The sequence below is a fragment of the Nocardia sp. NPDC019323 genome (assembly GCF_044389845.1).
Classification (GTDB): Bacteria; Actinomycetota; Actinomycetes; order Mycobacteriales; family Mycobacteriaceae; genus Nocardia; species Nocardia implantans.
On sequence record NZ_JBIRYN010000001.1, the window covers coordinates 1526576 to 1573406 of the forward strand.

The following is a 46831-nucleotide window of genomic DNA, read 5'->3' on the forward strand; positions in this document are numbered from 1 at the left end:
GAGGAGATCGATGCGGCCGCGGCCGCCGGTCGATTGTCGGAAGAGGAACGCAGACAAGCGCAGCAGGCGGTGCTGGACCGCATGACCGGTCGGCAGGCGTGACCGCCACCGGCCGGAAGGAGTGATCCGTGTGGCACGCAAGACCACTTCCGAGGACGTCCATTCGGGCTCGGACGAGCCGCCTCCCGCCACTCCGGCGCAAGCCGCCGCGGTGGCGGTCGGACACCTCGTGGACCTGACATCGAAACAGGTCGAGGGCGTCACCTCGATGGAACCGACGGAGGACGGCTGGGTGGTGGAGGTCGAGGTGCTCGAGGACCGCCGCATCCCGTCGTCGGCCGACATCCTCGCGCTCTACGAAGTAGAGATCGATCTCGACGGAAACATGCTGGCCTACCGCAGAACCAGGCGCTACGGGCGCGGTAGCACCGACATCGGGGCCCGGTCATGACGGTGGCTCCCGGCGGATCGTCCGCACCGCAGCCGCTCGGCGGGCATTCGTCGACGAACCTCGCCGACATCCTCGAACGAGTGCTCGACAAGGGTTTGGTGATCGCGGGCGACATCCAGGTGAACCTGCTCGACATCGAACTGCTCACGATCAAACTGCGGCTGGTCATCGCGTCCTTGGAGACGGCCAAGTCCGTCGGCATCGACTGGTGGGAGAGCGATCCCTGGCTCAACAGCAAGGCCCGCACGCTGGAACGGCAGGATCGCGATCTGGAACTCGAGAATCAGAAGCTCCGCGACCGGATCGCCGAATTGGAGAGCGCGAAGCGGCAACCGCAACCCATCGAGCGTCGCCGCCAGCCGAGGGAAGAACGCTCGTGACGGATCTCGGGGTCTGGCTGTACGCGGTGACACCCGGCCGCGAGGCGGAGGAGCTGGGCGGATTGACCGGCGTCGCGGGCGAGCCGGTGCGCGCGGTGGTCGTGGACGGTCTGACGGCGATCGTCGGCTCGGTGCCGCTCGAGGTGTACGGCGAGCAACCGCTGAAGGCGCGGCTGGAGGATTTGGATTGGCTGGAAGCGACGGCCCGCGCGCACGACGCCGTCGTCTCGGCCATGGTGCGCCGGGGTCCGGTCGTTCCGCTCCGGCTGGCGACCGTGTTCCTCGGTGACGATCGGGTCCGCGATTTGCTGACCGAACGGCGAGCCGACTTCGCCGCCGCGCTGGAGCTGGTCAGCGGCCGCACCGAGTGGGGCGTGAAGGCCTACGGCGATCGCGCCGCCCTGACCGCCGCCGTGGCCGAGGCCCGCACCGCGAGCGAAGGCAAGGGCGCGGGAGCGGCGTATCTGGCGCGGCGGCGGGCGCAACTGTCGGCGCAGGAATCCGTGGAACGCGACGCGGCGCAGCGTGCGGAGCAGATCCACAACCGCCTGCTCCGGCACGCCGCGGCGGGACGACGCCAAGCGCTGACCGACCCGGCGCTGAGCGGCCGCCGGGATTGGTTGGTGCTCAACGGGACCTACCTGGTGGACGACGATCGCACCGACGATTTCGCCACCGCGGTCAAGGCGCTCGGTGACGAGTTCCCCGGCATCCGCCTCGAACTCACCGGTCCGTGGCCGCCGTATTCGTTCGCCGGTGTGGAACGAGAACCGGCATGACGGTCGATGAAGAGCGCCGCGTCGCGCTGGTCGATCTGCTGGATCGGGTGCTGGCCGGCGGCGTGGTGATCACCGGGGACATCAAGCTCGCCATCGCGGACGTGGACCTGGTCCAGATCTCGCTGCGCGCACTCATCTCCTCCATCAGCACCCTGTCCGGATCACTCGGACCCGCGACGCATCCCGCGCTGGAGCCCCCCGGCGATGACTGAATTCGGCGGCATCCCACCCCGTATCGACACCGAGCCCGAATCCGTAGAGCGCGGTTTGGTCAGCCTCGTCCTCACCCTGGTCGAACTGCTCCGCCAACTCATGGAGCGTCAAGCGATCCGCCGCGTCGACGCCGGCGACCTCACCGACGCCCAGATCGAACGCATCGGCACCACCCTCATGCTCCTGGAACAACGCATGGAAGAACTACGCGACCACTTCGGCCTCACCCCCGAAGACCTCAACATCGACCTGGGCCCACTCGGCACCCTCCTCCCCCGCGACCCACCCTGAACATCAAGATCAACGGCACATGGTGGAGAGCTCTTCTCGGCAAACGCCACAGCCATGTGCCGTTGATCTTGAAGGCTTAGAGGGTCGCGGTGAAGGCGTCCCACGCGGCGGGGGTGAAGACCAACGCCGGGCCGGTGGGGTTCTTGGAGTCGCGGACGCCGACCATGCCGCCTGCCAGATGGGCGACCTCGACGCATTCCTTTCCCCCACCGCTGCGGCTGCTCTTGAACCAATTCGCATTCGACAGGTTGACGTGCACGTTTGTACTCCCCTATTGGTGTAAGAAGCTGGCGAGAGCGACTACCGCGCACCATGCATCGGTCTACGAGCGGTCGAACTCGCCGCACACGAGACCGCTGGTGAAGGCATCCCAGTCGCCGGACACGAAGATTAACGCCGGGCCAGTCGGGTTCTTCGAGTCTCGGACACCGACCATCCCGCCTGCCAAGTGCGCGACCTCCACGCATTCCTGGCCGCCGCTGCTGTAGCTGCTCTTGAACCAATGCGCCTTCGACAGGTTGACGTGCACCTTCGTACTCCCTGCTGGTGAATGAACCGGATAGTGTGTGCGCGAGAGCGGCTGGCTTTCCCCGCCTCCAGCTACGAGCGGTCGAACTCGCCACCCACGACACCAGCGGTGAAGGCGTCCCACTCGCCAGGCGCGAAGACCAGTGCTGAGCGGGTCGGATTCTTGGAGTCCCGGACAGCGACCATCCCGCCTGCCAGATGGGCGACCTCCACACAATCTTGGCCGCCGCTGCTGTGGCTGCTTTTGAACCACTTTTCTCCGGATAGGTCAATGTCCACGTTCGTACTCCTTCGCCAACTGACGCAACAGATCTCGGCTGGGTTGAACATCGAGCGCGGCTCGGTGGATCACCCAATATGCGTCACGGTACCGGTCTATATCACTGACCCGCTCCAGGAAGAGCCCTCCTGTGAAGCTTTCGACGTAGACGACACTGGGCTCCTCCGGCTGACCCTTCTTGTCCGTATCGAAGTCCAAGATCAGGAACGGGCCGGTGGATGTTCCGACCGGCAACCCGGCTCGGAATGGCAACACCCGAATGTCGACATTCGGAAGAGTGCTGAGATCCGCAAGGTGGCGCGACTGGGCAGACATCACCTTCGGTGAGCCGATCACCGTTCGCAGCACGGCCTCGTGCAGTACCGCACTGAACGTCGCCGGACGACGCCTCCGAGCAACCAGCCCCTGCCGACGTAGACGAAGCTCGACGCGGCGGTCGATCTCCTCTTGCGAGTCATTGGGGAAGTACAAGATGTCGAGAGCACGAGCATAGTCCGCGGTTTCCAGCAGGCCAGGTACGACAGATGGTTGGAATTGGGTGAGCTGAGCCGCCGAAGACTCCAGTCCCATGTACACATCGAACGCCGGTGTGATCAACGATCCATAGTCGTGCCACCACGATTTCACCGGTATCTGTTCAGCCAGCGACAGCAGGTCCGCAGTCCGCTCCTCGCCTAGCTGGTACTGCTCGCATAGCAGCCGGATGTCGTGCGACCTGACCTTCTCCGTCTGTCCCTTCTCCAGACGTTGCAGCGTGCTCTTGCCCCACTCCATGAGCTTCGCGGATTCGATCAAAGTCATGCCGAGCGCCTCTCGCGCGTCGCGCAGATGGCGGCCGAGTTGGCGACGCGGCAGCGTGCTGCCGGTCTCGTCCTCTGACAAGCCTTCCCTCCCGAGGTCGTCCGAGTTCCCTGTCGGGGAAATGGTGACACCTCTCATGGGCAACCTGCTGGGAAATGGGCTGTCTTTCTTGGGTTCCCACATTACTTCTCCCAGGACCAAGCACTTCTCGTCTGCTTACCCCGCGTCTTGGCGAGAGCGATTTCTCCCCACCGAGGAGACCTCTCCAAGTCTGGGCGCATGACCAGCAACAGATCCGAGGGGAGCGCCGATGGCGATGCAATCGTTCGGGGACACACCGCGATCCAGGTGTCAGTACTACCGGCGCGAGTGCGATCTACCCGCCGTGATCGACCCGCCCGAGTTGGGGCGGATCGTCCTGCGAGCCGGGTACGTGTCCGGGGTGACGATGCCCACCCGCCTGGGGCAAGCCGTGAAAGCTCATATGCAGAGTCGGAACATCACGCTCGGACCCGTTGTGGCACATCCGCGTTCGGGTCGCTGGACGTTCCTCGTCGTCGCGGACCTGCCCGAGGACGACCGGCTGTTCGCTGAACTGTTCCGGCTGGACGTGAGCGTGTCCCGGTGCGGAGCGACGATCGCGCTGCCCTCGCCCACTGCCTCGTCCGGCGCGATCCGCCAGTGGATAGTGCCGCCGCGCGGACCGCACCGGCCATCGGGGCGCGTCGTGCTGGAAGCCATTCGCGCATGGGCTGATCAGATGCCGGACCGCCGTCGCGGGCTCAGGGCGGTGTCCAGTGCGCGATGACCGTGTCATCGTCCCCTTCCGCACCGATCGAACGCTTCCAGTGCGGTCCCGGTTCGCCCACGACAACCCGCACTGGCCGGTGTCCGGCCGCAAGAACGCGATACGAGCCCTCGACCTCCACTGTGACTGCGACTATCACACCTGCTCCACCCTCGTCGCCGCCGTGATCGTGAGCCGAGAGGATTTCCGCTACTTCCGCGACCGCGAATCGGAGCGCCCGTGACCTCCCCGCGCCCCGACGAACCCGATGTCCGCCTGTCCATATTCCTGCACGGCATGCGCTTCGACTTCGTCGCCTGCCTCACCGCCGCCCTGCTGTTCGTCCAGGAACACCAGACCCGCCGCTACACCGATGCGGTGACCGTAGCGATCACCGACACCAGCGGCCTACGCCGCCTACCGAACGAACGACTGTATCTGGAACCCTGAATCGACGGCAGCTCCTTCGATCACCAGTCGCACGCCCACCAGCTGAACAGTGCGCCCCTGACCAGGCGCAGGAAACCGGGTACAGACCCCGCCGGTTCGCGACCGGGTTTCCACAGAAGCGCGGAGATTCGGGATTCACACCCCGGTCGGCCACCGCCGATAGCTCAAACCGTAGAGCCCCGCTTCGTGATCGTGCCCCCGTACTCCGGCGGCGGGCACTCTGCGCCCTCGACGCGAACGTCCGGCCAGCTCGAGGCAGGATTGCGGGCAGCATGACGGACAACGACGGCACCTTTCGCACCGGACGACGGCGGCACATCGCGCGGCTGGCGCTGTTCGTCGTGTTCCTGTTCGGAATGTTCTATCTGGTCGCCGTCGCCGGAGTGATCGACGTCGAACGTGTGCGCGACGCGATCGCCGCGACCGGACCCGCGGCCCCGTTCGCCTATCTGGTGGCCTCGGCGGTGCTCGGCGCGATCTTCGTGCCCGGCCCGATGCTGGCCGCGGGAAGCGGTCTGCTGTTCGGTCCGCTGGTCGGGACGTTCGTGACGCTGGGCTCGGCGGTGGGCACGGCGATCATCACCAGCTTCCTCGGGCGGCGGGCGGGCCGCGAAAGCGCGCGCGGATTGCTCGGGGCGGAGCGCGCCGAACGCATCGATGCGCAGATCGAGCGGCGCGGACTGTGGGCCGTCGTCGGCCAGCGCTTCGTGCCCGGCATCTCGGACGCGCTCGCGTCATACGTGTTCGGCGCGTTCGGAGTCCCGCTGTGGCAGATGGCCGTCGGAGCGTTCATCGGATCGGCCCCGCGCGCCTTCGTCTACACCGCGCTCGGCGCGTCCATCGGCGACCTGTCGGCCCCGCTGGCCTACACCGCCATCGCGGTCTGGTGCGCCACCGCGATCATCGGAGCCTTCGCCGCCCACCGCGGATACCGCAGCTGGCGGGGCGGCGCGAACCGCGAGCCAGAAGCTGCGCCGGATCGCTGCGGGGACTCGAACAAGTAGACCTACCTGCGCCGACTGTTGCGATTCCCCCACACGATGTGGCCCTACGCCTAACCCGGCTCGGACACCGAGAAAAAACGATCGGTCAACCGTTACGTCCCTCACCGCTTGCCCATTGCTGACGCGAGACGGCAAGCGCCTCTTCCAAATACGCGACCCCGATGACTCCAAGCGCATGCTGCTGCGAAGCTGTCGGCGTGCTTGCTAGCGTTTGTCGCGAACGTTTCGTTCCGGCCGACGATCCGGGGGTGCGGCTTGCGCAGTGACGATGTGGATGAAATCGCGGTGCCGGCTCGCTGGGCGGTGCTCGCGCTCGCGGGCGGCGTGTGCGCGCTGATCGTCCAAGCGGTGTTGGTCCCGTTGTGGGCAGCTCCGCAATTCGGATTGCTGGTCAACCAAGGCGATCTGGAGATCTACCGCAGCGGCGCTTGGCAACTGCTGCATCGGGACCCGCTGTACGCGGCTCCGGTGCCTCCGGGTGGCTGGTTCACCTATCCGCCCTTCGCGGCGATGTGTTTCGTTCCGCTGGCGCTGCTCTCGTTCGACACGGCGCGGATCGCGGGGTTCGCGATCACCTGTTTCGCCTTGTTGGCCACCGTCTGGCGGTGCTGGCGGGTGCTCGGCTACCGCGGCGACGCGCGCCTGGCGGTGTTCTGCCTGGGCTTGGCGGCGGTCGCGGTGGACATCGAGGCCGTGCGGGGGACGTTGTGGCAGGGCCAGGTGAATCTGGTGCTCATGGCGATCATCGTGTGGGATTTGACGCCTCGCAGGTCAGCGCGTTTCCGTGGGTGGTCGGTGGGAGTGGCGACCGGCGTGAAACTGACCGCGATCGTGTTCGTCCCCTATCTGATCGTCACGCGACAGTGGCGGGCGGCGGCCACGGCGCTGACGACCACGGCTGCCACCATGCTGCTCGCTTGGCTGGCGGCGCCGTCGGACTCCCGTGAGTATTGGTTGCGCGCGGTGCGCGATACCGATCGGATCGGGCCGGTGACGCATCCGGGCAACCAATCGATCAACGGGGTCTTGGCCAACATCTGGGCACCGGCCACGGTGCCGATCTGGACATGGCTGCTGTGCGTATCGATCGCGGCGGCACTCGGTTTCGCTGCCGCGTGGGCGGCCCACCGACTGCGCCAGGAACTGCTCGGGTTGGTCGTGACCGGACTGATCGGCTGCGCGATCCCGCCGTTGGCTTGGGGGCATCACTGGGTATGGTTCGTGCCACTGCTGATTCTGCTGTCGCACTGTGCGATTCGCGAGCGTTCCCGTATCCGGACAGTTCTCGCGGCGGCCACGGCGACGAGTGCCGCCGCCGCCTCGATGTGGTTCACCACCGTCGTTTTCACCGAAATCGAACGACTCGACCTCACCGGCGCACCGAGTTACATCCCGGCCATGAACGCCGCGGTGGAACGAATGCCGCAGTGGTTCCGGGCGGTCGTCTGCGGTGTTCCGCCCGCGATCTATCTCGCGGTGGTGACCGCCGTCCTCGTCTCTTGGCTCCGCTCGCGCCGAGCCAGCAACACCGTCGGCACACAGCCGCCGATCCCGGTCTCGAGCCACAACTAGGGCACGTTCGAAAATCCCCGATCGTCCCTGTGCCGGTGTTCAGGACCACTGCGGCGCGGTACTTTCGGCCCGGTGAGCAACCGGGAGCCCGATGGCCGGGCATTGGTAGACCAGGATGAGCCGAACAGGGCTCCCGGGCCGATTCACCTGGCATTCACCTTCGTTCCAGTCGTTGTGTTGGTGTGCGTCTACTACGACTGGTGGCCGTCCCGCTACGGCTGCTTCGCCTGGGCCGATCCGCTGTTGTTCGGCGCTGCGGCCGTACTCGTGCTCCTCATCTGCGGTGCGGTATGGGCGGTCCGAACGCTGTATGTCGTAGGTAGGCGCCGGACATGGTCATGGTGGATCGCGGCTGCCCCCGCGATGATCTTCGCGGTCGCGGGCACCATTGCGCTCCTGCCTCGCCCGTCGTTCGAAGACACCCGTCCGCAGTTCGAGCAGGTGGCCCTGGACCTACTGGCGAGCTCGGAATCTTCACGCTCCCGTTTCGAAATCGGCCGGTTCGACATCAGCTATGCCAGGAAAGACCCCGACGGAGCCGTGTACTTCATCGAGGATGGCGGGCTCGGGCTCACGGTGAGCAACGGGTGGGCGTACTCCCCTCATGGCACACCGGTCGGCTTCGACGACTTCACCGCAACTCACCTCGGCGGCCCGTGGTACGAGTTCACCGCTGTGTGGCGTAGCTGACGTCGCCGCCTGCTCACCCCTGGGAGCATCGAGCATTCCAGACCAGCTGGTATGACAGGCTGTCCGTCATGTCCACCCGGGCCTCCACCTCGCCGAACCTCACCGACCATGGACGTACCGCCTCGATTCTGCGGTTCACCACCGAATTGATCGCCTGGATCGCCACCCCGCTGGCACTGGCCGATCACTCGCTCGTGCTCGCGGTCGCGGCGTTGGTCCTGCTCATCGGGCTGCCGACCCTCTTCGCCACCCCTGGCGACAAGAAACAGGTCCTCATCCCTGTCCCCGGCGCAGTCACCATCGGACTCGTCGTGCTCCAACTCATCGCCGCCGTACTCGCGTCCTGGGCCACCTGGCCGGCCTGGCCGGCCGTCGTCGTCACCACGCTGACGGTCATCACGACGATCACCGAACTGCCACGTTGGCGCTGGCTCCTCGGGGCGTCGGCCCATCCCGCCGGTCGGTAACCCTGGCACGGGTCGAATTCTCGGCTGCCGACACCGTTGCGGTGCCCGCGCCGCCGGATCGCCCGACCGCCGACACCCCGACGCCAGCGGGTCGGACAGCCGCCCATGCGACCGAAGGTCCTACGCGCAGGCCGGGGCTGGTGCGTCGACGAACAGCGGTTCGCCCGTGGGCGGGGCGTAGACGACGTCGAGGACCAGCGGCTCCGCGCCGAGGTTCCGGCCGATGTGCACATTCCATTCACCCGCTGGCTCGTAGATGAACTCGCCGGTGCGGTAGACCGGAGCATCGCAGTCGGGGCCAGGATGGGTGAGCGTCCCCGAGCGGACGAAACCGAAGACCGGGCCGAGATGGTAGTGCCAACCGGTGGAGCCGCCGGGGCCGATGGTGATCTCCCGAACGACCAGATCGGTGCCCGCGACGAACGGCACCAGCCCGGCGGGGATCTGCGCCTGGCCGAGGGTGACGGCGGTGATGTCGCTACCGGGCGTCGCGTCGGCGGGCGCCGCGCTCACCAGCGCACCGGCGAGCGCAACCGGCATCGCGGCGACGCGAAGAAAGAGCGTCATCCTGGCAGCTTAGCCACGTCGGCGGCAGCGGAACGCCCGTTCGCCGAACGCCGCCGCGGCGACGAGCACCCGCGCCGCGATCCTGGATTACCGTACGTACGTGGCCAGGACAGACGAAGCGGATTCCACGGCGAACATTCTCGACGCCGTGGTGTCGCTGCTCGAATCGGACGGCTACGACGCGGTCCAACTGCGTGCGGTCGCCCGGAACGCGCACGTCTCCCTGGCCACGGTCTACAAGCGATACCCCACCCGCGACGACCTGATGCTCGCCGCCGTCGAACGATGGATGGCGACCAATACCTACGCCACCCCCGCCCCGGCCATCGAAGGCGAGAGGCTGGCCGATGGCCTGATGCGGTTGTTGCGCTACGTATTCCAACCCTGGGAACGCAATCCCCGAATGCTCGAAGCCTACTACCGCGCGCGCTCGGGCCCCGGCGGCCGGCGACTGGACGCGCAAGGCTTCGACGCCGTGCTGCCCGCCGCGAGCGCTCTGCTCGCCGATGCCGATCCGGACTACGCCGCCGATATCGCGCTGGTGCTGACCAACATGATCTACGCGCTGATCGGCCGCTTCGCCCACGCCGATCTCGACATCGCCGAAATCCTGCCCGCCATGGAGCGCACTGTGCTCAGGCTGACCGGGAACAACGAACCGCTGGCGGCTGCCGCCGGGTCCGCGCGACCGGGCGCGCCGCAGTTCCCGTGGAGCGCTTCGCTGGTCTCCCCGTTCTCTCCAGGTCCTCCCCGGGATTCGAAGCAATCGCCGGAACCGGAATAGCGAAACCGACTGTTCACGAGGTATTCCCGCCCGCGGCGCGATGTCGAGTTGCTCCGCGCGCCTGCCCGGTAGAGCATCTGCCGTATGCCGTCCACACCGCTGAATCCAGCAGGCGACATTCCGGACACCGGAATTCCCGGCCGTCTCGCTGCCCACATGACCATGACCGAGCAGCACGAATGGCACCGCTCCTACCTGCGCCGTCGCCCGGTGTCGCGGCGCAACATCCTGCGCGGCGCCGCCGCGGCGGCAGCGGTGGCCGCGGTCGGCACGACGCCGTTCGGCAGGCGCGCCTACGCCGAGGAGGCGCAGCTCGCGGTGGGCGGACGGCGCGTCGCCTTCGGGCCGGACGCGGCCAGCCAACTGCGGTTCGCGGCGCAGCTCTCGCGGCGTCCGGCAGGCGCCACGGTGTATCTCGACCACGGACCGACGCCTGCGCTGGGCGCGACGGTCGAGGCCGAGGTGCGCAACCTGCTCACCCAGCTGCCCACGGCCGACGGCGGCGTGCTCGCGGCCGAACAGTTCTACGTCCACGCCCCGGTGGACGGCCTGCCCGGACGGGTGCCGCACTTCTACCGGTGGCGGACCTCGGACGGATTCGTCGGCGACATCCGCGCCGCCGCGCCCGCGATGCCCAGCGCACGCCCAGCGGTCCTTCCGTTCCGGTTCACCATGATGGGCGACCAGGGCACCGACGAGACCCCGGCGTTGCCGGAGGGCGTCGCTCCCGGCGACTACGACGACAAGTACTACAGGGCCGACAACGATCCCGCCGCCCCGCACGCGAGCAATGTGCTGCGCCAGATCGCCGCCGCACGTCCGGATTTCCACATCCTCGCGGGCGACATCGCCTACGCCGACCCCTCCGGCGCGGGCAAGCCGGGACAGTTCGCCGCGCACGGAGCACGACCGGCGAGCGGTTTCGACAAATACAACCCCTACGTCTGGGACGTCTACTTCAACGCCATCGAGCCCAGCGCCGCCCAGACGCCGTGGATGTTCGCCACCGGCAACCACGACATGGAGGCGACCTACGGCGACCACGGCTACGGCGGGCATCTGGCGCGCCTGGACTTCCCCGGCAACGGTCCGGCGGGCTGCCCCTCGGCGTACACGTTCACCTACGGCAATGTCGCGGTGCTCTCCCTGGACGCCAACGACGTCACCTACGAGATCCGGGCGAACAGCGGCTATTCCGGTGGGGCGCAGACCAGTTGGGTGGAGCGCACCCTGGCCGCCCACCGCGCCGACCCCGACATCGATTTCATCGTCTGCTTCTTCCATCACTGCGCGTATTCGACCACCGAATCGCACGCCAGCGACGGTGGCGTGCGCGACGCCTGGGTCGGGCTGTTCGACCGGTACCAGGTGGACCTGGTCCTACAAGGCCACAACCACGTCTACGAGCGCACCGATCCGCTGCGCGGCGGACAGGCGACGAAGGTCGCGGGCGACAACTCGATCGTCTACCCGGAGACCGAGGGCACCGTCTACTACACCGTGGGCGGCGGCGGGCGCCCACGCTACGAATTCCAGCCCGGATCGCAGGAGACCTTCCGCGGCAACGAGCTGGCCGACACCTCGGTGCCCAACAGTTATGTGTGGACGCCGGGCGGCGGCAAGCAGGACGAAGCCGCGCCGTGGTCACGGGTCCGCTTCCGCAACTACTCGTTCCTGCGCGTCGACGTCCGGCCGGGCGTGTTCGCCAGTGAGATGGACGTGGTCGCGGTGGACGAGTACGGCCGCGAATTCGACCGCGTGCTTTTCCGGCGGCAGGTCAGGGCCTGATCCGGGCTATTTCTTCTTGGGCGGTAGGGTCCGGGCGTAGGCGACGCCGCGCTCGACCCATTCCCGCAGCACCTCCTCGTCGTCGACGGCGGTGACCCGCAGCCAGCCGGCCATTTCGCGCCCACCCATGACCATGGGCTGCACCGCGTCACCGACGAGCCGCTCGCCCTCGTCGGGGTCCACCCGCACCAGCAGACCGCCCTGCCCGCTGGCGGCCACCGCCATATTGCCGCCGATCAAGAAGGCCAGGCCGCCGAACATCTTCCGCTCGGTGAGCTCGGGGCCGGGCGCGATCAGTTCCCGGATTCGCTCGGCCAGCTCCTCGTCGTATGCCATGACGGCATTGTTCACCTGCTGTCCGACAGTCGGGTGATCCGCGACCGGACACGGCCCCGTGTCCTCGTCCCCGGGCGCACACCGATGACGAGAGATGCGCCCACCGCGTGAAATACCTTGCATTCCAATGACTTCGACGCACACCACCAGTGGGCGAACGAGGTACGTACGTACACTCCCGAGCCGCCTGGATGTCATTGGACGTTCAAGCGGATGTTTCCGTCCCTGTCTGTAATACAGGCGTGAGACGGGGGCGAGGTGCCATCGGCGTTCGCGCGCAACCCGTTTCGGTAGTCGCAGTAGACCGCGCCCCCACAGACGGGACGAAGGACCCTTTCGTGCACATCTGCCTTCCGGCGGTGCGACCACGCACTGTCCGCCTCAGTTCGACCGAGCGGCATTCGACAGGAGTCCTGCGCGAGTTCCCCATAACTGTATTGCTCACCCGAGCTGCGCGCTGGTGGCCGCTTTCCCGGGCGAGCGCGTGGCGGCGACGGGCGTTCTGGCTCGCGCTGAGCGTCTTCGCGCTCTTCGTCTTCCCCGGCTTCCTCGGTGCGCTGGCCTTCGCCCAGGACGCGGCGGGCGGCACGTCCGGAACCTCCGGCATCGATGGGCTCAGCTGGATGAACATCCACGACTCGTCGGGCATCCCGCTGTCGGACTACCGGTTCGCCACCGGTGACGAGAGCCTGCTGAAGCCGCGCACCACCATTCTGTGGGCCGTGCTGGGCCTGGAGTTCATCGGTTACATAGCCATCGTGACGACCGCCATCTGGTTGATCGGTTACGCGCTGAGCTTCCGGTGGCTGGACATGTTCAGCTCGGCCCTGCACGGCGTGGCCGACGCGCTCACCGCGCAGATCGCGACACCGATCATGCTGGTCACGGCGGCCACCATCGGCGCGGTCTGCGTCGGATGGTTCGTCGCGCGCGGCTACCACGCCAAGGCCACCATGCAGGTGGTGACGATGGTCGGCGTCGCGCTGCTGGGTCCGTTGTTCCTGGCCGAGCCTCTGGCGGACGTGCTGTCCTCGCACGGGTTGCTGGCGCAGGGCCGCGATCTCGGTATCTCGGTGGCCGCCGGACTGAACGGGAACGCCGACCCGAACCCGACCCAGTTGGTGGCCACGATGCAAAGCGATCTGGCCGACAATTTCGCCCGGCAGCCACTGCAGGTGTGGAATTTCGGGCACACCGTCGACCAGCGGCCCGCCTGCCGATCGGCGTGGTCGTCGGGGGTGGCGGCAGGCGACGACTCCCGGGTGATCAGCGGCCTGAAATCCTGCGGCGACACCGCAGCGCACGCGAAGGCCGAGAATCCATCGATGGGACAGGTCGCGACCGGGCTGATGCTGTTGGTCTGCGGCGGCATTCTGCTGGCCTTCGCGATGTATCTCGGCATGAAGGTCATCAAGGCCGCGCTGGACACGATCTATCACGGGTTCATGTCGATATTCGGCTTCGCGGCGGGCGGATTCGTGTACGGCCCGACCCAGACGTTCCTGGTGCGCAATATCGTCGACAGCTTCGTCGCGGCGGCGCGAATGACGGCGTACACGATATTCCTCGGCGTCTACGTGTTGTTCATGGGCAATCTGTTCGCGCAGGCGCGCGGACAGGTCATGGCGGTGATCATCATCGCGGGCACCGTCGAGATCGTCGCCGTCTTCCAGCTCAAACGCCTCAGCAGCGGCCTCAGCCGGGGCAACGAGTGGATCGCCAATCGCTTCGCACTCGCGATGCAGGGCAGTGCGGGCAAGTCGGCGAGCGGCGGGACCGCCCTCGGGATGGGCGGTGGCGGCGGCGGTGGGAAAACCGCGCCCGGCATGGGGTGGGTGACCACGCTCGCCACGCTCAACACCGTCAACTCCTCGCCGGTGACGGCGTGGCTGGCCGGCGGGCGGGTCAATCCGTTGAATCCGCTCTCCGGCACCAGGAGGACGATCGAACGCTCCACCAGAAGGATCCTGGCCAGCCGCGAAGCGGGCTACGTCGAGCATCAGTTGTCGCGTACCAACTGGCGGGGCGTCGCGGTCGACGCGGCCCAGTCGGTCGGGGGCATACACACTCAGCTCGGTGTCTCACGGGCGTTGAAGGTGCTGCGAGACAACAAGGTTCCCGATTCGCGGGTGCATGCCGTGCTGCTGTCCTCCGGCGCGAGCCACGAGATGGTCACCCATGCGTTCACGGCACATTCCGTCCAGGAGTCGACGGCGTCGCAGAACCCGTACAGCTTCGCTCCGTTGCAAAAGGCGATCGCGGCGGCGTGGGCGGTGGACAACCACGTCGACCACGAGGCGCGCGACGCCTTCGCCGCCCAGGCGGTGATCGCGGCCGACAGCTTCGTCCGGCACAGCAACGCGCCCGCCCCCAACGCGAACATCGATCACGCGTTCGTGCGGCGGGTCGAGCGGAATTGGCATTCCGACCGCGCACTGCGAGCGGCGATCACCCCGGACGAGTGGGACAACGCGGGCCGCGACACCCGGTGGGCGATCGGCCACCGGGTCGCGACCATGCACCAGGAGGCCGCCCGCGAGTACTACGCGAACCCGAACAACATGACCCGCGAAGCCCTGATGCGGTCGGCCAGACGCGTCGCCAACCTCGACCACCTCGATCCAGAGGGCGGACTCGACCCGTGGAACCCGTGACGAGCCGGGCTGTCCCGTGCACGGGCTCCTACGGCCGCCACTCTTCGCCGGGTGCCCCGGCCCGCCGGACGACGCGGTAGCGTGACCGGATGCGCAGCGTCGAACTGCCCAGCCGCGTCATCTTCCTCAACGGAACATCGAGCTCGGGCAAGACGACTTTGGCGCGAGCCATCCAGGACGAGAGCGACATCCCGTTCGTCTATTGGGGGATCGACACACTGTTCCACCTCGTACCGCCGAACTGGGGCGGCGGACGTGGCGGTCCGCTCAGCCGGGAGGGCTTCTGGTACGACCGCGGCCGGGACGCGGACGGCAGCCCGAAGGTGGTCATCCGCTACGGCGAGGTCGGGTGGCGAATGCTGCGCAATGCCTGCGCCGCGGCCGCCGCCTTCGCCCACGGTGGCGATCACTTGGTGATCGACGAGATGTTGCTGACACCGGATCTGCTGCCGATCTGGATGGCCGCGTTGGACGGGCTGGAGGTGCAGCTGGTGCGCGTCACCTGCCCGCTCGCCGTAGCGGAGCAGCGGGAGCTGGGACGCCGCAATGAAAATGGTCTGGCGCGCGGGCATTTTCACCTTGTGCACCAGCACGGCGCCACCTACGACACGATCGTCGACACCAGCACGGGCGCCCCGGCCGAACTCGCCAGAGCCGTCCTACGACGACAGCAGTTCGCGGGGAAGGCGACGCCTTCCTGACCGATGTCCGCGCTCGCGGGCCCCACCTTGTCGGCGCAGACCTCGACCGCGGACCGCGCCGCCGCGAGTCACGGCGCGTAGGCCCGCATCGCGCTCAGGCCGCGCGCACCACCTGCGCGAACACGTCGTCCGGATCGGATGCCTTCAGGCCGAACGTGTCCCGGATGGCGGAGTCGTCGACGGTGAAGCGCGCGTGCGACATGTGATAGGTCTCGAACAGCTCGGCCCAGAACGGGTCGGTCAGGCCGAGCAGCGTCAGTTCGCGATCGCTCATGACCGCAAGTCGCGGCTCCGGCGCCCCGGCCGCCGCGGCGAATCGCCCGGCCAGCTCACGCGCGCTGGCGGTGATGACCGGCGCGTGCCAGGCACGGCCCCACGAGCGCTCGTCGCGGGCCACCGCGACCGCTGCCGCCGCGTCACCGATCGCGGTGTAGGCGTGCGGCAAATCGAGTTCCTGCGGCAGCAACGCCAACTGTCCGGCCAGGATCTTCGGCTGAGCGAGCAAGGAGAACAACGAGATCGCGCCGGGACCGACGAACTGCCCCGCCCGCACCTCGGCCACGCGCACCCGGCCCGCCCGGTGCGCCTCCTCGGCTTCCCGCCACATCCGCGCACGCACCCGCCCTTTCGGTCCGGTGGCCGCCAGCGGTGACTGCTCGGTGACCAGGCCGTCGGCCGGACCATAGCCGTACAGATTGCCGAGCATCACGTAGTTCGCACCGGTCCGCTCAGCGGCGGAACGAACGGAGCCGAACAGTGGCGGAACGGTCTGCGGCCAGGTGTGATAGGCGGGCATCGCCATGTTGAACAGTGTTTCGGCGCCCTCGGCGACGGCGGTCAGCGCAGCCGTGTCCAGAGCGTCCAGGGCGACTCGCTCGATGTTCGGGTGCTCGGGTCCGGCACCGCTGCGGCTGACGATGCGTACCCGATCGCCGGACTCGGCCAGTAGCGCGGCGGTGGCCGAAGCGGTCGCGCCACGTCCGACGATGACATGCGAAGGCATGCGACTTCCTCTCTAGGACAATGAGATTCACGCGATCATTGGCACCGGGCGCACCGTTCACCGATCGCGTGTCATTCAGCCTGCCGTGGCGCGGCGGGGTAGGCTACTGACCGGATTGCCAACTATCCCAAGGATCAGGCCATGCATACTGTCGCCGTCGTCGCGGTTCCTCCGGTGAAGGCTTTCGACCTGGCCATGCCGGAAACGGTGCTGGGCGCGGCGATGGTGGACGGCGAGCCCGGTTACCGCATCGTCGTGTGCACCGCCGTGCCCGGTGTGCTTCCCGCAGGGCTGGGTGGATTCGACGTGGTCGTCTCCCGGGGCTTGGAGGCGATCGAGGAAGCGGACATCGTCATCGTGCCGAGCACGGGCAGCCGCGCCGACGCGGACGCGGCCACGCTCACCGCCCTGCGCGGCGCGGTGGCCGCGGGCAAGCGCGTCACCTCGATCTGCAGCGGCGCCTTCGTGCTCGCGCAGGCGGGTCTGCTGTCCGGTCGCACCGCCACCACGCATTGGGCTCTCGCCGACGAACTGGCGGCGAACCACCCGGATGTGTCGGTCCGCAGCGACGCACTGTTCATCGAAGACGGTCCGATCACCACGGCCGCGGGCGCGGCGGCCGGAATAGATCTGTGCCTGCATCTGATCCGCGCCGACTACGGCGCGACAGTGGCGAACGCCGCCGCCCGCACCGCCGTCGTCACCCCGGTGCGACCCGGCGGACAGGCGCAATTCGTGGATGCCCCCTTGCCCGCGGAGAACGGCGTGACGCTGGCCGAGACCCGCGCCTGGGCGCTGCGCCGACTGGACCTTCCGCTGTCGCTGGACGACCTGGCCGCCCATGCCCGCGTCAGCGTGCGCACGCTCACCCGCCGCTTCCACGAGGAAACCGGCCTCAGCCCGCAGAAATGGCTGCTGCACCAGCGCCTGCAACGCGCGAGGGAACTGCTGGAATCCACCACGCTGCCGATGGATCAGGTGGCCAGGCACAGCGGCATCGGCTCGGCGGAGTCGCTGCGCCAGCACATGATCCGGCATGTCGGAGTGCCGCCGAGCAGCTACCGCGCGTCGTTCACCCGCTCGCCTGTGCCGCCCGACCGCGCGGGAACGGCGGCCGGCAAGTCGGCCGCCGGTAACCCGTGAAGGAGCCGTCACGCACGGTGCGCAATACGGCTGAGGGCAGTGGAAGGCTCCCTATGGACAGCGAGCTCGTGCAGGCCGCGCAACCCCCATCAAGGCGCTCCATTCGGTGTCGGTGAGATCGGCGCCCGCATGTGCGCAAGCGGTCCGGATCAGGCCGTCCGGTGAGATATCCCGTTCGATCAGCGTTCCATCGACGCCGCCGGAGAACGTCGGACCGGGGTTCACCGTCACGAGATACCGTCCGTCAGCGGACAAGGCGACGGCGGATGGGACGTGCCAAACGGAATCCGGCTGGAGTTCGCCGAGATTCGTGCCGTCGGTGAAGAGAGTGATATAGCCCGCCTGGTCCTTCGCGGCGACTACGGTAGCGTCCGCTGCGGCGGCGAGCTGAGCGGACGCGTTCCGGGTGCTGCGGAAAGGGATCGTCCGCTCACGATGCGAGCCGGTCCGATCCCATATCTCGATGCTGTCTTCCCGGCGGATCAGCAGATGTGGCCCGGCGAACAGCACCGCCTGCACGTCCTTGCCGTCGATGTCGTGCGTGTCCTGCTCTCCCGCCAAGTCGTAGACCGATATGTTGTCGGCGTCACGCATGACCAGGAACTCTCCGGCCGCGTCGATTCCCGCTTCCGCGACAGGGTCGGTGTCCACGGCGCCACCCAGCGGAACGAATTCCGTATCGATGTGGCCGGTGGCCAGATCGTGCAGATATGCCCGTCCCCTGCTGTCCACGGATACGGCGGTCGGTGACGAGGACGACACTCCGGCCGCCGCGACGCTGACATGCGGTGGCGGTGAGGACAGGACCGCCACCTCGAATGGAGTCTCGACCTGTGGCCGGTGGGCGGATACGCGTTGTTCGTTCCCGAACGCGGGATTCGCGGCGATAGCCAGCATCGCGCCATCCGCGCGCCATGCGGGAACACCGGACAGGCCGGGTATGGAGAGCCGCCGGGATGAGTCCGGCCTGAGCTGTTGCAGGATCACGACGTCGTCGTCCAGCGCCGAACCATCCGGATCCTTGCCCTTGCCGGTGATCACCGCGGTGCGTCCGTCCGGGGACAGCGACAAGCTGGGCGGGCAAGCATTGCATCCTTTGACGATCGGCACCGGAATGGATTTCGCCAGCCGGTCGCGCTGGGTGAGATCCCAGAGGGTGATCAGCCGCCCGGACGCCGAAACCAGTCGCGTTTCGGAGTTCCCGAGAAAACGCAGTAGCTTCCGGTCGAAGTCGACGGCAGTACCGGTGATCAGTGGAGGCTGCTCCGCAGGCGTTGGCTCGCTGGTCACGGGCGCGACATAGAACCCGGCGTCGGCGCTGGGCACCGCCGCTATCCGCCCCGAGCGGCTCAGCACGGCGGAAGCCGACCGCCTGGGCATCGCGACACCCACGTATTCCGGCTCCGGACGGACAGCGTCAGGCGACGGCCGCAGCCGGAAAACGGGCACGGGAATACCAGGCAAGACCGCGCAAGTGAACGATGACCCGTCCGGCGACAATTCTCCGACGTCTTGACCCACGCCGCAGGCGTAGTCGGTGGCGGTGTCGAGGGGTGAGAGATCGACGGTGGCGCCGTCGCGCAGCGAGACCTGCCGCACCCTGCCGTCGGTGCCCAGCAGACGCAAGGTCGTGTCGTCGACGAACACCATGCTGTTGATTGCGCGATCGGTCGGGCGTGTGGCGATGACCTCTCCAGAGGCGATGTCGATGATGTCGACCGTCCCGGAAGTGCCTTCCTCCGCATCGAGTCTGCTGCGGTGCACCGCACCGAACTTGCCGGACGCGGATATGGCGACGACTTTCATCGCGCCGGCATCGTGCACGCCGAAGTCCGGCCGAGCCGAGTTGCCGCCCCACAGCGTGATCGAGCCGCCGTCCGTCGCGAGTACCGTCCGGCCGTCCGCGGCGACGGCGACCGAGAGGACCTTGCCGGGCAAGCGCGCGACCGAAGTCGTCGCAGGCTCACCGGGCGCCCATGTCACGACTTGCCCGTCGGCGAGCCCGGCCACCACGGTCGTGCCATCGGCGCTGCTCTGCAAAGCGGTGACCTCCGCCGGTGCGGCGGCGTAGCGAGAAACGTTCGGACGGGCCAGATTCGCGCGCAGCAGAGCGGAATGGTGCGCGGGACTCGGGTCGAGACGGTACGCGGCGACGGCCAGAAGCAGGGCCGCGCGCACATCAGTGGCCATCTTGGTGTCGGCGACCGAAGCCATGAGCCGCGCCGTGGCGATTCTGGCCTCCGCCTCGGCGCGATTGCTCTGCGCCCAGGCGACGAACGCCGCGACCAGCGCGATGACCAACAGCATGGCCAATGCGCCGATGGCGATGTTCGCCACGCGCAGGTTTCGCTTGGTCTGTTGATAACCCTCGGATTTGAGATCCGCCTCGGATACGCCGCGAATGACCGCGGCGATGCCGACCGCGATGGCCTCGATGTCCGGGCGCGGGACGCCGGTCGAATCCGCACGCCATTTGATCGTCTTGTAGACGGGTTCGGAGGCGAAAACTCCGAACAGGCGTGGCGGCAGCGCGGTGGAGCGCGCTCGGTCCCAATCCCCGGCTGATTCATCCCAGACCAAGGATCCGGCGCTGAGGACCAGAAGTATCGTCTCGGGAGACCGATGCGCCAGCCACCACTCGATTTCGCGGTCCACCCACTCGGAGCTGGCAGCCTCGGGTGAAGCCACCACGACCAGCCACTGGGAACGCGACAGACCTGCGACGATCTTGTCCTCCAGGCCAGGACCGATCGAGACACCGCTGTAGTCGAGGAAGATTCGCATGCGCGGGAAGCGGTACCACGGCCGCGGCAGTTTCTCGATCGCGTTCTGCACCAGCGGGAGCACTGCCCGATCCCGATCGCCGCTATAGGACAGGAACGCGCCGTAGCCGGTGTCCGCGCGTGTAGTCCGCCGCCGCAGCGCCACTCTCACAACCGCGCCTCGCGTCCAGGCGTGTCCGGCGCCGACGTTCGCCACACACCATCACGAACTACGCCTTCCACCGGCATCAGGCCCCTCCTCCCGATTGTCGAGGCTCCCGCACTCGCCTCGACACCGATTCAACCATCGCACCGGCGGACGACGCCAGGAATACTCGCTGGCTCGCAATGGATTTCGCCGGCACCGGGACGTGGAAAGCGATTTCGCGGCGGCCCGAGCTGGGGCGGAATCCGAACCGGCTGTCCCTCCGTGCGGACGCCAGCGATCATATGCCAAGCCCGCACGCGAGCAGCGGCCGGTTCAGGTCAGGCCGACGTCCCTCGATTCAGCCGGCGCCGAGGGCATCGATGGCAGCGCGCAGGCGCGTGGTGGCGTCGGCAGCGACAGCCTGCAGTTCCGGTTCGTCGGTGACCTCGACCATGACTTGGGGGTTCATCGCTTCGACGCGAATGGCGTCGGCGTCGGCGGGATCGCGCCGGACCACCACGTTGCAGGGCAACAGCAGCCCGATCTGGCGATCGATCTCCACGGCGCGATGGGCCAGGGGCGGGTTACAGGCGCCGAGGATGCGGTAGTCCTCCATGTCCTGGCCGAGTTTGGCTTTCAGGGTGGCTCGCATGTCGATCTCGGTGAGCACACCGAAGCCTTGCTCGGCCAGTGCGGCGCGGGTGGCTTCCACGGCATCGTCGAAGCCGGTACGCAGGGTAGTGGAAATCGCCAGATCCATGCTGAATGCCTCCTTATGAGGATGGTCGGTCGGGCCATCGCGTGCACCGCGACGCATGCGTCACGCGAGGGTCAGAAACAATTTCTCCAATTGGTCGACGGTCATCGGATCGGCGGTCTCGGCGTCCGGGTTCACGAGGCATTCCCGCAGCCCGGTGGCGACGATCTTGAAACCCGCTCGGTCCAGCGCTTTGGAGACCGCCGCCAGCTGCGTGACCACGTCTTTGCAGTCCCGGCCCTGCTCGATCATCGCGATCACTCCGGCGAGCTGGCCGTGGGCGCGGCGCAGACGATTGAGTACCGAGGCGATGGCGTCTTCGTCGCCGACCATGATTTTTCTCCTTCTCTCACTTGCCAACCACCATACCCCTTGGGGTATCAGCCGACGGCTCGGTCGGCTCGTGGGCGAAACTGATGGTGGGCAGGATCCGGCGCAGCCAAGCCGGGGACCACCAGGCGCCCCGACCGGTCAGGCGCAGCGCGACCGGCAGCAACACCAGGCGCGCCACCACCGCGTCCAGCAGCACCGCGACGCCGAGGATGACGCCCATCTCCTTCGGCGGAAGCGGATCGGCCAGCGCGAAGGTGAAGAACACCGCGACCATGACCGCGGCTGCGGCGAAGATCACCCGGCCGGAGTGGGCCAGCCCATCGATGCCCGCCGTGCGGGGATCGCGCGAGCGCTCGTAGTGTTCCTTGGCCGTGGCCAAGAGGAACACCGTGTAGTCCATCGCGATGGCGAAGATCATCGCGAAGAAGAACACCGGCCCCCAGCCGTCGAGGAATCCCTGGGGAGTGAAGCCGAGCAGGCCCGCGCCGTGACCGTCCTGGAAGATCAGCTTCGCCACACCGAACGCGGCCGCGGTCGACAGCAGGCTGACCAGGGTGCCCAGCGCGGCGATGAGCGGAGCTTGCAGCGCCACCAACAGCAGGAGGAAGCCGAGCACCAGGATCACCCCGACGACGAGCGGCAGGTAGTCGTCGAGCGCCTGTTGCAGGTCGAGGTTCTCCGCGGGCGCGCCGCCGACAAGGGCGTCGGCGGGCAGTCGACCACGCAGGTCGTCGAGGATGCCGCCCAGCCGGTGATCGGAAGGATCGACCGCGGGCAATGCCTGCATCATGACCAGGCCGGAATCATCCGCGGCCGCCACGGGCGGAGTGACCATGGCGATGCCGTCGGTCGCGCCCGCCGCCTCGGCGCCGCGAGCGGACTCGGCCGCGGGAACGATGATCTGCAATGCGCCGGGCGCTCCCTCGCCGAGCTGACGCTGCACCAGTTCATAGCCTTGCCGCACGGGTGCGTCTGCGGGCACCACCTGGATCGACGGCATCGCGACCCGCAATCCGGCAGCAGGCAACGCCAACGCCACCAGCACTCCGAGCCCGGCCAGGGCGAACGGCCACGGATGATCGTGCAGTATCTCTCCCCAGCGAGCGAAGCGTGGCGAGCGATGCTGCTGCCGGGTCGCGAACGGCAGTGCCGCGGCGTTGATCCGGCCGCCCAGCGCGCCCAGCGCGGCAGGCAACAACGTCAGCGTGGCGGCGAGCACGAATACCACCGCGAGCATGATCCCCACGGCCATGGTGCGCACCGCGGGCGCCGGAACCAGCAGCACCGCCGACAGGCTGACCAGCACGGTCAACCCGGAGAGCACGACAGCCTTGCCCGCGGTGGCCATGGTCTCGGCCACCGCCGAACCGGCATCGGCGGACTTGGCGAGCGCGTCACGGAAGCGCGCGACCAGGAACAGCGCGTAGTCGATGCCCAGCGCGAGAGCGAACATCATGGCGAAGTTCATCGCCCACACCGAGATCGGCGTGAGGTGGTTGAGCAGCACCAGGCCACCCGCCGAGGCGACCAGCCCGGCCACGGTCAGCAGGAGCGGAAGCCCGGCCGCCACCAGCGAGCCGAACGCCAGCACCATGATCGCCAGCGTGACCGGCCAGGAGAACAACTCGGCCTCGAGCATCGCGTCGTGGTTGGCCTTGTTGAAATCGCTCCACAACGCCGACGCACCGGTGGGATAGACCTCGATTCCGGCGCCGGACAGCGCGGTCAGCGCCGCCTTGTGCTCATCGACGGCCTTGACCATGTCGTCGGTGGAGGCGTTCGCGCCCGCGATCAGGATGCCGGTGTGGCCGTCCGGACTGATCGTCATGCCCGGCTGCGGCGGGACGACGGCTCCGAACCGGGAGTCGTCGGCGAAGATCGCCGAGACCCGGCCCAATGTCTGCCGCATCGCCGGACCGGCCACGGTCTCGGTGTCGGAGTGCACCACCACTTGCACCGCCGCCGAGGAATTCCCGCCGAAGTGCTGCTGGGCCAGCTCGCGGACCCGCACCGACTCCGAACCATCGGCCTGCCAACCCGCGCCGGCCAGCGAGCTGAACACACTCGGCGCCGCTGCCCCGAGCGCCACCAGCAATAACAGCCACACACCGAACACAACCCGGGCGCGCCCGGTCATCGTCGCGCCCCAGCGCGCCAGCAGTCCGCCGGATGGCCACCGGTCCCCAGCGTCCACCCCGCCTTCCCCCACGAATGTCGTCGGCCGCATCGACGCTCCCTTTCCCTACTTGTACGAATCGCAGCGCTCACCCTGCCTTGCCATACCCCGGGGGGCATCACCGACTATACCCCTGGGGGTATTATGAGTAGAGTGCGATGCACCACAGCCGTTCCGCGCTGTTCTCATGAACCGAAGCGACACCGACCGAAAGGAGCCGATCCCTGATGGCTGACATCGATCTCTATCTCGACCCGGTATGCCCCTTCTCCTGGGTCAGCGCCCGCTGGCTGCTCGAGACCGCGGGCGAGGACCACCAGGTGACCTTGCGACAGATGAATCTCGCCGTGCTGAACGAAGGAACCGAGGTGGACGAGAAGCAACGGCCGATGCTGGAACGCTCACGCCGCCTCGGCAGGCTCTGCGCCGCCGTCACCGACCGCCACGGACGCGACGCGTTCGCCCGGCTCTACGCCGCGTTGGGCTCCCGCATGCACGTCGGCGGCGCGCACGACGACGCGGTGATCGCCGCGGCGATCACCGAAAGCGGACTCGATCCGACCCTCGTCGAGACGCTCGACGACGCGAGCCTCGACCGCCTGGTCAGCGCTACCCACCACGACAGTCAGCAGGTTCTCGGCGCCACGAACGGCGCGCCCATCATCGTCGTCGACGGCCACGCGTTCGCCGGACCTGTCCTCACCGGTCCCCCGGCTCCCGATCGGGCACGCGCCCTGCTCGAGGCGCTCGTCACGCTCACCACCACGGCCGAATTCGCCGACCTGCACCGGCCCTACCAGGGGCCACCCACCATCGCGGGTAGGCAGAAGTAATTTCCCGCGAGGTTCAGCCGAGCGCGCGCCCAGTTCCCATAACCGGACAGCGCCCGCCCCGGCTCGCCGCTACGACCTGGCGCTCAGCGAACCCGCCGCGACCTGACAGCGCCCCCCGAACCCTTCCGACCTGCCCACCGCGACCCGACAGCGTGCAGCGAAGCCTCCAACTGCCCACCGCGACCCGACGCGCGCAGCGAGGCCACCAAGTCCTCACCGGGACCGGATAGCGTGTGGCGAAGCCCGCGCCCACACCCCCACGGCTATCCGTCAGGCGCAGCGAAGCCCCGCCAACTCCCCACCGCGACCCGACAGCGATCCCGGACCGGCACCAGCTAACTCACCCGACCCGATAACGCTCAGCGAACCCGCGCCGGCTCCCCCGCCGCGACCCGGTAGCGCTCGGCGATCAACCGGACCACCGCAGGGTGTACGCCGATGGGCCCGGCGACGCCGTCGGCGCCCGACTCGTGCAGGCGCTGCTGGAACAGGCCGTGCGCGAGCAGATACGAGGCGACGAACACGCGGCCCGCCCCCGCCTCGCGAAGTTCCGCGACGACGTCCGGCACGCGCGGCGCGCCGGTCGCGACGTAGCCGATGCGAACCGGGGCGCCGAGACGTTCGGCCAGCAGCGCGGCCGCGCGGCGGACGTCCTGCCGGGCGCGGGCGTCCGACGAGCCCGCGGCGGCGAAGACCACGGCGTCACCCGGGCGCCAACCCGCCGCGCACAGACGCATCGCCATGATCCGCGCCAGCGCCGGATCCGGCCCCATGGCCGGCGTGACCGTCACCGCGGGATGCCGGCTCTCGGCGACCTCGCGCGGCACGTCCTGGTAGACGTGGTACCCGGAGGCCAGAAACGCCGGAACCACCACCGCCGGAACGGATTCCCCGGCCGGGGTCACCAGATCGCGCAGCACTTCCGAGGGCGAAGGACCGAGCACGTCCACGAAGGCCGTTCGCACCCACGGTGTCTCGGTGCCGGGCCCCGAAATCCCGGCACCGAGCTCCTTCGTCACGGCCTCGGCGAGCGCCGCGATCATCTGCACGCCCTTGGTGCTGCGGGTCCCGTGGGCCACCAGCACCAGGGCCGGCGCGGTCACCAGCTCCCCGCAGCCTGGATGTACCGAGGTGCCCGGGTCGGAATTCCGACGCCGGGCACCTGCGGTCCTCCTGTCGCGGTGGGCCGTGGGTTGTTGTCGATACATTCCGCCGGGTCCAGCGCGAGCCGGTAGCCACGTTTGACCACGGTCTGGATCGCTTTCGGCGTGCCGAGTCCGGCGCGCAGCCTGGCGATGGCGGTCTCCACCGCGTGTGTGTCGTCCCCGCCGCCGGGCAGCGCGGCGAGCAGGTCCTCGCGCGAGACGACCCGGCCGGGCTGGCGGGCCAGCGAGCGCATCAGGGCCATCGGCGCGGGCGCCAGCTGACGCACCTGACCGTCGACCACCACGCACGCGCCGCGCACGCTGATGATGTGGCCCGCGGCGTGGATCCGGTTGGCCCGCCTGGGCAGTTCCTCGGCGACGTGGCGAGCCAGCGCGCCCAGCCTGGCCCGGCCCGGCATCGAGGTCGGCACCCCGAGTTCTTCCAGCGGCGCGGCCGTGATCGGACCGACGCAGGCGGGCAAGACCCGGCCGCGCAGCGCGTACAGCAGCCCTTCGAGCAGCCCGGTTTCCTTGGCGCGCATCAACATCGACGCCACGGCGGGGGCGCTGGTGAAGGTGACGCAGTCCATGCCGGAGGTGACGATGGCCTCGATCAGGTGGTCCATCGGCCCCTGGTCGTCCGGCGGCACCCAGCGGTACACCGGCACCGGCACGACATCCGCGCCCGCGCAACGCAATACCTCGCAGAAATCGGGCACCGGCTCCCACTCGGTGGTGGCCCCGTGCAGCTGCACGGCGATCCGCACGCCCTCCACGCCTTCGGCGAGCAGGTGATCCAGCACCTCGGCAGACGACTCGGAGGCGGGTGACCATTCCTCCCGCAGTTCCGCGGCGCGGATGGCGCCCTTGGCCTTCGGGCCGCGCGCGAGCATGCGGGTGGTGCCCAGCGTCGCGCGCAGGTCTTCGGCGAGGCCCCAGCCCTCGGCCGCCTCCATCCACCCGCGGAAGCCGATTCCGGTGGTGGCCACGGTGATCTGCGGCGGATCGGCGACCAGCTGCCTGGTCACGCGCTCCAGTTCGTTGTCGTCGGCCAGCGGGATGATGCGGATGGCCGGTGCGGAAACGATGTTCGCGCCCCGGCGTTCCAGCAGCGTGGCGAATTCCTCCGCCCGGCGGGCGGCCGTGATGCCCACCGTGAATCCGGCCAGGCTCGCGCCCGCGTCAACTGTTGTCATTGGCGTTCATCCATCCGAGGACGCGAGCGCGGTGGCGACCGGCTCGTTGGAAATCGAAACGATGCCGTCGTCCACGCGCACCGCGTACACCGGCAGCATCGCCGATTCGTCGTCCAGGCAATGCCCGTCGACCAGGGAGAAGGCCTGCTTCAGCAGCGGCGAGGCCACGACGGGCACCCCGCCGCGATCGCCGACGATCCCGCGCGACATGACCGCCGCCCGTCCGATCGGATCGATATTGCCGACGGCATACAGCATGCCGTTGTCCAGCAGGAAAAGCGCGGCCTGCCGGCCGCCTCGCAGCAACACCGCAACGCCGCGGCCGGGGATCAGGTAGTCGAGACGGCAAGCCTGCGTCCACCCCGTGGTGGTTGCTGCGGCGATGCCGGGGGTATCGATCACGGTCATCGGTGTCATCCTCCAAACGCCTTACTCATTGGTACCGACGTTCTGTTTCCAAGCGGTTAAGCGGTCATTTCCCCTGCGTGGCGACCGGAACTTCCGGCAGTCCGAGCAGGACGGGAACTTTCCGCTCCCCGGATTCGTCGAAGGAAATCGTCGGATCGGTCTCCTCCGGGGCGTTGACGAACGACACGAAGCGAGACAGCTTCTCCTCGTCGTCCAGCACCGCGGCCCACTCGTCGCGGTAGCCGGCGACGTGCTGGGCCATCGCCGCCTCCAGATCCTCGGCGATGCCGAGGCTGTCCTCGCAGATCACCTGCTTGAGGTAATCCATCCCGCCTTCCAGCGCCTCCTGCCAGGGCGCGGTGCGCTGCAAACGGTCGGCGGTGCGGATGTAGAACATCAGATACCGGTCGATGTACTTGATCAGCGTCTCGTCGTCGAGTTCACCGGCCAGCAGCACGGCGTGCTTCGGGGTGAGACCGCCGTTGCCGCCGACGTAGAGGTTCCAGCCGTTCTCGGTGGCGATCACGCCGACGTCCTTGCCGCGCGCCTCGGCGCATTCGCGGGCGCACCCGGAGACGGCCAGCTTCAGCTTGTGCGGCGAACGCAGTCCGCGGTAACGCTTCTCCAGCAGCACGGCCATGCCGACCGAGTCCTGCTGGCCGTAGCGGCACCAGGTGGAGCCGACGCAGCTCTTCACGGTGCGCAGCGACTTGCCGTACGCGTGACCGGATTCCATGCCCGCGTCGACCAGTCGCTTCCAGATCAGCGGCAGCTGTTCGACGCGCGCGCCGAACAGGTCGATGCGCTGACCGCCGGTGACCTTCACGTACAGGCCGAATTCCTTGGCCACCTCGCCGATGGTGATCAGCTGCTCGGCGGTGACCTCACCGCCCGGCATCCTCGGCACCACCGAGTAGGTGCCGTTCTTCTGCAGGTTGGCCAGGAAGTGGTCGTTGGTGTCCTGCAGCGCCGCCTGCTCGCCGTCGAGGATGTGGTCGCTCGAGGTGGAGGCGAGGATGGACGCCACGGTCGGCTTGCAGATGTCGCAGCCGGTGCCCTTGCCGTACTTGGCGATCAGGCCGGAGAAGGTGCGGATGCCGGTGACCTGGACGATCTGGAACAGCTCGGCGCGCGACTGCTCGAAGTGCTCGCACAGCGCCTTGGACATCTCCACGCCGGACTGCTCGAGCAGCTTCTTGAGCATGGGCACGCAACCACCGCACGAAGTTCCGGCGCTGGTGCAGCTCTTGATGGCCGGGATGTCGCACGCGCCTTCGGCGATCGCCCCGCAGATCGCGCCCTTGGACACGTTGTTGCACGAGCAGATCTGCGCGTCGTCGGGCAGCGCGTCGGCGCCGAGTTCGGCGCCCGCGGGCGAGATCAGCGCGGCCGGTTCGGCGGGCAGCGGGCGGCCGACCAGCGGGCGCAGCGCCGAGTAGGCGGTGGCGTCGCCGACCAGGATGCCGCCGAGCAGCGTCTTCGCGTCATCGGAGACGACCAGCTTGGCGTAGGTGCCCTTGGCCGCGTCGTGCAGCACGACCGACAGCGCGCCCTCGGTGACGCCGTGCGCGTCACCGAAGCTGGCCACGTCGACACCCAGCAGCTTCAGCTTGGTGGACATGTCCGCGCCGGGGAACTCGCCCGCGCCGCCGAGCAGGCGGTCGGCCACGATCTCCGCGGTGCTGTAACCCGGGGCGACCAGGCCGTAGCACACGCCCTCCACGGCGGCGCATTCGCCGATGGCCCAGATGTTCGGATCGGAGGTCTGCAGGCCCAGATCGGTGACGATGCCGCCGCGCGGAGCGATCTCCAGTCCCGCGTCGCGGCCGATCTGGTCGCGCGGGCGGACACCGGCGGAGAACACCACCAGCCCGGCCTCGATCACGCTCTCGTCGGAGAGGGTGACCTTCACGCCGTCGCCCGCGGCCTCGATCGAGGAGGTGCCGACACCGGTGTGCACGTGCAGGCCGAGGTCGGTGACCAGGCGCTCCAGGATGGCGCCGCCGCCCTCGTCGACCTGGGCGGGCATCAGCCTGGTGTTGTACTCGACCACGTGCGGGGTGAGCCCGAGCAGCCGCAGCGCGTTCGCGGCCTCCAGGCCGAGCAGGCCGCCGCCGACCACCACGCCCGCCGCGCCCGGACCGGCGGCTTCGGCGGCCGCGCGGATGCCGTCGAGGTCGTCGATGGTGCGATAGACGAAGCATTCCGGCCGGTCGTGACCGGGCACCGGCGGAACGAACGGGTAGGAGCCGGTGGCCAGCACCAGCGCGTCGTAGGCGAGGATGTCGCCCGAGGACGTGGTCACCTTGCGCGCCGCCCGGTCGATCGACTCGGCGCTCTGGCCCAGCCGCAGCTCGACCAGCTCGTCACCGGCGTACTCGTTGCCGGGCAGCGCCAGCGCCTTGGGGTCCCAGGCGCCGACGTAGGACGACAGGCCGACGCGGTCGTAGGCGGGCAGCTGCTCCTCGCTGAGGATGATCACCTGCCACTGGCCTTCGGTGTCGCGCGAGCGCAGCGCCTCGACGAACCGGTGCCCGACCATTCCGTGGCCGACGACCACCGCGGTCTTGCGAGCGACTGTGGGGTTCATCTGTTGGTCCTCCTGGACTGGATCGGGTGTCAGGCGCGGGCCGAGCCGGCGGACGGGGACTGGGACTGGCTGGCCTCGGCTTCGAGGACGAAGGTCTCGGCTTCGGCCACCACCTCGGAATCTGCGGGCAGGGCGCGCAGACCGGGACGGCGCAGGAACACCGCCCAGACCACCAGGGCGCACACCACGTAGAAGGCCATGAACACCCAGAACGCGGTGGTCGCCGACTTGGTGGACGCGTAGGAGGAGCGCAGCACCAGGTTGATGCCGACGCCGCCGAGTGCGCCGATGGCGCCGACGAAACCGATCAGCGCGCCGGAGGTGTTCTGCGACCAGGCCGCCTGCTGGGCGGGCGTGGCGTCCAGGCTCTTGGACTTCGCCTCGAACACCGACGGGATGATCTTGGTGACCGACCCGTTGCCGATGCCGGAGAGCACGAACAGGGCGATGAAGCCGATGACGAGCGCGGTCATCACACCGCCGCCGGCCACGCCGTTGTTGTTGTCGGCCAGCGTGCTGGCCACGGTGACCAGCACCGCCGCCGCCATCATCGCGCCGAAGACGTAGAGGGTCACCCGGCTGCCGCCGATGCGGTCGGCCCACTTGCCGCCGTACGGGCGGGCCAGCGAGCCGAGCAGCGGGCCGATGAACGCGATCTGCGCTGCGTGCAGCGTGGCCTGCGCGACGCTGTCGCCGCCGGCGCGGAAGCTGATCTGCAGGATCTGGCCGAAGGCGAAGCTGTAGCCGATGAACGAGCCGAAGGTGCCGATGTAGAGGAACGCGATCGCCCAGGACTGCGGCACCTTCAGCGCGGTGAGCATGTAGGAGAGATCGGCCTTCTGGTTGGGCAGGTTGTCCATGAACAGCGCGGCGCCCACGCCGGCGACCGCGATCAGCACCAGGTACACCGCGCAGATCAGTGAGGCGTAGCCGTTGCCGAGGGTCGCGATGACCAGCAGGCCGATCAGCTGGATCACCGGAACGCCGATGTTGCCGCCGCCCGCGTTCAGGCCGAGCGCCCAGCCCTTGAGCCGCTGCGGGTAGAACGCGTTGATGTTGGTCATCGAGGAGGCGAAGTTGCCGCCGCCGAAGCCGGCGAACGCGGCGATCACGAGGAACGTCGTGTACGAGGTGCCGGGCTGGTTGACGAAGTACAGCGTGAGCAGCGTCGGAATCAGCAGCATCACCGCGCTGAACACGGTCCAGTTGCGGCCGCCGAACCGCGCGGTCGCCACGGTGTAGGGAATCCGCAGGAACGCGCCCACCAGGGTCGGCATGGCGACCAGGAAGAACTTGCCCGCCGGGTCGATGCCGAACTTGTCGGTCGGCATGAACAGCACCATCACCGACCAGATCGACCACACCGAGAATCCGACGTGCTCGGCGAAGACCGACCAGATCAGGTTGCGGCGGGCGATGTCCTTGCCGCCCGCTTCCCAAGCGGTGACGTCCTCGGCATCCCAATGCTCGAGGCGCGGCCTGCGGATCTTCGTCCGTCCCAGCGCTTCCAGACGGTTACGCGTCAGCGTGCTCAACGGGGCCTCCCAAAGTCGGTTGGCCCCACGGTAGGAAATGGGTATTGCCGAAATGCTGCGCGAAATGACCGTCAAATCAACGGTTGCTCACGATTACCGGTGATCCGAGGTGAGTTTCGAGCGAATGTTTCAGGCATGTGACACAACGGTTTCCGTCCGTCACAAATAGGCCGATCTCGAATTCGACGGCCGGTGAGGTGTGACGCGCGCTACGTCGCGTAAATCGAATGCGCCAATCCTGGACCTGTTCGCACAGCCGCGCAACCGGAACTGTGAGATTTCCGGCCCGCGGCGGCGCGCGTCAATTCCAGGTGTCTTCGAGCACGCGCGGCTTGCACGCCTGCCACGCGCCCGCGAGCAGCACCAGCACGGCCACGCCCAGCATGGCGAACGGGACGAGCCAGCCGCCCGTCGTCGTGTGCAGCACGCCGAACAGCAGCGGACCCACGCAGGCCACCGCGTAGCCGACGCCCTGGGTGAAGCCCGACAGCGCGGCCGACCCGGCAGGGGTGCGGGTGCGCAGATTGATCAGCGTGAGCGCCATCGGGAACGTGCTGGGCCCGAGACCGAGCACGACCACCCACAGGATCGGCGCGGCCATCGGCGCGATCAGCAGACCGGCGAACGCGATGAAGAACAGCGCCGCGCAACCGACCACGACGGGGAACGGATTGCGGAACCGGGCCACCACCGTCGGCGCGGAGAGTGCGGCGACCAGGCCCACCACGGCGAACAGCCCGACCATGGCTCCGCCGTACGCGGCGCTCGCGCCCGCTTCGCTCAGGATCTTCGGCAACCAGGTGAACATCGCGTAGGTGGTGAGCGAGGTCATGCCGAACATGCCGGCCATGCCCCATGCGATCGGCGAGCGCCACACCCGCCCGTTGTGCGGCGGCTGCTCGGGCACCGCCGTGCGGTCGGCGCCGTCGTGTCCGCGCCGGCCGCGCAGCACCGCCAGCCACGGCACCGCCGCGGCGAACCCCAGCAGGCCCCACACGCCGAGCGAAACGCGCCAGCCGTGCGCGTCCGCGACCGGGACGGCGGTGAAGGCGGGCACCACCGTGCCGAGTTGCACCATCACGATGTACAGCGAGCTGATCACGGCGAGGCGATCCGGGAAGTACCGCTTCACCAGCGGCGGGATCACCACGTTGCCGATGCCCATGCCCGCGAGGGCCAGGGCGGAGAAGATCAGCAGTTCGGCGGTGCCCGACATCAGCACCCGGATCGACATGCCCGCGCCCGCCATCAGCATGGCCGTCAGCGCGGTGCGCTCCAGTCCGAGCCGGACCGCGAGAACCGGGGTGAGCAGCCCCGACAGCGCGAACATGGCGGTGGGCAGCATCCCGAAGACGCCGACAACGGCGGCGCCGTAACCGATCTCGGAGCCGATCCGCTCGGCAAGCGGGCTGAACGCGGTGACGGCGACGCGCAGCGTGAGCGCCGACATCACGATGGCGGCCAGGACCAGCACCCGGCCCTCGGTCAGCGCACGTCGACGGCGCTCGACCAGGACGGTTTCCTGGCGAGTCTCGGTTTCCGGAAGGGTCGCAGTCACCGAGAAATCATAGGATGACCGGATGAAGAGCGGCAACGATTTGTGATGGGCGGTACTCTGTCGAGGTGCAACCCGTCCGGCGCACCAGCCTCATCGCCCAGGTCACCGAACAGCTGCGTGCCGAAATCCGTTCCGGCCGTTGGCCGATCGGCTCCCGCATCCCGACCGAGCCGGAGCTCACCGAGCTCACCGGCACCGGCCGCAACACCGTGCGCGAGGCCGTGCAGGCCCTCGTGCACGCCGGCATGCTGGAGCGTCGCCAAGGCTCTGGAACGTACGTCATCGCCGCATCGGACCTCGGCGGAACGCTCGGCAAATATTTCGCCGACGCGGAGGAACGCGACGTGCTGGAGCTGCGCCTCGCGCTGGACGTCACCGCAGCGGGCCTGGCCGCGCGCCGCCGCGACGACACCGACATCGCGAACCTCCAGCGCCTGCTGGCCGAACGCGACAAGAAATGGGACGAGGACCCCACCGCCGCGATCGAGGCCGACGTCCAACTGCACCGCGCGATCGTCGTCGCCAGCCACAACGCCGTGTACCTCGAGTTCTACGATTCGCTGCTGCCGATCATCGAACAGGTCATCCGCGCGCGCACGGCCAAGTCCGACGACTCCTACACCGACGAGCACGCCGCGCTGGTGCACGCTGTCATCGACGGCGATCCCGAACGGGCCGCCTCCGCGACCCGCTGCTTCCTCAATTCGCTCATCGCGGAATATCCCGACGCGCGATAAACGCGTCAGGTAACCGAGTGGTCACCATTACCGGCCGCGTGATGTGAGTCGGAATTGCCGGGAACGTCATCGAGGGCCACGGGGACGCAACACGCGGCTCATACCTTTGTCTCGACCGTAGCTAGGCACTCGACAGCCGCCGGCGGCACTGCGCCGCGATGAGGGCCGGTCGAGCCGAATCGAGAGGAAGCCGATGACCGCCGTAGCAGCCACCGGCCAGCAGTCGCAGACAACGACTTTCGAATATCAGAAACGTGGACGCTGGCTCGACCACTGGGATCCGGACAATCCGACGTTCTGGGCCTCCGGCGGCGCGAAGACCGCGCGCAAGAACCTCATCTTCTCCGTGTTCGCCGAGAATCTCGGCTTCAGCATCTGGGTCATCTGGGGCACCGTGGTGACCAGCATGGGCGCCGCCGGATTCGACTTCCTCGCCGGTCTCGGCAAGGGCAACCCCACCGCGGTGAGCAACGCGCTACTGCTGACCTCGACCCCCACCTTGGTCGGCGCCGCGCTGCGCATTCCGTACACCTTCGCCATTCCCCGGTTCGGCGGGCGGGCGTTCACGGTGTTCAGTGCGGGAATGCTGCTGCTGCCCACGCTCGGCCTGGCCTACTTCGTCAACCAGCCGGGCACCCCGATGTGGGTGTTCCTGGTGCTCGCGGCGCTCGCGGGCGTCGGCGGCGGCAACTTCTCCTCCTCGATGGCCAACATCAACTTCTTCTTCCCGGAGGGCAAGAAGGGTGCGGCCCTTGGCATCAACGCGGCGGGCGGCAACCTCGGCGTCGCCCAGACCCAGCTGATCCTGCCGCTGGTGATCACCCTCGGCACCCACATCATGGCCAAGGACCCGGGCGGCTATCGCTTCGGCATCACACTGTCGGTGCTGGTCTGGGTGCCGTTCATCCTGGCCGCCGCGTTCGGCGCGCTGCGCTACATGGACAGCATCGCCACCGCCAAGTCCGACGGGAAGTCCTACCGGCTCGCGCTCACCAACCGGCACACCTGGGTGATGGCGATCCTCTACATCGGCACCTTCGGCTCGTTCATCGGCTTTTCCTTCGCCTTCCCGACCCTGATCAAGGCCAACTTCCCCGACTTGGCCAAGATCGGCTGGATCACCACGCTCGGCAACCTGGCGTTCCTGGGCGCGCTGGTCGGGTCGTTCAGCAGGCCGTTCGGCGGCTGGGTGTCGGACAAGGTCGGCGGCGCGAAGATCACCCTGTACGTGTTCGGCGGCATGGCGATCGCGGTCGCGCTGATCATGGCCGCGCTGGAACTGAAGAGCTTCCCGCTGTATCTGGTCGCGTTCCTGCTGCTGTTCGTGCTCACCGGCATCGGCAACGGCTCGACCTACCGGATGATCCCGACCATCTTCAGCGCCGAGTCCAAGAAGTACGCCGCCGAGCACGGCATCGACATCGCCGAAGCCGCCGTCTCCGCCAAACGCCAAGCCGGCGCAGCGATCGGCGTCATCGGCGCGGTCGGCGCCTCCGGTGGCTGGCTGTTGCAGCAGGCGCTGCGGTTGTCCAACACCCACCTGCACAGCATGGCTCCCGCGTTCTGGGCCTACGCCGGCGCGTTCCTGGTGATGGCCGCCGTCACCTGGTGGTTCTACCTGCGGTCCTCGTTCGCCATCCAGCGCGTCCCCTCGCTGGCCTACGCGAACGTCTGACCATCGCAGCCTGTCCCGCGGTCCGGACCCCGCGGGACACGGGCGTCGCATCCGCCGTCCCCCCTCCGGCGGAGCCGACCCCCACCACCGAACGTCCGCTCGTCGCCCGGGTTGATCCGGGTCCCGGCCTGCACCGAGAAGACGGGCGGACGTTCGGTGTCGTCGTGCGACGCTGCAGTGATCGACTCTCCGACCCGATTCAGGACCGCGGGTGCCGACTTCGTTCCGACCGCAGGCCACCTGCCCCCATCTGGTTCAGAATTCGAGTTCGGACCAGGGAATGGCGATCGGGAACGGGAAGTCGATCTCGATGCCGCCCGAATCACCGGGTGTCCATTCGCCGACCATGAGGTAGTTGGACGCGTGGAGCGGATGAACCCCCTCCGGAAGCTGAGCATGCCCGGTCTCGACCGCGTAGGCACGCACAATGGCGATAGCGCTCGCTTCGCGAGCCAGAGTCACACGGAATTCCGGCGCTCGCGTATCGAACCTTCTTCGCCTCGATATCAGCCTGGGTGTCGGACGGCGACAAAACCTCCCCGACCAGCGAGACGTCGCCGCCACGGACATCCTGGTACGGGGTTTCGAGACACCTGTGCGCGAGAAAGTCGGGAGTAAGGAAATCGGATTTACCACTGCGGCCCAGAAAGACATTCGTCTCCGTCGTGACACGCCAGCAATGCTGTGTGCGCACGGACATGTCTTGCCCGGCACAGCGGCGCAAGGCGCTCCACATCAAATTGGTGAACGTTTGATGTTCGGAGGGACCGCGGCGAACCCAGACCACGCGACCGTTCCACAACTCGATCTGACTCGCGATCTCCTCGGGGAGTCGCTCCAACTCCTCCCAGATCATGTACTCGGGAAGGTCGGGCCGCTCGGGCATGCCGCAATAGTAGATGACCTGCCCGGCCACTCCGGTCAATACGGTAGGTGGACGCCGCCGCGCACTTCCTTGACGGTTCTGACGATCATCTGTTGCAAGGTGGCGGCGATGCGCTCAGGGGTGGTGGGTTTGATCGTCAGCAGGTCGGTGCCGAAGGTGACGTAGCGACCGTCGTTCTCGACGTCGTTGAGCTGGAAATCCTTGCGGCCGTGCGTATGCCGGTTGTCGACGCTGCCCATCGCGTAGACGCCGACGTGCCCGATCAAGGTCATGGCGCGGGTGAAGAACCGCTCGAACTCCTCCCGTGGCGTCGGCCGCCACGCGTCCCGGACCGGCGGTCTCGGCCGCGCCAACTCCTCGGTGGAGGCTTGCAATTGCTTGCCCTTCCCCGGAGCACAGGCGGGAAACACGTCGACCACAGCTCGCGCCACCGCACCGGCGGGCAGCAACGTCAGCACCACGTCACCGCCGTGTCCGGGTTCCGGTCCTGGTTCCTGCACCGCGATCGCGCCGTGTTCGTAGTGCACCCCCGCATGGGCCCGCAGCCTGCGGTCGCGGCGTCTACCGGCGAATCCGGCCACCTCCACCCTCGCCTCCGGAGCCAGCAGCACTTCCACCGCGCGCAACAACTCGTCATCGATGCGCGGGCGCAGCGACTGCGCGGCGGCCTGCCGCAACCGCAGACTCTCCGAGCGGAACTCGGTCGTGTACTGGTGCTGCAAGGGATACGGCAGCACATCCCGTCCGGTGGACTCCCACAGTGTCCGGAATTCGAGCGCGGTGAATCGCCAGTTCTGCACCTCGGGCATGGGTGAGGTCCTTATCGCGGGTTGTCGCCGATGACCGGCGGAACCGTCCTCGGCAGCTGGTCCAGCCCCGTGAGCTCGTCGCCGTGTTCCTGAGTGATCAGGTAATCCGGGATGCCCTTGGTCGATTCCTCATCGGATTTGCCGCCGCGCGCACCGGGCGCCATTCCGCTCATGCCGCTGGCACCGACGCGGCCGGGCGAGGCACCCGTGCGTGCGGCTGCGGCCGAGACGGCGTTGGGATTGCTCGGCGTGCCTTTGGACGGCATCGAGACACCGGGTCCGCCCGGCGTTCCGGGATTACTCGGCGTGCTCAGGTGCGGGCTGCCAGGACTGTGCGGCGATGTGCTCGGCGCAGGCGTCGTGGACGCAGGCGTTGTCGAAGCCGGAGTGGTGGACGCCGGGGTCGTCGATTCCTGCGTAGTGGACGCCGGGTCGGTGTCCGTCGACTCCGGTTTCTCCGAGGCGATGTCCGAGGGTTGATCGCTGGACTGAGTCGCCGGATCCTCGGTGGGATTCTTGCCGGAAGGCTCCGAGCTGGGCGACGAAGTCCCTGAGGGGTTCTGACTGCCGCTGTTCGTCCCTCGCGGGCTGGTGCCGTCGTCTGCGCCGCCCGGATTCGTGGTGGAAGCCGGACGCGGAATCACGGGCACGTTGGTATCCGATTCCATGACAACCGGGGCGTACACGGTTCGCAGCACCCGCAATGCTTCGGTCTTCGCGTTGTACTCGGCGACGTCGTCGTTGCGCCATCCGCGTCCGGCGACGAAGGCGAGGGCGTTGCCGATTCCACTGCGGTGCTCCGGCGCGTGCGGGACCAGTTGCTTGGTCGGTTCCAGCCCGGTCAGCAACTCGGACAGCTTGTTGCCCGTCAGCCGGGCCGCATTCGAGACCTGCGCACCTTGGGCGGCATAGTCGGCGACCGCACTGGCTGCGGCGTTGCGCGACTCACCCCGCCACACACTGCCATCGGTGGCCCGCGCCATCGCCTTCGTGAAGGTATCCAGAGAGGTTTGGTGCCGATCAGCGATGGTGTTCCACGCGGTTACCAGATCGGTGACCGCTTTCAGATCGATCTGATCGACCTTGCCGCGCAGCGTCGCGACATCGTGCCGCTCGAACTCGTCGGCGTCGAGAACCTCCCGCGGCCGGAATTCGCCCTGGAACCCGACACCGGCCGCTCGGCTGCGCACGCCGTCACGCTGCTGGTTGTACTTGTCCTGCACCCCGGCCACATTCACCTCGGGCTGCAACTCTTCACCCGAGATCCAATTGGTGACGTTGCGCAGCACAGTCGAACCGAGCTGCCCGTAGTCGAGTTCCAGAACTTTCAGTCTCTCGAACGGATTGACCATCAGCGCACCTGCTCGGTGGTGTTCGCGAACTGCGTCGCGTTCTCGATGTCCTGCCCGGTGATGCGCTTGAACGAGATCGCCATGACCTCACGCATGTTCTTCACGGTCTCGATGTGCTCGAGGATGATCTGATCGATCGAATTCGGGTCACCGCTGGCCTGCTTCAGGAACTTGCCGACCAGCTTCTCCGCCATGGCAAAGTCACCGAAGCCCGAAACGCTCTGTGCGACAGCGGTAAACCTCCGCATTTCTTGCAAGTCGGCGATACGCTGGTCACACGCCTTCGCGCAGTGATAAGCAGCGCTCTCGTCGTCGAGGTACAGCTCTCCGGCTCGGGCTCGGCCCGCCAACCCACTCCACAGGTCCGCATTGTTCTCGCTCATATGAACCCCCTGATCAATGTGGTAGCGCAGGCACGATCGAGATGCCGACCCGTCGCAGGATTACGCAAGGATCCTCGAGTCCGTCCATACCCGCCCGGTTCAAGACCTTCAGCTGCACGACCCCTTGTGCAGCCGGAAACAGCACATCGCAATCGAGGTACTTCGAAGCGCCCTCGACCCGGAATTGCCGCCCCGTGCGACCGGCCACTGTGACGTCCTGGAAATCGACGTTTCCTGGCTTTTTCTCGAACTCCGCAACCGTGCGGCCAGTGGAAAAAACTGTGATGAAGTACTTGGGTCCATCCCAGTTACAGATTTCCCAGCCAGACTGGTGTACCCCGGCGATGCCGGACTCTTCTGTGGCTGGATCGACGCCAGCCGCCCGCAGCGCCTCGTCGGGGATCCCCGTGCACGGGTTGAACAGAGCCTGTGCCGTAGTGCTGACCCCCGTCGTGGGCGATCCGGTCGTGGTGTCCTCGCATCCCACGGTTCCGGTCGCCAGTGCACCGATGAGCAGTGCCAACAGGATTCGACGACTCATCCCCACCCTCTCGACCCGTGACGACTCAAGTGCGCCAACAGTAGCAGACGGCATGTCCGGCGCTCTTTGGTCGCGCTGGTCAGCGGGCGCCCTGATCTCGGGCGCGTGGGGCAGCGGTGGGCTGGGGGGCGGCAGGGCTCTCCGTAGTCGGGCGTGCGGGTTTGGAGACGGATCTATGGTGGCAGGGCAGTAACGAGATGGACGAAAGCTAGGACATAGGACTGAGTTCGACGCAGATTCGAAGGGGTTGGAATCATGAAGTTCGGCAAGATCGTGGCCGGGTTCGCGCTGGCTGCCGCCGCAGTCTCGATCGCTCCCGCCGTCGCCTCCGCCGACGATCCGGAGTTCCCGCGCAACGGCGTCATTCCGCCGGGGACCTACCACATCGGGAGAGGCCCCTCCAACGTGATCGGGTCGCCGATCGAGAACTGCGACCTGCAAGTCTTCGGGGATGGCAGCACTGTGACGCTGATTTGCGGCGCCTCCAGCCGAAGCGGGCATCAGACGCCGGTCGGCCCGGACGAGACCTATGTTTCGTTCGACTTCGTGCCGCTCGGCCTCGACCTGCATGACATCGACCCGCGGCAGGGGCTTTGGAGCGGAACGGTGAATATCGCCGGAACTCCGATCATCGCCCCGTACCCGCTGGCAGCGGTCTGGCTCAGCCGCCGCTGAACCGGATGCGCCGGTAAAGCGCTACGTCGCTCACGTCGCGATGGATACGGCCTGGACTTCGGCTGCGGAGCAGAAGTCCAGGCCGTCTGTCGGCTACCGCGAGGTCACATATCAAATGCCAGGTCGAACCCGCCCGCGCCGACGCTGGCCGTGAAGGCGTCCCATTGGTCCGGCGTGAAGACGAGCGCTGGCCCGATCGGGTCCTTCGAATCGCGGACACCGACGTGGCCAGCCGCGAGCCACGCGACTTCCACGCATGCATCGGCCTCACCACTGTGGACAGACTTGAACCACTTCGCTCCGGATAGGTCGACCTTCATTATTCGTATCTCCTGGCCATATTCCTGAGCAGATCTCTCGATCGTTGCTCGTCGAGTGCAGCACCATTGACGGCTGCGTGGATCACCCGGAAGCGGTTCACATCGTCCGCTTCCTCGAAAATCATTGTGCCTATGGCACCTTCGGTGTAGACGACAGACGGCTCGTCATGAGGGAAGTCGATGATGATGTACGGCGGGACCGCCAACCCGCCCGGGAAGCCAGCAGCGAAGGGAACTACCCGGATCGAGACGTTCTCCCGCGTACCCATGTCGGCAAGATGACGATATTGCGAAGACATGATCCGGGTAGAACCGACGACGGTACGCAGAGCCGACTCATGCACCAGGAATTCAGCCTGCATCGGCTTGTGCTTGCGAGTGAGTATCGCTGATCGCTGGATTCTCCGTTCCACCAGCCAGTCGACCTCTTCGGACGAGCCCCTTGATGCAGAGGATCGCACACTGCGGGCATAGTCGGGAGTCTGCAAGAGGCCCGGTATGATAAGCGTCTGGAAGAAGTGCAAATCTGTTGCCGCAGCCTCTAATTGCAGATACGTGTTGAACCCGGGCCGCACCAGATCCCGGAAGTCCTCCCACCACGGTTTCACACGCGCGTGCTCGGCCAGCGATTTCAAGTACTCGGTCCGCTCGTCCGGCAGCCCGTAGTACTGGCAGATGTACTCGATGTCCCGAACTTTGATCTTCTCGTTCTGCCCCAACTCCAGCCGCCCGAGCGAGGATCGGCTGATCTCCAGGACTTCGGCTACCTGCTCGAGGGTGTAACCGTTGGCCTGACGCGCGTCGCGCAGTGCGCGTCCCAACTGGCGACGCGGCAGCGTCGTCCGGCTGAAGTCCGACTTGGTACCGACCATTTCCGTTGCGTCCTCCCCTGCTATCCCACGGTGTGACCTGCTTTTTCCCACGGCGAGAATCGATGTCCGCCCACTCGGGAGGCGATCAGCGCGTACGCGCCGATTGCTGGGCACCGGCCGATTCGAGCTCCCCGTCGTGAGCACGTTCGCAGCATATGCACATGACCGAACAACCTGGAACGGAACTCGAATTCGTCACGAATTCCCGCGCGCCGGAGCCGAATACGCATGATCTACGGTCGACGGTTCCCGGCACCGGATCACACCGGCACGGAGTGACGGAGGGCCTGTTCGTCCCGCCCGGAATCTGCGCGCGCGCCGACGTCCGGCTGGCACACGAGCAGATGCGGGCGCACCTGACCTGCCGGATCGAGCGGTGCGCGTGGAAGGCGGCGGCGTACCGCACGCTTGTGATCACGGGACGGCTGACACCGCAGGCGGTGAGCCACCGGGAACGCGCCGCCGCGCGCGGGATCGGGTTCCCGTCACAGGACGACAGCGGCGACACCGACCATGTGCTCGACGTGCACACGATCCAAGCGGTGCTGGAGCAGTTGTCGGCGTTGGCGGCCCCACCGGACGCGGCGCGGGGGTGAGCCGTTTGCATCGCACCATGATCGGAGCCGTACAGGCTTCCTGGCGGGTGGTGGGAAGTCGCATCGAGATCGTGTTCTTCCGCGACGCCTCCGACCCCACGCCCGCCTACCGGCTGCGCAACAACGGCGACACGGTGCCGGTTCCGCTGGGCCAGAACGGTTTCGTCGCCTTCGACGAGCGCGCACTGCCGGATCTGGCGCAGGTCCGTGAATGGTTCCCGCGCCACTTCCGGCTGTGGGACGCGGTCCGCGCCGAGTTCTGGAATGTTCTGCTGCCCGCCCACGGGGCGCGCGCCGCGGACCTTCCCGTCCCGCGCCGGCCGGATGAGACGGCCTGATCCCCTACTTCGCACAGGTAACCGAGAGCCGAATGTCCAAGCGCCGAAATCGACGACCCGAATCACGCAAGCCGACGAGTGCCGCCATCCGATACCCACCCAGGACCACGATCGACGCCATGCTCGCGGCCATGCTCGCCGAGCGCCGAGCGGACGCGCCCGATATCGACACCGTGCACTTCTGGGGATTCGCCCGCACCGAGAACCCCACCGCGCACGACGCGGCACACACCCCTATAACCCTCGATCCCGATGCCGAACGCTCCCCCATCCTGGATTCGGCCGAAGGGATGATCCGGAGATTCACCGGCCGCATATGGGGTTTCGGGTTCGCCTACCTGACGGTGGGCGAGCTGTTCACCGACGACGTCCCCCAAGACGCGATTCAGGCCGCGCAGGCCGGCCGGTTGAGCGAACGCCCCACAGCCGACCGGGTCTGCGCGGCAACCATATTCGATGCCCGAGCACGCGCCTACACGTCGCTGACCTACACCCACCTGCCCGAACTGGGACCGACACCCACCTGGGTGAGCGACACCCGCGACTCCACCGACGCTTGGGTAGCCCTCTTCGACCAGCGCGCCGTCGCGGCGCACGTGTGGGCGGCGGCCATAACGCTCGATCCGTCCGCGAACCGCGCCGCCATAGCGCGTCTACGGGGGCGGTGAAAATCGCGTTGGACTCGTCCGGGTGCGTTGTTATGGTGAGGTCGTGAATTCTCCGGAGGCGTCCAGACGGTAGCCGCCCGGCATCCGTGCCGGGCGGCGTTGTGAATGCGCAACCGCCGGCCGAAATGCGGCCCGTGGGTATTTCGCGACGCCGGACAATGCTGGTTTCTCCGCATCGGGTGACGGTTCTCCCGATTGCGCGACCATCTCGGGCGTCCTGGCTGCTGCGTGGCGCCCTCTCTTCCGGGGAGTTCCTTTCATGCCCATTGTGGTGTTCGTGCTGGCTGTGGCGGTGTTCGCGCAGGGCACGTCCGAATTCATGGTGTCCGGCCTGTTGGAGCGCATCGCCGCCGACGTCGGGGTTTCGCTCGGGGCCGCCGGTCTGCTGACCTCGCTGTTCGCGGCGGGCATGGTGCTCGGCGCGCCGCTGATGGCGATGGCGGCGGGCAGGTTGCCGGTCCGGCATTCGGTGGCGGCGTTCTTGGCGGTCTTCTGCGTCACTCATGTCGTCGGCGCGGCGACCAGCGATTTCACCGTGCTGCTGATGACCAGGGTCGTCGCGGCCGTCGCCAACGCCGGATTCCTGGCGATCGCGCTGGCCGCTCTGCCGGGCTTGGTCGGCCCGGGCGTGGTGGGGCGCGCGACCTCGGTGGTGGTGTCCGGAGTGACCGTCGCCTGCATCGCGGGCGTTCCGGCCGGCACTGTGCTGGGGCAGCTGTGGGGATGGCGTGCCGCGTTCGTGGCCGTCGCGATCGTCAGCGGTGCGGCGGTGATCCCGGTGTGGGCGATGGTGCCCGGTGCGCTGCGCGCCGATGATCGGCCGATCGCACCGCAACCCTCCCTCCTGCGGGAGTGGACCGTGCTCGGCGAACGTCCGGTCCGCGCCGCCGTCCTGGTCGCCGTCCTGGTCAACGCGGCGACCTTCGCGGGGTTCACGTTCCTCGGTTCGGTCACCACCGGGCTCGCCGACGCGGGCGCCCGCTGGGCTCCGATCGTGCTGGCCTTGTTCGGCCTCGGCTCGTTCGCCGGCGTGACGCTCACCGGCCGATACAGCGACCGTCATCGCGAAAGGATCGTCGCGCTCGGAACGATGGGGCTCGTGGCCGTGTGGCTGCTGGCGGCTCTGACCGCCCATACCCTGCTCGGCGTGGCGGTCATGGCGACCGCGTCCGGGGCGGTCGCGTTCGGAGTGGGATCGACACTGATCACGACGATCGTGCAGGCCGCGGCGCCCGCCGCGCCGCGGATCGCCGGTGCGTTGGCCACCACCGCGTTCAACATCGGCGCGGTTCTCGGCCCCGCCGCCGCCGCAGTCGTCGTCGGCCACACCGGCCGGCCCGCGCAGGCGTTCTGGTGCGGCGCGGTCTTCGCCGTCGTCGCGGCGACGGTCGTCCGGACCACCCGGAAACCGGCCGCATCAGAGGCCGCAGCGGCCACGGTGGAGTAACCCTGGCGAATTACCGCTAATAGACTTGACGAACGGTGTAGCCAGATGTCACTATAAATACGGGAAGACACAAGAAATCATGTGTCTATTTTTTGATGTCCTCGACATCGGTCTAATTCGGGTGTAACTTAGGACGTCGCGCCGGGTCGCGTGCTGTCCAACTCTCGAAATACGAATTGACTGTGGAAGCGGCACAATCTGCGTGCCGCCTTCCACCCGTTGTTGTCGAGCCACGTTCGGACACTGTCCAGCACGGTGCGCCATGAGAAATACCGACCACAGGACAAGCAGATACCGTGACGCCCACGCGACCGTGTGGGCGTCACGAGGTGCTGGAAGGACGCATCTTGACAGTCTCGAGTCAGACCGACGTCTACACCGCGACGCCCGTCGATGCCGGAGTCTCCCGCGCGCCGAAGCGCCTGTCGTTCGCGAAGATCCGCGAGCCACTGGAGGTTCCGGGCCTGCTGGAAATCCAGACCGATTCGTTCGAATGGTTGATCGGCGCGCCCGCCTGGCGCGAACGGGCGACCGCGCGCGGGGAATCCGGCGCGGGTGGACTGGCGGAGCTGCTCGCGGAAGTCAGCCCGATCGAGGACTTCGCGGGAACCATGTCGCTGACGCTGTCCGATCCCCGCTTCGAGGAGGTCAAGGCCTCGATCGATGAGTGCAAAGACAAGGACATGACGTATGCGGCTCCGTTGTTCGTGACGGCGGAGTTCATCAACAACAACACCGGTGAGATCAAGAGCCAGACGGTCTTCATGGGTGATTTCCCGATGATGACCGATAAGGGCACGTTCATCATCAACGGCACCGAGCGGGTCGTGGTGTCGCAGTTGGTGCGTTCGCCGGGTGTGTATTTCGATCACACGGTCGACAAGGGCACGGAGAAGGATCTGCACAGTGTGCGGGTCATTCCGTCGCGTGGTGCGTGGCTGGAGTTCGACGTGGACAAGCGCGACACCGTGGGTGTGCGCATCGACCGCAAGCGCCGCCAGCCGGTCACGGTCCTGCTGAAGGCGCTGGGCTGGACGAGTGAGCAGATCGTCGAGCGCTTCGGCTTCTCCGAAGTGATGATGACCTCCCTGGAGAAGGACGGCACAGCGGGCACCGACGAGGCGCTGCTCGATATCCATCGCAAGCTGCGTCCGGGTGAGCCGCCGACCAAGGAGTCCGCGCAAAACCTGTTGGAGAACCTGTTCTTCAAGGAGAAGCGCTACGACCTGGCGCGCGTCGGCCGCTACAAGATCGACAAGAAACTCGGCATCCGCACCGGCGGCGGCTCACTGGCGCTCACCGAGGACGACATCGTCACGATCATCGAATACCTGCTGCGTCTGCACGCGGGCGAGAAGACCATGACCGCCCCGGGTGGCGTCGAGGTCCGGGTGGAGGTCGACGACATCGACCACTTCGGCAACCGCAGGCTGCGCACCGTCGGCGAGCTGATCCAATCCCAGATCCGGCTGGGGCTGTCGCGGATGGAGCGTGTGGTCCGCGAGCGGATGACCACTCAGGACATCGAGGCGATCACGCCGCAGACGCTGATGAACATCCGCCCGGTCGTCGCGGTGCTCAAGGAGTTCTTCGGAACCTCGCAACTGTCGGTGTTCCTGGACGAGCGCAATCCGCTGGCGAGCCTGACCCAGAAACGCCGCCTGTCCGCGCTCGGTCCCGGTGGTCTGTCCCGGGAGCGCGCCAGCCTCGAAGTCCGCGATGTGCACTACAGCCATTACGGCCGCATGTGCCCGATCGAGACCCCGGAAGGCCCGAACATCGGCCTGATCGGTTACATGTCGGTGTACGCGCGAGTCAATCCGTTCGGCTTCATCGAGACCCCGTACCGGAAAGTGGTCGACGGCCGCGTCACCGACGAGATCGACTATCTCACCGCGGACCAGGAAGACCTGCACGTCGTGGCGCAGGCGAACGAGCCGCTCGACGCCGGCGGACGGTTCGTCAACGCGCGCATCCCGGTGCGCCGCAAGAACTCCGAGGTAGAGCTCGTCGCCTCCGCCGATATCGACTATATGGACGTTTCGCCGCGTCAGATGGTGTCGGTCGCGACGGCCATGATCCCGTTCCTCGAGCACGACGACGCCAACCGCGCCCTCATGGGCGCGAACATGCAGAAGCAGGCCGTTCCGCTGATCCGATCGGAAGCGCCCCTGGTCGGTACCGGTATGGAGTTGCGCGCGGCGATCGATGCCGGAGATGTGGTCGTCAGCGAGAAGGCCGGTGTGGTGGAAGAGGTTTCCGCCGACTACGTCACCGTGATGGCCGACGACGGAACCCGGCGCAGTTATCGGATGCGCAAGTTCGCTCGGTCGAATCAGGGCACGTGTTCCAACCAGCGTCCGATTGTGGATGAGGGTCAGCGGGTGGAGCGTGGTCAGGTGCTGGCCGATGGTCCGTGCAC

General features: G+C 67.5%; 51 protein-coding genes and 1 pseudogene (1 of these 52 only partly in view). 27 read left to right on the forward strand and 25 right to left on the reverse strand.

The window, feature by feature from the left end:
• The 6 genes in view from ACH49X_RS07235 to ACH49X_RS07260 are tightly spaced (at most 28 nt apart) and all read left to right on the forward strand, a layout consistent with a single transcriptional unit that may run on beyond the window.
• Window positions 1-102, forward strand: partial view of a gas vesicle protein GvpG gene (locus tag ACH49X_RS07235; protein WP_195081954.1) — the end only. It extends 132 nt beyond the left edge of the window; only the last 102 of its 234 coding nucleotides appear in the window; its start codon lies beyond the left edge, outside the window; it ends in the stop codon at window positions 100-102.
• A gap of 28 nt (window positions 103-130) precedes the next feature.
• The gene (gene gvpO, locus ACH49X_RS07240) at window positions 131-451 is read left to right on the forward strand and encodes a gas vesicle protein GvpO (protein WP_357208389.1); all 321 of its coding nucleotides are present in this window, start codon (window positions 131-133) and stop codon (window positions 449-451) included.
• Window positions 448-831, forward strand: coding sequence for a gas vesicle protein (locus ACH49X_RS07245; RefSeq protein ID WP_355156045.1), 384 nt, complete (start codon window positions 448-450; stop codon window positions 829-831). Before gvpO ends, ACH49X_RS07245 begins: the two co-directional genes overlap by 4 nt.
• Window positions 828-1610, forward strand: a complete 783-nt coding sequence (locus ACH49X_RS07250) for a GvpL/GvpF family gas vesicle protein (protein WP_357208392.1) — start codon at window positions 828-830, stop codon at window positions 1608-1610. Before ACH49X_RS07245 ends, ACH49X_RS07250 begins: the two co-directional genes overlap by 4 nt.
• Entirely contained in the window at window positions 1607-1822 is a 216-nt protein-coding gene (locus ACH49X_RS07255; RefSeq protein WP_195081958.1) for a gas vesicle protein, read from the forward strand. The genes ACH49X_RS07250 and ACH49X_RS07255 overlap by 4 nt, the downstream gene beginning before the upstream one ends.
• The gene (locus ACH49X_RS07260) at window positions 1815-2114 is read left to right on the forward strand and encodes a gas vesicle protein K (protein WP_195081959.1); all 300 of its coding nucleotides are present in this window, start codon (window positions 1815-1817) and stop codon (window positions 2112-2114) included. Before ACH49X_RS07255 ends, ACH49X_RS07260 begins: the two co-directional genes overlap by 8 nt.
• A gap of 76 nt (window positions 2115-2190) precedes the next feature.
• Here the strand turns inward: ACH49X_RS07260 and ACH49X_RS07265 are convergent, their stop codons facing one another.
• The 4 genes from ACH49X_RS07265 to ACH49X_RS07280 all read right to left on the reverse strand — a co-directional run bounded on the left by ACH49X_RS07265 (window position 2191) and on the right by ACH49X_RS07280 (window position 3804).
• Window positions 2191-2373, reverse strand: coding sequence for a DUF397 domain-containing protein (locus ACH49X_RS07265; RefSeq protein ID WP_195081960.1), 183 nt, complete (start codon window positions 2371-2373; stop codon window positions 2191-2193).
• 63 nt (window positions 2374-2436) lie between these two features.
• Window positions 2437-2643 (reverse strand): DUF397 domain-containing protein, encoded by a 207-nt coding sequence (locus ACH49X_RS07270; protein WP_195081961.1) that lies wholly within the window; start codon window positions 2641-2643, stop codon window positions 2437-2439.
• A 71-nt stretch (window positions 2644-2714) separates the two neighbouring features.
• Window positions 2715-2921, reverse strand: a complete 207-nt coding sequence (locus tag ACH49X_RS07275) for a DUF397 domain-containing protein (protein ID WP_195081962.1) — start codon at window positions 2919-2921, stop codon at window positions 2715-2717.
• Window positions 2911-3804, reverse strand: a complete 894-nt coding sequence (locus ACH49X_RS07280) for a helix-turn-helix transcriptional regulator (protein ID WP_323124390.1) — start codon at window positions 3802-3804, stop codon at window positions 2911-2913. The genes ACH49X_RS07275 and ACH49X_RS07280 overlap by 11 nt, the downstream gene beginning before the upstream one ends.
• Before the next feature lie 304 nt (window positions 3805-4108).
• Here ACH49X_RS07280 and ACH49X_RS07285 point away from each other — a divergent pair, with 304 nt between their 5' ends.
• From ACH49X_RS07285 to ACH49X_RS07315, 7 genes are all read left to right on the forward strand, one after another.
• Window positions 4109-4531, forward strand: coding sequence for a DNA-directed RNA polymerase subunit beta (locus tag ACH49X_RS07285; RefSeq protein ID WP_357208394.1), 423 nt, complete (start codon window positions 4109-4111; stop codon window positions 4529-4531).
• Entirely contained in the window at window positions 4521-4754 is a 234-nt protein-coding gene (locus ACH49X_RS07290; protein WP_195081965.1) for a hypothetical protein, read from the forward strand. The genes ACH49X_RS07285 and ACH49X_RS07290 overlap by 11 nt, the downstream gene beginning before the upstream one ends.
• Window positions 4751-4960: a hypothetical protein gene (locus ACH49X_RS07295; protein WP_195046694.1), complete on the forward strand. Its 210-nt coding sequence runs from the start codon at window positions 4751-4753 to the stop codon at window positions 4958-4960. Before ACH49X_RS07290 ends, ACH49X_RS07295 begins: the two co-directional genes overlap by 4 nt.
• Before the next feature lie 272 nt (window positions 4961-5232).
• Entirely contained in the window at window positions 5233-5964 is a 732-nt protein-coding gene (locus ACH49X_RS07300) for a TVP38/TMEM64 family protein (RefSeq protein WP_357208396.1), read from the forward strand.
• Between the two features lie 255 nt (window positions 5965-6219).
• A complete protein-coding gene (locus tag ACH49X_RS07305; RefSeq protein ID WP_357208399.1) occupies window positions 6220-7536 on the forward strand; it encodes a glycosyltransferase 87 family protein in 1317 nt (438 codons plus the stop codon).
• Between the two features lie 72 nt (window positions 7537-7608).
• Window positions 7609-8226 carry a DUF1109 domain-containing protein gene (locus ACH49X_RS07310; RefSeq protein WP_357208401.1) on the forward strand — a complete coding sequence of 206 codons (618 nt, stop codon included), beginning with the start codon at window positions 7609-7611 and terminating at the stop codon, window positions 8224-8226.
• 68 nt (window positions 8227-8294) lie between these two features.
• Window positions 8295-8693, forward strand: coding sequence for a hypothetical protein (locus ACH49X_RS07315; protein WP_357208404.1), 399 nt, complete (start codon window positions 8295-8297; stop codon window positions 8691-8693).
• A 120-nt stretch (window positions 8694-8813) separates the two neighbouring features.
• Here ACH49X_RS07315 and ACH49X_RS07320 read toward each other — a convergent pair whose 3' ends face one another.
• Window positions 8814-9260 (reverse strand): cupin domain-containing protein, encoded by a 447-nt coding sequence (locus ACH49X_RS07320; RefSeq protein ID WP_357208406.1) that lies wholly within the window; start codon window positions 9258-9260, stop codon window positions 8814-8816.
• Between the two features lie 100 nt (window positions 9261-9360).
• Between ACH49X_RS07320 and ACH49X_RS07325 the strand changes: the two genes are divergently transcribed.
• Both ACH49X_RS07325 and ACH49X_RS07330 read left to right on the forward strand, forming a co-directional pair.
• On the forward strand, window positions 9361-10044 hold the full coding sequence (locus ACH49X_RS07325; protein ID WP_323124389.1) for a TetR family transcriptional regulator: 684 nt from the start codon (window positions 9361-9363) through the stop codon (window positions 10042-10044).
• Window positions 10045-10128: 84 nt separating this feature from the next.
• Window positions 10129-11832, forward strand: a complete 1704-nt coding sequence (locus ACH49X_RS07330; protein WP_195081972.1) for a metallophosphoesterase — start codon at window positions 10129-10131, stop codon at window positions 11830-11832.
• Window positions 11833-11838: 6 nt separating this feature from the next.
• On the opposite strand, the gene ACH49X_RS07335 is transcribed toward ACH49X_RS07330, so the two are convergent.
• Window positions 11839-12168, reverse strand: a complete 330-nt coding sequence (locus ACH49X_RS07335; protein ID WP_357111402.1) for a TfoX/Sxy family protein — start codon at window positions 12166-12168, stop codon at window positions 11839-11841.
• A 338-nt stretch (window positions 12169-12506) separates the two neighbouring features.
• Here ACH49X_RS07335 and ACH49X_RS07340 point away from each other — a divergent pair, with 338 nt between their 5' ends.
• Both ACH49X_RS07340 and ACH49X_RS07345 read left to right on the forward strand, forming a co-directional pair.
• Window positions 12507-14822, forward strand: coding sequence for a hypothetical protein (locus ACH49X_RS07340; RefSeq protein ID WP_357296651.1), 2316 nt, complete (start codon window positions 12507-12509; stop codon window positions 14820-14822).
• Window positions 14823-14911: 89 nt separating this feature from the next.
• Complete coding sequence (locus tag ACH49X_RS07345; protein WP_350909390.1) at window positions 14912-15523, forward strand: chloramphenicol phosphotransferase; 612 nt, start codon at window positions 14912-14914, stop codon at window positions 15521-15523.
• Between the two features lie 94 nt (window positions 15524-15617).
• Here ACH49X_RS07345 and ACH49X_RS07350 read toward each other — a convergent pair whose 3' ends face one another.
• Window positions 15618-16526: an NAD-dependent epimerase gene (locus ACH49X_RS07350; RefSeq protein WP_357208411.1), complete on the reverse strand. Its 909-nt coding sequence runs from the start codon at window positions 16524-16526 to the stop codon at window positions 15618-15620.
• A gap of 141 nt (window positions 16527-16667) precedes the next feature.
• Between ACH49X_RS07350 and ACH49X_RS07355 the strand changes: the two genes are divergently transcribed.
• Window positions 16668-17669 carry a helix-turn-helix domain-containing protein gene (locus tag ACH49X_RS07355; protein ID WP_357208413.1) on the forward strand — a complete coding sequence of 334 codons (1002 nt, stop codon included), beginning with the start codon at window positions 16668-16670 and terminating at the stop codon, window positions 17667-17669.
• Window positions 17670-17720: 51 nt separating this feature from the next.
• Here the strand turns inward: ACH49X_RS07355 and ACH49X_RS07360 are convergent, their stop codons facing one another.
• From ACH49X_RS07360 to ACH49X_RS07375, 4 genes are all read right to left on the reverse strand, one after another.
• Window positions 17721-20603 carry a TIR domain-containing protein gene (locus ACH49X_RS07360; protein WP_357208416.1) on the reverse strand — a complete coding sequence of 961 codons (2883 nt, stop codon included), beginning with the start codon at window positions 20601-20603 and terminating at the stop codon, window positions 17721-17723.
• A 334-nt stretch (window positions 20604-20937) separates the two neighbouring features.
• On the reverse strand, window positions 20938-21339 hold the full coding sequence (locus ACH49X_RS07365; protein ID WP_195081978.1) for a DUF302 domain-containing protein: 402 nt from the start codon (window positions 21337-21339) through the stop codon (window positions 20938-20940).
• A gap of 60 nt (window positions 21340-21399) precedes the next feature.
• Window positions 21400-21669: a metal-sensitive transcriptional regulator gene (locus ACH49X_RS07370; protein WP_195081979.1), complete on the reverse strand. Its 270-nt coding sequence runs from the start codon at window positions 21667-21669 to the stop codon at window positions 21400-21402.
• Window positions 21670-21685: 16 nt separating this feature from the next.
• Window positions 21686-23896: an MMPL family transporter gene (locus tag ACH49X_RS07375; RefSeq protein WP_195081980.1), complete on the reverse strand. Its 2211-nt coding sequence runs from the start codon at window positions 23894-23896 to the stop codon at window positions 21686-21688.
• Window positions 23897-24072: 176 nt separating this feature from the next.
• Here ACH49X_RS07375 and ACH49X_RS07380 point away from each other — a divergent pair, with 176 nt between their 5' ends.
• Complete coding sequence (locus tag ACH49X_RS07380) at window positions 24073-24678, forward strand: DsbA family protein (RefSeq protein ID WP_357208420.1); 606 nt, start codon at window positions 24073-24075, stop codon at window positions 24676-24678.
• A 359-nt stretch (window positions 24679-25037) separates the two neighbouring features.
• Here ACH49X_RS07380 and ACH49X_RS07385 read toward each other — a convergent pair whose 3' ends face one another.
• From ACH49X_RS07385 to ACH49X_RS07410, 6 genes are all read right to left on the reverse strand, one after another.
• Window positions 25038-25781: a sirohydrochlorin chelatase gene (locus tag ACH49X_RS07385; RefSeq protein ID WP_195081982.1), complete on the reverse strand. Its 744-nt coding sequence runs from the start codon at window positions 25779-25781 to the stop codon at window positions 25038-25040.
• Window positions 25778-27019: a uroporphyrinogen-III synthase gene (locus ACH49X_RS07390; RefSeq protein WP_067810634.1), complete on the reverse strand. Its 1242-nt coding sequence runs from the start codon at window positions 27017-27019 to the stop codon at window positions 25778-25780. The genes ACH49X_RS07385 and ACH49X_RS07390 overlap by 4 nt, the downstream gene beginning before the upstream one ends.
• 6 nt (window positions 27020-27025) lie before the next feature.
• Window positions 27026-27427: a nitrite reductase small subunit NirD gene (nirD, locus tag ACH49X_RS07395; RefSeq protein ID WP_067810636.1), complete on the reverse strand. Its 402-nt coding sequence runs from the start codon at window positions 27425-27427 to the stop codon at window positions 27026-27028.
• Window positions 27428-27491: 64 nt separating this feature from the next.
• Window positions 27492-30017 (reverse strand): nitrite reductase large subunit NirB, encoded by a 2526-nt coding sequence (gene nirB / locus ACH49X_RS07400; RefSeq protein ID WP_357111380.1) that lies wholly within the window; start codon window positions 30015-30017, stop codon window positions 27492-27494.
• A 29-nt stretch (window positions 30018-30046) separates the two neighbouring features.
• Window positions 30047-31543, reverse strand: coding sequence for a nitrate/nitrite transporter (locus tag ACH49X_RS07405; RefSeq protein ID WP_323124403.1), 1497 nt, complete (start codon window positions 31541-31543; stop codon window positions 30047-30049).
• Between the two features lie 310 nt (window positions 31544-31853).
• A complete protein-coding gene (locus ACH49X_RS07410) occupies window positions 31854-33110 on the reverse strand; it encodes an MFS transporter (protein WP_397069122.1) in 1257 nt (418 codons plus the stop codon).
• 65 nt (window positions 33111-33175) lie between these two features.
• On the opposite strand from ACH49X_RS07410, the gene ACH49X_RS07415 reads away from it, so the two are divergent.
• The gene (locus tag ACH49X_RS07415; RefSeq protein WP_195081984.1) at window positions 33176-33847 is read left to right on the forward strand and encodes a FadR/GntR family transcriptional regulator; all 672 of its coding nucleotides are present in this window, start codon (window positions 33176-33178) and stop codon (window positions 33845-33847) included.
• A gap of 193 nt (window positions 33848-34040) precedes the next feature.
• Window positions 34041-35522: an MFS transporter gene (locus tag ACH49X_RS07420; RefSeq protein ID WP_195081985.1), complete on the forward strand. Its 1482-nt coding sequence runs from the start codon at window positions 34041-34043 to the stop codon at window positions 35520-35522.
• Between the two features lie 255 nt (window positions 35523-35777).
• On the opposite strand, the gene ACH49X_RS07425 is transcribed toward ACH49X_RS07420, so the two are convergent.
• From ACH49X_RS07425 to ACH49X_RS07450, 6 genes and pseudogenes are all read right to left on the reverse strand, one after another.
• Window positions 35778-35984, reverse strand: coding sequence for a hypothetical protein (locus ACH49X_RS07425; RefSeq protein ID WP_357111477.1), 207 nt, complete (start codon window positions 35982-35984; stop codon window positions 35778-35780).
• A 61-nt stretch (window positions 35985-36045) separates the two neighbouring features.
• Window positions 36046-36408, reverse strand: a pseudogene (locus ACH49X_RS07430) (Uma2 family endonuclease); the annotation flags it as partial.
• Between the two features lie 35 nt (window positions 36409-36443).
• Complete coding sequence (locus ACH49X_RS07435; protein WP_357208423.1) at window positions 36444-37217, reverse strand: ESX secretion-associated protein EspG; 774 nt, start codon at window positions 37215-37217, stop codon at window positions 36444-36446.
• 11 nt (window positions 37218-37228) lie between these two features.
• On the reverse strand, window positions 37229-38569 hold the full coding sequence (locus ACH49X_RS07440) for a hypothetical protein (protein ID WP_357208426.1): 1341 nt from the start codon (window positions 38567-38569) through the stop codon (window positions 37229-37231).
• Complete coding sequence (locus ACH49X_RS07445) at window positions 38569-38952, reverse strand: hypothetical protein (RefSeq protein ID WP_357208429.1); 384 nt, start codon at window positions 38950-38952, stop codon at window positions 38569-38571. The genes ACH49X_RS07440 and ACH49X_RS07445 overlap by 1 nt, the downstream gene beginning before the upstream one ends.
• Before the next feature lie 13 nt (window positions 38953-38965).
• A complete protein-coding gene (locus ACH49X_RS07450; protein ID WP_357208431.1) occupies window positions 38966-39493 on the reverse strand; it encodes a DUF3558 domain-containing protein in 528 nt (175 codons plus the stop codon).
• A 255-nt stretch (window positions 39494-39748) separates the two neighbouring features.
• Between ACH49X_RS07450 and ACH49X_RS07455 the strand changes: the two genes are divergently transcribed.
• Window positions 39749-40168 carry a hypothetical protein gene (locus ACH49X_RS07455; RefSeq protein WP_195081990.1) on the forward strand — a complete coding sequence of 140 codons (420 nt, stop codon included), beginning with the start codon at window positions 39749-39751 and terminating at the stop codon, window positions 40166-40168.
• A gap of 104 nt (window positions 40169-40272) precedes the next feature.
• On the opposite strand, the gene ACH49X_RS07460 is transcribed toward ACH49X_RS07455, so the two are convergent.
• Together ACH49X_RS07460 and ACH49X_RS07465 are read right to left on the reverse strand one after the other, a co-directional pair.
• Entirely contained in the window at window positions 40273-40488 is a 216-nt protein-coding gene (locus tag ACH49X_RS07460) for a DUF397 domain-containing protein (RefSeq protein ID WP_357111363.1), read from the reverse strand.
• Window positions 40488-41360 carry a helix-turn-helix transcriptional regulator gene (locus ACH49X_RS07465; protein ID WP_195081992.1) on the reverse strand — a complete coding sequence of 291 codons (873 nt, stop codon included), beginning with the start codon at window positions 41358-41360 and terminating at the stop codon, window positions 40488-40490. The genes ACH49X_RS07460 and ACH49X_RS07465 overlap by 1 nt, the downstream gene beginning before the upstream one ends.
• 161 nt (window positions 41361-41521) lie before the next feature.
• Between ACH49X_RS07465 and ACH49X_RS07470 the strand changes: the two genes are divergently transcribed.
• The 5 genes from ACH49X_RS07470 to ACH49X_RS07490 all read left to right on the forward strand — a co-directional run.
• Entirely contained in the window at window positions 41522-41956 is a 435-nt protein-coding gene (locus ACH49X_RS07470; RefSeq protein WP_195081993.1) for a hypothetical protein, read from the forward strand.
• Window positions 41957-41973: 17 nt separating this feature from the next.
• Complete coding sequence (locus ACH49X_RS07475; protein ID WP_357111359.1) at window positions 41974-42294, forward strand: hypothetical protein; 321 nt, start codon at window positions 41974-41976, stop codon at window positions 42292-42294.
• 119 nt (window positions 42295-42413) lie between these two features.
• Window positions 42414-42962, forward strand: coding sequence for a hypothetical protein (locus ACH49X_RS07480; protein ID WP_357111356.1), 549 nt, complete (start codon window positions 42414-42416; stop codon window positions 42960-42962).
• Between the two features lie 259 nt (window positions 42963-43221).
• The gene (locus ACH49X_RS07485) at window positions 43222-44409 is read left to right on the forward strand and encodes a Cmx/CmrA family chloramphenicol efflux MFS transporter (protein WP_357208434.1); all 1188 of its coding nucleotides are present in this window, start codon (window positions 43222-43224) and stop codon (window positions 44407-44409) included.
• Between the two features lie 329 nt (window positions 44410-44738).
• Window positions 44739-46831 (forward strand): DNA-directed RNA polymerase subunit beta (locus tag ACH49X_RS07490; protein WP_357208446.1); only part of this gene is annotated, 2093 nt, incomplete at its 3' end.

Bases quoted from the DNA above. Each gene is read 5' to 3' on its own strand.
- ACH49X_RS07465 (WP_195081992.1), bottom strand. From the start codon at position 41,360: ATGGTCGGTACCAAGTCGGACTTCAGCCGGACGACGCTGCCGCGTCGC.
- ACH49X_RS07445 (WP_357208429.1), bottom strand. From the start codon at position 38,952: ATGAGCGAGAACAATGCGGACCTGTGGAGTGGGTTGGCGGGCCGAGCC.
- ACH49X_RS07350 (WP_357208411.1), bottom strand. From the start codon at position 16,526: ATGCCTTCGCATGTCATCGTCGGACGTGGCGCGACCGCTTCGGCCACC.
- ACH49X_RS07420 (WP_195081985.1), top strand. From the start codon at position 34,041: ATGACCGCCGTAGCAGCCACCGGCCAGCAGTCGCAGACAACGACTTTC.
- ACH49X_RS07335 (WP_357111402.1), bottom strand. From the start codon at position 12,168: ATGGCATACGACGAGGAGCTGGCCGAGCGAATCCGGGAACTGATCGCG.
- ACH49X_RS07380 (WP_357208420.1), top strand. From the start codon at position 24,073: ATGGCTGACATCGATCTCTATCTCGACCCGGTATGCCCCTTCTCCTGG.
- ACH49X_RS07460 (WP_357111363.1), bottom strand. From the start codon at position 40,488: ATGAAGGTCGACCTATCCGGAGCGAAGTGGTTCAAGTCTGTCCACAGT.
- ACH49X_RS07320 (WP_357208406.1), bottom strand. From the start codon at position 9,260: ATGACGCTCTTTCTTCGCGTCGCCGCGATGCCGGTTGCGCTCGCCGGT.
- ACH49X_RS07300 (WP_357208396.1), top strand. From the start codon at position 5,233: ATGACGGACAACGACGGCACCTTTCGCACCGGACGACGGCGGCACATC.
- ACH49X_RS07370 (WP_195081979.1), bottom strand. From the start codon at position 21,669: ATGGTCGGCGACGAAGACGCCATCGCCTCGGTACTCAATCGTCTGCGC.
- nirB (WP_357111380.1), bottom strand. From the start codon at position 30,017: ATGAACCCCACAGTCGCTCGCAAGACCGCGGTGGTCGTCGGCCACGGA.
- ACH49X_RS07245 (WP_355156045.1), top strand. From the start codon at position 448: ATGACGGTGGCTCCCGGCGGATCGTCCGCACCGCAGCCGCTCGGCGGG.
- ACH49X_RS07315 (WP_357208404.1), top strand. From the start codon at position 8,295: ATGTCCACCCGGGCCTCCACCTCGCCGAACCTCACCGACCATGGACGT.
- ACH49X_RS07390 (WP_067810634.1), bottom strand. From the start codon at position 27,019: ATGACAACAGTTGACGCGGGCGCGAGCCTGGCCGGATTCACGGTGGGC.
- ACH49X_RS07435 (WP_357208423.1), bottom strand. From the start codon at position 37,217: ATGCCCGAGGTGCAGAACTGGCGATTCACCGCGCTCGAATTCCGGACA.
- ACH49X_RS07455 (WP_195081990.1), top strand. From the start codon at position 39,749: ATGAAGTTCGGCAAGATCGTGGCCGGGTTCGCGCTGGCTGCCGCCGCA.
- ACH49X_RS07345 (WP_350909390.1), top strand. From the start codon at position 14,912: ATGCGCAGCGTCGAACTGCCCAGCCGCGTCATCTTCCTCAACGGAACA.
- ACH49X_RS07365 (WP_195081978.1), bottom strand. From the start codon at position 21,339: ATGGATCTGGCGATTTCCACTACCCTGCGTACCGGCTTCGACGATGCC.
- ACH49X_RS07255 (WP_195081958.1), top strand. From the start codon at position 1,607: ATGACGGTCGATGAAGAGCGCCGCGTCGCGCTGGTCGATCTGCTGGAT.
- ACH49X_RS07485 (WP_357208434.1), top strand. From the start codon at position 43,222: ATGCCCATTGTGGTGTTCGTGCTGGCTGTGGCGGTGTTCGCGCAGGGC.
- ACH49X_RS07475 (WP_357111359.1), top strand. From the start codon at position 41,974: ATGATCGGAGCCGTACAGGCTTCCTGGCGGGTGGTGGGAAGTCGCATC.
- ACH49X_RS07260 (WP_195081959.1), top strand. From the start codon at position 1,815: ATGACTGAATTCGGCGGCATCCCACCCCGTATCGACACCGAGCCCGAA.
- ACH49X_RS07355 (WP_357208413.1), top strand. From the start codon at position 16,668: ATGCATACTGTCGCCGTCGTCGCGGTTCCTCCGGTGAAGGCTTTCGAC.
- ACH49X_RS07470 (WP_195081993.1), top strand. From the start codon at position 41,522: ATGACCGAACAACCTGGAACGGAACTCGAATTCGTCACGAATTCCCGC.
- ACH49X_RS07450 (WP_357208431.1), bottom strand. From the start codon at position 39,493: ATGAGTCGTCGAATCCTGTTGGCACTGCTCATCGGTGCACTGGCGACC.
- ACH49X_RS07480 (WP_357111356.1), top strand. From the start codon at position 42,414: ATGCTCGCGGCCATGCTCGCCGAGCGCCGAGCGGACGCGCCCGATATC.
- nirD (WP_067810636.1), bottom strand. From the start codon at position 27,427: ATGACCGTGATCGATACCCCCGGCATCGCCGCAGCAACCACCACGGGG.
- ACH49X_RS07330 (WP_195081972.1), top strand. From the start codon at position 10,129: ATGCCGTCCACACCGCTGAATCCAGCAGGCGACATTCCGGACACCGGA.
- ACH49X_RS07440 (WP_357208426.1), bottom strand. From the start codon at position 38,569: ATGGTCAATCCGTTCGAGAGACTGAAAGTTCTGGAACTCGACTACGGG.
- ACH49X_RS07375 (WP_195081980.1), bottom strand. From the start codon at position 23,896: ATGCGGCCGACGACATTCGTGGGGGAAGGCGGGGTGGACGCTGGGGAC.